The sequence below is a fragment of the Pseudomaricurvus alcaniphilus genome (assembly GCF_011440395.1).
In the GTDB taxonomy this organism is placed as follows: domain Bacteria; phylum Pseudomonadota; class Gammaproteobacteria; order Pseudomonadales; family Cellvibrionaceae; genus Pseudomaricurvus; species Pseudomaricurvus alcaniphilus.
Map to the genome: position 1 here is coordinate 1 of NZ_JAAOIX010000016.1, position 46,666 is coordinate 46,666.

Annotated in this window: 43 protein-coding genes and 3 pseudogenes; 16 read left to right on the top strand and 30 right to left on the bottom strand. The window is 46.8% G+C overall.

The genetic code is table 11. The annotated features are described in order from the left end of the window. Nucleotides 1–29: 29 nt before the first annotated feature. From G8764_RS21420 to G8764_RS21440, 5 genes are all read right to left on the bottom strand, one after another. Nucleotides 30–350 (bottom strand): 2Fe-2S iron-sulfur cluster-binding protein, encoded by a 321-nt coding sequence (locus G8764_RS21420; protein WP_166168138.1) that lies wholly within the window; start codon nt 348–350, stop codon nt 30–32. A gap of 23 nt (nt 351–373) precedes the next feature. Continuing rightward, entirely contained in the window at nt 374–1,510 is a 1,137-nt protein-coding gene (locus tag G8764_RS23015) for an NAD(P)/FAD-dependent oxidoreductase (RefSeq protein WP_341806443.1), read from the bottom strand. 135 nt (nt 1,511–1,645) lie between these two features. Continuing rightward, entirely contained in the window at nt 1,646–3,100 is a 1,455-nt protein-coding gene (locus tag G8764_RS21430) for an NAD-dependent succinate-semialdehyde dehydrogenase (RefSeq protein ID WP_166168140.1), read from the bottom strand. Nucleotides 3,101–3,120: 20 nt separating this feature from the next. Next, nucleotides 3,121–3,585 (bottom strand): homoprotocatechuate degradation operon regulator HpaR, encoded by a 465-nt coding sequence (gene hpaR, locus G8764_RS21435; RefSeq protein ID WP_166168142.1) that lies wholly within the window; start codon nt 3,583–3,585, stop codon nt 3,121–3,123. Next, the gene (locus tag G8764_RS21440) at nt 3,582–4,445 is read right to left on the bottom strand and encodes a fumarylacetoacetate hydrolase family protein (RefSeq protein ID WP_166168144.1); all 864 of its coding nucleotides are present in this window, start codon (nt 4,443–4,445) and stop codon (nt 3,582–3,584) included. Before G8764_RS21440 ends, hpaR begins: the two co-directional genes overlap by 4 nt. 161 nt (nt 4,446–4,606) lie before the next feature. Here G8764_RS21440 and hpaE point away from each other — a divergent pair, with 161 nt between their 5' ends. From hpaE to hpaA, 7 genes are read left to right on the top strand one after another with little or no spacing between them, the layout of a single operon-like run. Then, the gene (hpaE, locus tag G8764_RS21445; protein ID WP_166168146.1) at nt 4,607–6,136 is read left to right on the top strand and encodes a 5-carboxymethyl-2-hydroxymuconate semialdehyde dehydrogenase; all 1,530 of its coding nucleotides are present in this window, start codon (nt 4,607–4,609) and stop codon (nt 6,134–6,136) included. Nucleotides 6,137–6,144: 8 nt separating this feature from the next. Then, the gene (locus tag G8764_RS21450; protein ID WP_166168148.1) at nt 6,145–6,459 is read left to right on the top strand and encodes an aromatic ring-opening dioxygenase subunit LigA; all 315 of its coding nucleotides are present in this window, start codon (nt 6,145–6,147) and stop codon (nt 6,457–6,459) included. Beyond that, a complete protein-coding gene (locus tag G8764_RS21455; protein WP_166168151.1) occupies nt 6,456–7,280 on the top strand; it encodes a DODA-type extradiol aromatic ring-opening family dioxygenase in 825 nt (274 codons plus the stop codon). The genes G8764_RS21450 and G8764_RS21455 overlap by 4 nt, the downstream gene beginning before the upstream one ends. A 3-nt stretch (nt 7,281–7,283) precedes the next feature. Next, nucleotides 7,284–7,664: a 5-carboxymethyl-2-hydroxymuconate delta-isomerase gene (locus tag G8764_RS21460; protein WP_166168154.1), complete on the top strand. Its 381-nt coding sequence runs from the start codon at nt 7,284–7,286 to the stop codon at nt 7,662–7,664. Further along, nucleotides 7,661–8,470 (top strand): 2-oxo-hept-4-ene-1,7-dioate hydratase, encoded by an 810-nt coding sequence (gene hpaH, locus G8764_RS21465; RefSeq protein ID WP_166168159.1) that lies wholly within the window; start codon nt 7,661–7,663, stop codon nt 8,468–8,470. Before G8764_RS21460 ends, hpaH begins: the two co-directional genes overlap by 4 nt. Before the next feature lie 20 nt (nt 8,471–8,490). Further along, nucleotides 8,491–9,303: a 4-hydroxy-2-oxoheptanedioate aldolase gene (hpaI, locus tag G8764_RS21470; protein ID WP_166168162.1), complete on the top strand. Its 813-nt coding sequence runs from the start codon at nt 8,491–8,493 to the stop codon at nt 9,301–9,303. Nucleotides 9,304–9,338: 35 nt separating this feature from the next. Further along, a complete protein-coding gene (gene hpaA / locus G8764_RS21475) occupies nt 9,339–10,358 on the top strand; it encodes a 4-hydroxyphenylacetate catabolism regulatory protein HpaA (protein WP_207952030.1) in 1,020 nt (339 codons plus the stop codon). Nucleotides 10,359–10,392: 34 nt separating this feature from the next. On the opposite strand, the gene G8764_RS21480 is transcribed toward hpaA, so the two are convergent. Genes G8764_RS21480 through G8764_RS21490 form a run of 3 tightly spaced genes read right to left on the bottom strand, consistent with a single transcriptional unit; the run spans nt 10,393 to nt 12,731 of the window. Next, on the bottom strand, nt 10,393–11,091 hold the full coding sequence (locus G8764_RS21480; protein ID WP_166168165.1) for an EthD domain-containing protein: 699 nt from the start codon (nt 11,089–11,091) through the stop codon (nt 10,393–10,395). Between the two features lie 19 nt (nt 11,092–11,110). Next, nucleotides 11,111–11,944, bottom strand: coding sequence for a GMC oxidoreductase (locus tag G8764_RS22655; protein ID WP_166168168.1), 834 nt, complete (start codon nt 11,942–11,944; stop codon nt 11,111–11,113). Nucleotides 11,945–11,969: 25 nt separating this feature from the next. Beyond that, nucleotides 11,970–12,731, bottom strand: coding sequence for a GMC family oxidoreductase (locus tag G8764_RS21490; RefSeq protein ID WP_279538491.1), 762 nt, complete (start codon nt 12,729–12,731; stop codon nt 11,970–11,972). 428 nt (nt 12,732–13,159) lie between these two features. On the opposite strand from G8764_RS21490, the pseudogene G8764_RS21495 reads away from it, so the two are divergent. Beyond that, a pseudogene (locus G8764_RS21495) lies at nt 13,160–13,378 on the top strand (IS3 family transposase); the annotation flags it as partial. A 357-nt stretch (nt 13,379–13,735) separates the two neighbouring features. On the opposite strand, the gene G8764_RS21500 reads toward G8764_RS21495, so the two are convergent. The 8 genes from G8764_RS21500 to G8764_RS21535 form a co-directional block, all read right to left on the bottom strand. Further along, nucleotides 13,736–15,022 (bottom strand): oxidoreductase, encoded by a 1,287-nt coding sequence (locus G8764_RS21500; protein WP_207952032.1) that lies wholly within the window; start codon nt 15,020–15,022, stop codon nt 13,736–13,738. Nucleotides 15,023–15,088: 66 nt separating this feature from the next. Next, nucleotides 15,089–15,862: an SDR family NAD(P)-dependent oxidoreductase gene (locus G8764_RS21505; protein WP_166168177.1), complete on the bottom strand. Its 774-nt coding sequence runs from the start codon at nt 15,860–15,862 to the stop codon at nt 15,089–15,091. Between the two features lie 17 nt (nt 15,863–15,879). Next, nucleotides 15,880–17,067: an MFS transporter gene (locus G8764_RS21510; protein ID WP_166168180.1), complete on the bottom strand. Its 1,188-nt coding sequence runs from the start codon at nt 17,065–17,067 to the stop codon at nt 15,880–15,882. Continuing rightward, on the bottom strand, nt 17,067–17,417 hold the full coding sequence (locus G8764_RS21515; RefSeq protein ID WP_166168183.1) for a c-type cytochrome: 351 nt from the start codon (nt 17,415–17,417) through the stop codon (nt 17,067–17,069). Before G8764_RS21515 ends, G8764_RS21510 begins: the two co-directional genes overlap by 1 nt. Beyond that, a complete protein-coding gene (locus tag G8764_RS21520; protein WP_207952033.1) occupies nt 17,414–19,090 on the bottom strand; it encodes an FAD-binding oxidoreductase in 1,677 nt (558 codons plus the stop codon). The genes G8764_RS21515 and G8764_RS21520 overlap by 4 nt, the downstream gene beginning before the upstream one ends. Before the next feature lie 4 nt (nt 19,091–19,094). Next, a complete protein-coding gene (locus G8764_RS21525; protein ID WP_166168186.1) occupies nt 19,095–19,538 on the bottom strand; it encodes a hypothetical protein in 444 nt (147 codons plus the stop codon). A gap of 323 nt (nt 19,539–19,861) precedes the next feature. After that, a protein-coding gene (locus G8764_RS21530) for an IS3 family transposase (protein WP_425049222.1) occupies nt 19,862–21,078 on the bottom strand; the annotation gives its coding sequence in 2 pieces (ribosomal slippage) (nt 19,862–20,829 and nt 20,829–21,078; 1,218 coding nt in all). Next, nucleotides 21,035–22,015 carry an aromatic ring-hydroxylating oxygenase subunit alpha gene (locus G8764_RS21535; protein ID WP_166168189.1) on the bottom strand — a complete coding sequence of 327 codons (981 nt, stop codon included), beginning with the start codon at nt 22,013–22,015 and terminating at the stop codon, nt 21,035–21,037. Before G8764_RS21535 ends, G8764_RS21530 begins: the two co-directional genes overlap by 44 nt. 143 nt (nt 22,016–22,158) lie before the next feature. On the opposite strand from G8764_RS21535, the gene G8764_RS21540 reads away from it, so the two are divergent. Both G8764_RS21540 and G8764_RS21545 read left to right on the top strand, forming a co-directional pair. Then, nucleotides 22,159–22,719, top strand: coding sequence for a winged helix-turn-helix transcriptional regulator (locus G8764_RS21540; RefSeq protein ID WP_166168192.1), 561 nt, complete (start codon nt 22,159–22,161; stop codon nt 22,717–22,719). Between the two features lie 204 nt (nt 22,720–22,923). After that, complete coding sequence (locus tag G8764_RS21545; protein ID WP_166168195.1) at nt 22,924–24,003, top strand: aromatic ring-hydroxylating oxygenase subunit alpha; 1,080 nt, start codon at nt 22,924–22,926, stop codon at nt 24,001–24,003. Nucleotides 24,004–24,114: 111 nt separating this feature from the next. On the opposite strand, the gene G8764_RS21550 is transcribed toward G8764_RS21545, so the two are convergent. Continuing rightward, entirely contained in the window at nt 24,115–25,314 is a 1,200-nt protein-coding gene (locus G8764_RS21550; protein WP_166168198.1) for an MFS transporter, read from the bottom strand. Nucleotides 25,315–25,434: 120 nt separating this feature from the next. Here G8764_RS21550 and G8764_RS21555 point away from each other — a divergent pair, with 120 nt between their 5' ends. Further along, on the top strand, nt 25,435–27,666 hold the full coding sequence (locus G8764_RS21555) for a TonB-dependent receptor (protein ID WP_166168201.1): 2,232 nt from the start codon (nt 25,435–25,437) through the stop codon (nt 27,664–27,666). A gap of 176 nt (nt 27,667–27,842) precedes the next feature. Beyond that, nucleotides 27,843–28,571, top strand: coding sequence for a glutathione S-transferase family protein (locus G8764_RS21560; protein ID WP_166168204.1), 729 nt, complete (start codon nt 27,843–27,845; stop codon nt 28,569–28,571). 104 nt (nt 28,572–28,675) lie between these two features. Here G8764_RS21560 and G8764_RS21565 read toward each other — a convergent pair whose 3' ends face one another. Continuing rightward, nucleotides 28,676–29,515 (bottom strand): helix-turn-helix transcriptional regulator, encoded by an 840-nt coding sequence (locus tag G8764_RS21565; protein WP_166168207.1) that lies wholly within the window; start codon nt 29,513–29,515, stop codon nt 28,676–28,678. An 88-nt stretch (nt 29,516–29,603) separates the two neighbouring features. Between G8764_RS21565 and G8764_RS21570 the strand changes: the two genes are divergently transcribed. Then, complete coding sequence (locus G8764_RS21570; protein WP_166168210.1) at nt 29,604–30,788, top strand: cytochrome P450; 1,185 nt, start codon at nt 29,604–29,606, stop codon at nt 30,786–30,788. Nucleotides 30,789–30,837: 49 nt separating this feature from the next. After that, nucleotides 30,838–31,376 (top strand): annotated as a pseudogene (locus tag G8764_RS21575) (integrase core domain-containing protein); the annotation flags it as partial. An 86-nt stretch (nt 31,377–31,462) separates the two neighbouring features. On the opposite strand, the gene G8764_RS21580 reads toward G8764_RS21575, so the two are convergent. Together G8764_RS21580 and G8764_RS21585 are read right to left on the bottom strand one after the other, a co-directional pair. Continuing rightward, nucleotides 31,463–33,148 carry an arylsulfatase gene (locus G8764_RS21580; protein ID WP_207952034.1) on the bottom strand — a complete coding sequence of 562 codons (1,686 nt, stop codon included), beginning with the start codon at nt 33,146–33,148 and terminating at the stop codon, nt 31,463–31,465. 144 nt (nt 33,149–33,292) lie between these two features. Next, nucleotides 33,293–34,228, bottom strand: coding sequence for a PDR/VanB family oxidoreductase (locus tag G8764_RS21585; RefSeq protein ID WP_166168213.1), 936 nt, complete (start codon nt 34,226–34,228; stop codon nt 33,293–33,295). A gap of 647 nt (nt 34,229–34,875) precedes the next feature. Between G8764_RS21585 and G8764_RS21590 the strand changes: the two genes are divergently transcribed. Then, complete coding sequence (locus G8764_RS21590) at nt 34,876–35,238, top strand: hypothetical protein (protein WP_166168216.1); 363 nt, start codon at nt 34,876–34,878, stop codon at nt 35,236–35,238. A gap of 97 nt (nt 35,239–35,335) precedes the next feature. Next, nucleotides 35,336–36,106 (top strand): site-specific integrase, encoded by a 771-nt coding sequence (locus G8764_RS21595; RefSeq protein ID WP_166168219.1) that lies wholly within the window; start codon nt 35,336–35,338, stop codon nt 36,104–36,106. Nucleotides 36,107–36,176: 70 nt separating this feature from the next. Here the strand turns inward: G8764_RS21595 and G8764_RS21600 are convergent, their stop codons facing one another. The 10 genes and pseudogenes from G8764_RS21600 to G8764_RS21645 form a co-directional block, all read right to left on the bottom strand. Beyond that, nucleotides 36,177–36,812, bottom strand: a complete 636-nt coding sequence (locus tag G8764_RS21600; protein ID WP_341806442.1) for a tannase/feruloyl esterase family alpha/beta hydrolase — start codon at nt 36,810–36,812, stop codon at nt 36,177–36,179. Nucleotides 36,813–36,895: 83 nt separating this feature from the next. Next, nucleotides 36,896–39,097: pseudogene (locus G8764_RS21605) on the bottom strand (Tn3 family transposase); the annotation flags it as partial. Nucleotides 39,098–39,577: 480 nt separating this feature from the next. Beyond that, entirely contained in the window at nt 39,578–40,246 is a 669-nt protein-coding gene (locus G8764_RS21610) for a FadR/GntR family transcriptional regulator (RefSeq protein WP_166168221.1), read from the bottom strand. Then, nucleotides 40,239–40,475 (bottom strand): hypothetical protein, encoded by a 237-nt coding sequence (locus G8764_RS21615; protein ID WP_166168224.1) that lies wholly within the window; start codon nt 40,473–40,475, stop codon nt 40,239–40,241. The genes G8764_RS21610 and G8764_RS21615 overlap by 8 nt, the downstream gene beginning before the upstream one ends. 4 nt (nt 40,476–40,479) lie before the next feature. Next, entirely contained in the window at nt 40,480–41,490 is a 1,011-nt protein-coding gene (locus tag G8764_RS21620; RefSeq protein WP_166168227.1) for a dihydrodipicolinate synthase family protein, read from the bottom strand. Between the two features lie 19 nt (nt 41,491–41,509). After that, on the bottom strand, nt 41,510–42,544 hold the full coding sequence (locus G8764_RS21625) for an ornithine cyclodeaminase family protein (RefSeq protein ID WP_166168230.1): 1,035 nt from the start codon (nt 42,542–42,544) through the stop codon (nt 41,510–41,512). Between the two features lie 19 nt (nt 42,545–42,563). Beyond that, nucleotides 42,564–44,030, bottom strand: a complete 1,467-nt coding sequence (locus G8764_RS21630) for an NAD-dependent succinate-semialdehyde dehydrogenase (RefSeq protein WP_166168233.1) — start codon at nt 44,028–44,030, stop codon at nt 42,564–42,566. A 507-nt stretch (nt 44,031–44,537) separates the two neighbouring features. Next, on the bottom strand, nt 44,538–45,818 hold the full coding sequence (locus G8764_RS21635; RefSeq protein WP_166168236.1) for an NADH:flavin oxidoreductase: 1,281 nt from the start codon (nt 45,816–45,818) through the stop codon (nt 44,538–44,540). A gap of 29 nt (nt 45,819–45,847) precedes the next feature. Beyond that, nucleotides 45,848–46,249, bottom strand: a complete 402-nt coding sequence (locus G8764_RS21640) for a DoxX family protein (protein ID WP_166168239.1) — start codon at nt 46,247–46,249, stop codon at nt 45,848–45,850. A 97-nt stretch (nt 46,250–46,346) separates the two neighbouring features. After that, nucleotides 46,347–46,666, bottom strand: a 320-nt coding sequence (locus G8764_RS21645) for a Rieske (2Fe-2S) protein (RefSeq protein WP_207952035.1), incomplete at its 5' end; no start/stop codon positions are given.

A 46,666-nucleotide genomic window follows, 5' to 3' on the forward strand; every position in this document is an offset into this window, starting at 1 on the left:
TCTTAAACATCTTTTGACGTATAAAACGATCAGTACTGTGCCTCGGGCACACGGACAACTAACCCATCTAGCTGCTCTGTAACGCTGACCTGACACCCAAGGCGACTGGTCGGCCCTGGCTTAACCACGCAATCCAACATGTCACGCTCAAGGTCAGACGGCAGCCCTACCTTTTCCATCCACCCTTCCGCTATATAGCAATGGCAGGTAGCACAGCTACAGGCACCACCACATTCCGCAACAATACCTTCCACACCATTATCTATAGCAGCCTGCATTAGAGAAGTACCACTTTCTACATTAACTTCCTGAGCGGAGCCGTCATGATTCAAAAATGTAACTGTTGGCATGCTTCACCTCTGTATATATCGTTTTAATGTTTAAAAATTTCTTGGATGGCGCAACGACTATCCACCAATTTTTCCAAATCTGGAGTAAAGCCGTTCGTAATTGCACGCTTACTCAACATAAATTCTTTTGGGCTGTTAACCGCATCCACCGCGATCAACTGACCATCCTTCAAATAGAAAGCCGAAAAGCTTCTTGAACCACTAATGTCGCCGCGCACAACCACTTGGTCAAAGCCTTGCGAAAGCCCAGCGATTTGTAGTTTCAAATCATATTGATCCGACCAAAACCAGGGGAGAGCATTATAAGCTTCAAGCTTGCCACAGATCGTTGCAGCAGCCACCTTTGCCTGATCCGCCGCATTTTGGACGGACTCCAAACGCAAGCGACGTTTGTAGATAGGGTTGTAGTGATTAGTACAATCTCCCGCTGCAACAATATCCGGGTCGTTAGTACGTGCGTATTCATCCACAACAATACCGTTATCCGTTTCCAGTCCAGCATCTTCTGCCAGCTGCGTTACCGGTAATACACCCACACCAATAATCACCAGATCTGCTGGTAGCGTTGTGCCGTTCGTGCACACAACGCCTTCAGCATGCTTATCACCAACAACAGATTCAATTACCGTATTGACGAGAATATTAACGCCTTCTTCGCCATGAATGCGTGTATAAAACGCAGAGACTTCAGGCGCAGTAACCCGTTGTAATACCCGTTCTTGCGCCTCAAGAACGGTCACATCCATATCCAGCTTTCTCAAGGCGGCAGCAGTTTCCAATCCAATATACCCGCCACCCACGATGACAGCTTTTTTACCCGGCCCAACAAAGCGGCGAATGTTATCAACATCGTGCATGTCCCGCAGATAATGCACTCCTGCGAGCTCGCTGCCAGGAATAGGAAGTTTGCGAACCTGTGCGCCGGTGGTCAGGGCAAGTTTTGAATAATGCATTTCCGCACCATCACTCAAGATCAGCTTTTTCAAAGAGCGATCAATTTTACTGACACGCACACCAAGCTGGGTTTGAATGCTTTGCTGCTCATAAAAATTTTGCTGGCGAATAAGAATATCGTGAATGCCCTTGTCGCCAGCGAGATAGGTTTTTGAAAGCGGTGCCCGCTGGTAGGGTAATACCGGCTCAGCACTGACAATAGTGATATCGCCTTTTGGCGAAGACTTGGGGCCAACTGTGCTGCAGCGTGGCTACCACCAATAATAATGCAATGTGGATTACTCAAATTGCTCACCATCATGAAAGAATGAATAAAAAAATATTATTAGTTATTGCTGCTCTTAGGTTTTAATTCCCAAGCACATATATTTCAATTCAAGATAATCTTGTATGCCATATTTAGAGCCTTCGCGCCCCGAGCCTGATTCTTTAACGCCACCAAACGGGGCCATCTCGTTGGAGATTATGCCTTCGTTAACACCGACAATGCCGTATTCGAGTGCTTCACCGACCCGAAAAATACGCCCCAAATCAGCGGTGTAAAAATAAGCCGCTAAACCAAATTCAGTATCATTAGCCATGTCGATGGCTTCGGCTTCCGTCTCAAATTTAAACACAGGCGCCACTGGTCCAAAAATTTCTTCGCGAAAAACGCGCATATCTGCGGTAGTATCAGCCAAAATCGTCGGCTCATAAAAACACGCACCAAGATCAGAGCGCCGACCACCGGTAATAATTTTTGCGCCTTTTTCTACCGCGTCATCTACAAGCATAGCCACATCATTTACCGCAGAAGCAGTGACCAACGGCCCATGAGTAACCCCTTCGTCACAACCATTCCCAAGCTTAAACTCACTTACTGCCTGCTGTAGCTTTTCTATAAATGCGTCGTATACTCCGGCCTGTACTAACAAGCGATTAGAACAAACACAGGTTTGACCGGAATTGCGGTATTTGGACGCCAGCGCACCCTGTACAGCCTCATCGAGATTCGCATCATCAAAAACAATAAACGGTGCATTACCACCCAATTCCATAGAGGTTTTTTTACAGGTAGGAATACATTGCGCCATGAGCGTTTTACCCACAGGGGTGGAACCCGTAAACGTCAGCTTGCGTACATCCGGATTACTGGTCATCTCTGCACCAATTTCCCGCGAGCTGCCCACTACCATATTGAACACACCATCAGGAATACCGGCTTCCTTGGCCAACACACAAAGAGCAAGAGCAGACAAAGGGGTTTCACTGGCAGGTTTACCAACAAATGTACAACCAGCCGCCAGTGCCGGCGCAGCTTTGCGCGTGATCATGGCGCAGGGGAAGTTCCATGGTGTAATAGACGCAACAACACCTACAGGCTGCTTAATAACTAACAAGCGTTTGTCATTACTTGGGGGTTGCAGAATATCGCCATCGATCCGCTTAGCTTCTTCCGCAAACCATTCGATGTAGCTAGCGCCGTAACTGATTTCGCCGCGCGCCTCAGCGAGCGTTTTACCTTGCTCTGCCGTTAGTATTTTCGCCAGGTCGTCTTGATTTTCGACAATAAGGTCGAACCAGCGGCGCAAAATGCTCGCCCTTTCTTTTGCGGGTTTTGCACTCCAAGCCGGCATCGCCGTCTTGGCTGCTGCAATGGCAGCACGGGTTTCTGCCGTACCCAACGCTGGCACTTTGGCAATCAGCATTCCGGTCGCTGGGTTTTTAACCTCAATTTCTTTGGTTGATTCCGAAATCCACTGGCCATTGATATAGGAAGCTGTCGACAGAAGCTCCTGACGATTAAGTTTTAGCATAGTAATTCCATCAATAAGTTCTACGGGGAGTTATCTGAGTCGCCTTCCAACTTTTCTGTCAATTCATTCAGTAGCTCATAAAGCAGCTCTAGTTTTCCGTAACCAAATACATCAGTGATATGGTCATATCGTGCTTCAGATTGCGGCGCTACAATCTTAACCAGCTCGGCGCCACTCGCAGTAAGTACGATTAGCGAACAGCGCAAGTCCTTATCCGATGCACGTCGGCGAACGAGCTCGCGCTTTTCCAAGTTCTGCACAATACGAGATAAGCTCGGCATCAAGAGGTAACAAAGCTCCGACAGAGCCGTCATCTCCATTTCGCCATCATCATAAAGTGCGCGCAAAACCCGCCACTGCTGCGGCGACAAATCATGTTCACGTAAATGTGGAACAAAATTTTTCATCACTGCCTCACGTGCGCGTAACAGTGACATAGGAAGAGAACGTCGAAACGCTCTCATTGGGCGGGTTTTATTACTCATATGACCTCGTCTTGAATACCGTTAACCAGAGTACCAACGCCTTCAACTTCAACCTCAACGATGTCCCCTGGAACCAAATATCTAGGCGGATCAAACCGTGCTCCAGCACCATTTGGTGTGCCGGTGGCAATCACATCCCCCAGCTTCAGCTCACAGAAGGTCGAGAGGTATTCAATGATGAAAGCAAAAGGGAACATCATACTCGCAGTCGTGTCATCTTGCCGTACTTCACCGTTCACACGGGTCGTAACCCGCATATCTTCATACTGCTCGGCCGAGAATTCATCGGCCGTTACCAGCCACGGCCCAATAGAGCCAGAATGCACAAAGTTCTTACCCTGAGTCACGTTAAATTTCGCATGGCGTACCCAATCACGCAGCGTACCCTCGTTCATAATAGTGAGACCGGCAATATGCTTATAGGCATCCTCACGCTTAATACGACGCCCCCCCTTACCGATAACAATAACGATTTCACCTTCATAATCCAGCTGGTGGGATTCCGGCGGCCGAATCAACGGGCGATTATGGCCAGTAAAAGAATCCGGAAAACGGATAAATACACTCGGCTTCGTTGGCTCATCGCTGCCGTCCTTATACTCTGCATTGCGATTTGCATAGTTAACGCCGATACACAGAATTTTTTCTGGCGCGGTAATTGGCGGTAATAAAGTGACCTCTTCCAGAGGAATTGAACGCTGGTCAACACTTGCCGGCAAACCCACTAGCAAGCCCTGCTCAATTGCAGCTTTTAAAGTAGGTGCAACATTTGAGCAATCGACCACCTTATCGCCACCAGCACCCGCAACAACGACACCCCACCCTTCAATACCCTGGTATTCATAACTAACTAAACGCATATAAAGAACCTTCCACTATCCATTTGAAAAACAGAATATACTTAACACATTAACTTGTAAACTGATTTTTAGCACTAAAACACCATATTAAAGACATAAATTGACCTTACTTAGTTAACGCGTTATATTATTTTAAACCAATCGTTACACGAGAAAAAATCATGAGTGACTTCGACCACAACAAAAACCTTGCCGAAAGCTACCTTCAACGCTTCAAAACCAATGTCACAGGCCACTTCATTAACGGCAAATGGACAAGTACCGACAATGTAAAAACATTCGAGAACTTAACGCCAATTGACAACAGTAGCTTGGGCCAAGTTGTCGAAGGCACAATTGCCGATATCGATAACGCCTGCGAGGCCGCTGACGCTGCTTTTGCGGAATGGCGAGCTACACCGGGAGCCGAGCGCAAGAAGATTCTGAACAAACTGGCAGACAAAATCGTTGATCGTGCTGAAGAAATCGCATTGGTAGAAAGCGCAGACTGCGGCCAGCCAATACGCTTTATGAAGCAGGCGGCCGTGCGCGGCGCCGCAAACTTCCGCTTCTTTGCAGACAAGGCAGCAGAGGCCGCAAACGGCCAAGCTCTCTATCAGCAGGAACACACCAACTTAACCATGCGCACACCTATTGGCCCCGTTGGCGTCATCACGCCATGGAACACGCCATTTATGCTGTCTACTTGGAAAATTGCTCCAGCCTTAGCCGCAGGCTGTACTATTGTTCACAAACCTGCAGAATTCAGTCCACTGTCTGCCGTTATTCTTGCCGAAGCCAGTAAAGAAGCAGGCCTACCCGACGGAGTTTGGAACATGGTGAATGGTTTTGGTGAGGTAGCCGGTAAGCGCCTGACAGAGCACCCCGCCATTAAGGCCGTTGCCTTTGTGGGCGAATCTAGCACCGGATCAATGATTATGAATCAAGGCGCAGCGACCCTAAAACGTACACATTTTGAATTGGGCGGCAAAAATCCCATCATTGTTTTTGACGATGCCGATTTTGACCGTGCGTTAGACGCAACCGTATTTATGTTATACAGCCTGAACGGCCAGCGTTGTACATCCAGCAGCCGATTGCTGATTCAGTCCAGCATACAAGATAAATTCCTCTCTGCACTGGAAGCACGAGTCAGAAGTTTGAAAGTTGGCCATCCTCTCGACCCAAATACTGAAGTTGGCCCACTGGTTCATGGTAGTCATTACCGCAAAGTGATGAGCTATATGGATATTGCTAAGCAAGACGGTGCAACAATCGCTGTAGGTGGCGAACATTATCGTGATGGAATTGTGAGCGATAAAGGTAATTACGTGCAGCCAACCTTGTTTACCAATGCCAATAACTCAATGACGGTTGCCCGCGAAGAAATTTTTGGCCCGGTACTGACAACTATCAGCTTTGATACCGAAGCCGATGCGATTCGCATTGCCAACGACAGCGACTACGGTTTAGCTGCTTATGCCTGGACTAACGACCAAGGACGCGCTATGCGTCTGGCTCATGCGATTGAAACCGGCATGCTCTGGGTAAACTCAGAAAACAACCGCAATCTGCCATCGCCTTTTGGCGGCATTAAAATGAGTGGTATTGGGCGCGACGGTGGCGATTACAGTTTTGATTTTTACATGGAAACCAAAAACGTCTGTTTCGCACATGGCACACATTCTGTGCCAAAAATTGGCAAGCTATAGGTAATTTTATGAGCCTCTATCAAACCCAAAAATTACTTTACAACCTTAACAAAAGCACAGAGCTACAAGCGCAATTTTTTGCCGATAAACAATCGGTTCTAAAAAACTATCGCTTGGATGAAGAAGAAGCCGAAGCAATTGTAAAACCCGACATTGGCCTGCTTTATATCATGGGCGTAAACGGCCAGATTTTAATGCACTATGCAGCTATGTGCGGCTACGCATGGCCTGAATATATTAAAGCCATGCGCGATGCGCTGGAAATTTACGGCAATGTACGCGCCGGGCTCTACGTAACAACAGATGGTAAGGGGGCAGTATGAGTTTAGTATTTGCAGGAGTTTGCAGCCACGCACCAGGCATTACTAGCCGAGCAAACATGGCAGCCCCTGATGATAAAAACAGTTTGTATGAAGCGTTTGATGAAATGCGCCAAGCACTTGAGGCAACCAAACCAGACGCACTGATTGTTATTGCCGCGGAACACTTCGCAAACTTTTTTATGGATAACATGCCAGCCTATTGCATTGGTATGGGTGAAGAATACGAAGGACCAATTGAAGATCCCGAATGGCTCGGCATTCCTCGCACCAAGGTTCCCGGCAACCCTGATTTGTCTAAACGTATTATCCAGAAGGTCTTGAATGATATCGACGTGGCCTATGCAGAAGAATGGAAATTTGATCACGGCATTAGCGTACCCTTGAACTTTCTCACGCCTAATTACGATCTTGATATTATTCCCGTCAACATTAATTGTCAGGGGCCACCGCTAACACCGCTGCACCGTGCGTGGGCATTTGGTCAGGCATTACGCAAAGCGTGTGATGCTGTACCGGAGCGGATTGCAATTGTCGGCACCGGCGGTATTTCACATTGGCCGGCTACACCGGACTCCGGCAAGATCGACACCAGTTGGGACAAAGCGTTTCTCGACAAGTGGACCTCTAACGACAAGCAGAGCATGCTCAGTTATACCGATGAGGAAACCTGGAAAGAAGGTGGCCAAGGTGGATTTGAAATTCGCACGTTTATCGCAATATCTGGAGCCACCGAAGGCTGTAAGGCGCGCGTTGACTATTACCGACCTATTCCAATCTTCGCCGTCGGTTGCACCATTGGCATTGTCGAACTGGAGTTATAAACCGTGGCGCATTTTGTTCTAGAGTATTCCAGCAATCTCAGCAATGAGGTGCTGGATTTACACAATCTGTTCAGCAAACTGCACGCCAGTGCGAAGGATACCGGACTATTCCCTTACAAGGGCATTCGCAGTCGCGCCTTCGCCTGCAACGACTATCGCATGGCCGACGGCAATCCCAATCACGTTTTTATGCACTTATCAGTATTGATCGGCGCCGGTAGAACCATGGAAGAAAAAGAAGCCGCGGCAAAGATTTTTTTCGATGTCTTTGAAGCACACTTCCACAGCTGTTTTGATAACGGCGGCGTCGCCATGTCGTTCGAAATGCGTGAACTTGAGCCGGTTCTCAAGTACAACAAAAACAATATTCAGGATTATTTATGAGCACGCTGAGTAACGCCAATATTCAGGCCGCTGCGGATGCGCTGTTTCAGGCGGAAGCAACCCGGCAACAAGTATCCCCCATCACCCAGGCCCACCCGGACATGGATATGGACGATGCCTACGCCGTACAATCTGCCTGGGTGAACAAAAAAATTGCCGCCGGCGATAAAGTCATCGGATATAAAATCGGGCTTACCTCCCGCGTTATGCAACGCACCATGAAAATCGACACCCCGGATTTTGGTGTGTTGCTGGAGTCCATGTATTTCGACAACAATTGCAGCATCCGCGCGGCAGATTTTCCCGATCCGCGCATTGAAGTCGAACTGGCCTTTGTGTTGAAGAAACGCCTGTTCGGCGACAACCTGACCATTGACGATGTGCTGGAGGCGACCGATTACATTGTGCCGTCGTTGGAACTGATTGCCGCACGCAGTTTCCGTGTTGATCCGCATACCGGCTATACACGCACGGTGATGGATACCATTTCCGACAACGCCGCCAATGCAGGGATTATTGTTGGCGACAATCGTTTTGAACCGCACGAGATTGATCTGCGCTGGAGCGGCGCCCTGCTTTACCGTAACGGCGTGGTAGAAGAAACTGGTCTCGCAGCCGGGGTACTCGACCATCCCGCCAATGGTATCTGTTGGGTGGGTAAACGTTTCGCGCCTCACGGCATTGCACTGGAACCTGGCCAGATTATTTTGTCCGGCTCCTTTACGGCTCCAGTGATCGCTAATGCAGGCGATGTTTTCCGTGCAGACTATGGCCCGCTCGGCGAAATTAACTGCACCTTTATTTAGATACGAACTTAGGCACCTTAATGAAAATCCCACAGAACACATTTAAACAAGCGCTGCGTAATGGTCAACAGCAATACGGCTTTTGGCTCGGTCTTGCAAATCCATTGTCGGCAGAGCTCTGCGCCTATACCGGTTATGACTGGCTGTTAATTGATGGCGAACATGCGCCGAATAACCTGCAAACCATCTTGGCTCAACTACAAGCTATTTCTGGTACGAGCAGCCATCCAGTTGTCCGTGTGGTTGAAGGCGATACCGCACTAATCAAACAGATGCTGGACATCGGTGCGCAAACTCTGCTGGTCCCCATGGTAGAAACTGCAGAACAGGCAGCCCAACTGGTGAAAGCCATGCACTATCCCCCAAACGGTGTGCGTGGTGTTGGTAGCGCGTTGGCACGAGCGTCTGGCTGGAATCAAATAACTGGCTACTTTGCAGCAGTCGATGAGCAACTGTGCCTGTTAATACAAATTGAATCCGTTACCGGCTTGAACAACCTCGATGAAATTTTGAAGGTCGATGGCATCGACGGCGTGTTTATCGGCCCTGCGGACCTTGCTGGCTCAATGGGTTATCTGGGCCAACCTGCACACCCGGAAGTGAAAGCTGCCGTAACTACCGCGACGCAAAAAATTATTGCCGCCGGCAAAGCGGTAGGCACCCTGGCAACCAACAAAGCGATTGCAACCGCCTATGAGCAGGCCGGCATGCAGTTTATTGCACTGGGTGTGGATACTCTAGTTCTTGCCACAACGGCCAGTTCTATCCTTAAGAATCACCTCAGCAAAGACGACAAGCAAGAGCCAAACAACAGCGGTAACGGGGCCTATTAAGCGATCTCTGGCCCATCACGTAAAAGCGGCGCATTGTGCCGCTCAATGGCTGCTCGGTTTCTGTTTTTGCAGGTAATGACTACAATTCAGATAGCACCGCTGCAACAGACAAAAGCCGAGTAACCCGCACGATAATGACTGGCGAAAAAATCACAGACTGGATTCCCAATATCGTTCTTGGAGAGGACTACGATCAGCGCTACGCTGACAGTCTGATTCATTACGAAACCCTCGGGAATTTATCCGGCTTTTTCGGCCATGACATGCCGATTCATCGGCACGCGCAGTTTTTGCAGATCCACTTTATCCGCAGTGGCCGGATCAATTTTCATATCGACGACCAGCTCTATCAATTTAGTGGCCCCGGCTGCTTTATGACGCCACCGGCGACCCCGCATTCCTTTCACATCGACAGTAGCGCCGACGGTCATGTACTCACAATCCATGAAGTGTTGTGCTGGCAATTGATCAAAGATGGCATGGCTATAGAGTCCAGTTTTAATTTTAGTCAGGGCATCTGCATTGACCCGGCCAGGTTGGAAACCTCGCAACAGGGGCAATGGCTGTTGCTCACTCAGCTTTTTCAGCAAATTCGCACTGAATGGCAAGCCGATCGAACCGCCAGATCAATCGCTATCGAAGACTATGTCCGGCTTATCCTTATTCAACTGATCCGGTTCGCCAAACAAGACAACCAGGGAACGACGGTCAACAACGACGAGTTGAACTTTTTTCGCCATTTTGCAAAGCTCATTGAAGACGAATTTCAACATCACCATCCATTACAATATTACGCACAAATACTGGGTGTATCTGAGAGCCGACTCAACGGTATCTGTCAGAAAATTGCCAATCGATCACCGAAAAAAATTATTCATGATCGTTTAATACAAGAAGCCAAGCGGCTTATTACATTTAATGCACTTTCCAACAGTGAAATCTGTTTTCGCCTCGGCTTCAGCGACCCCGCCTACTTCTCACGCTTTTTTAAGCGACAAACAGGAACTACAGTGCAAATCTATCGAAAAACCAATCTAAATAATATGCCAAGCTAATCAATATTTGCCACATACAGCGCTGCAAACCATTCTATTGAATTAAAAAAGGAATAACCATTAAAGCAAAAGATTTTGACGGATCAGTAAAACGTAGTTCATCTGGGGCAAGATTTTCCTTGTAATAATCACTACTAAACTCTATTTGCAAGTGTTTTTTATCTGAAAATTCTATACTTCCAGCCCCGTCAAATGGTGCAACGATAAACTCCGTAACTCTTTCATCGTCTGCTGGCATGGGTTCCAACCTTTGTAATCGTTCTTTTGTACCCGGCCCAGCCAACCCAATTGGTGAATGCACATAAACCCAGTGATGAGCAAATTCCTCCTGTGTCATAACACTGTTACGAACCGGCAGAGTGATAATTTTTAACGGGTCAGGCGAAAAATCGACCTCCCGCACCCATAATAGTGACGGTTTACCCGATAAGGTCATAGGCTCTGAAGCCAGCATGTCAGAGCAATAGAAATTCCAAAATTCCCGAAAAGCATATGATGAAAAATAGGTTATAGCATCCGCTTCACTAGCAAACCAAAATTCCTCAATAGCATCAAATTCAGCCGCTGGTGCGTTTTGAATTGGAATAGCACCAGGAATTCCACGATTATGCACATGGCTTACGACAACTGAATTTTCTTTAATACTAGCCCAAGGTAGAGCAACCCATTTGGCTGAAAATTGATCCAATGAAAATTCTGCAGATAACGAAAGCAACAATATAACTTTGTACATTTCCCCTCCTTACCAAGACTTAAAATTGAATTCGCTCTCTACCCTGTATTAAATCCGCGGCTTTCTCACCGATCATAATACAAGGAATATTTGTGTTGCCACCAGTCAGCAATGGCATTACCGAGGCATCGGCCACACGCAGCCCCTCTACCCCACGAACACGAAGCTCCGGGTCGACCACCGCATCAGGGCCCTGTCCTATCGCACAGGTACCCACTGGATGTTGTCCGATCCGGGTAGCTTGTCGCAAAAAAGCTCGCATGGCCTTTTCGGTATCAATCTGATTGCCCGGTACCAATTCCTCTTCCATAAGACTTTTCTGAGGTTCCTGAGCATAGATTTCTCGGGCCTGTAGCATGCCGCGCACCATGCTATTCAGATCTTCAGGTTCATCATAAATGTTATAAAAAACTTTGGGGGTATCCATGGGGTCAGCTGAACGCAATTTAACCCAGCCGCGGCTTTTCGGGTGAAAAGGACCCAGTAGGCATACAAAACGGTGAACAGCAGATTTGGTAATCAAGGGGAACCAAGGCAGCGAGTCCAGCCCGACCGACGTGGCCACCATCTGAATATCAGGTTGTGCCAAATCAGGTTGAGTTCGTGTGTAAATCGTTGCATGGCGCCCGTTGTTAACAAAGGGGCCTTTTTTAAATAACAACCATTGCAAACTCGCAAGGGCAGCCCGGTCGTAACGCAAATAACGCAGCAGCGTTTCTGTGGTTTTCGCCTTCCATATAAGGGGGGCGATTGGGTGCTCTTGCAGATTACGCCCCACACCAGGCAAATCAGCGACGGAGTCGATACCCAGCTCACGCAGTTCGTCTGCAGGCCCCACTCCAGAGAGCAGCAACAGTTGCGGTGATCCAATGGCACCACTACATTAAGACAATCTCTTTATTGGCTTTTATGGTTTCAATATAGCCGTTAATTTCAACTTCGACACCTACCGCACGTTTATCCTCAAACAGAATGCGTAACACTCGAGCATCGGTTTTAATCGTCAAATTAGCCCGGGAGCGTGCAGGCTTAAGGTAAGCGCGAGCGGTATCGCACCGTTCACCTTCGCCGATAGTTAATTCAATACGGCTAATACCCTCATCTTCTTCAGCATAAGGGTCGGTGGCGCGTTTGTGTCCAGCGGCGACAGCAGCCTGCTCCAAAGCCTCGTACTGCAAAATTGGGGTATCCACTTGCATAACACTAACAGGACCTTTGCTGCTGTGATATTTGCTGTCGCCACGCCAGCTGTTTTCCAAGCGTTTAAAATAGGGTAAGACATCACGGTAGCCCCAGCCGGTAGCCCCCAACGCTTCCCATTTGTCATAATCTTGCCAATGTCCCCGCGTATAAATCATGCCATTGATGGTCGGACTACCGCCAAGGCCATTACCGAACAAAGCTTCCATATTACGATTATTTAGTCCTGGCTCGTCATCTCCAGTTATGCTAAAAGCCACTGTTTTATCTTGGTGTGTAACGGGAAATGCCAACGGAAGACGCTGAGTAAAACGCCCCCGGCTGCGCTTTCCTCGTTCTAACAAAAGCACTTTGTTGGCGCTATTTTCTGTTAAACGGCTGGCGATCACCGCCCCGGCCGATCCAGCGCCGACTACAATATAATCATAATAAGACATCATTAATTCCAATCACTAAAGCTTTTTTAATTAGCTTTTTTACGCCATCATCTACCTGATATAGCGAGGGTTTCTAACTACGTTCTGGTTAGCAGAGACTTATAAAAACAACGTCCTTGTTGCGTTGAGTTTCAGCTGGTTATCGTAAACTCCGAAACACCTGAAACTTAACCATAAAGTCAGGACTAACTACTCAAAGTTGTAGCCAAATCTAATACCGAAGGTTCGTGGGTCTCGCACATAAACAGAAACCGGAGCATAGATCGTGCTAGGGGTGTTCCCACCCACTCGCACTGCCTCATCGCGGATGTTATGGATATAGGCTCCCAAGCTCCAATTATCATCTGAGCTGAAATAAGTCAGACTGTAATCTGTCAGCACATAAGATTCCATTTTAGTGTTGTCCGCGTGAGCATTTTCAGTCCAAAAGTGTTGGTGCTTGTTGGGATAATGCAGTCGTGGAAAGATTCTTTGGTAGTTTGAAGCACGATTGGATTTTAAAAGTCGCACAACCGACGCGTGAACAGATGAAAAAAGATGTCGCGGATTATATTCGCTACTACAACAATGACCGGCTGCACACGGCTAATAACAGCATGACACCGGTCAACTACGAATTGTCTGAAAGAAAAGTGTCCGGCTTGGGTTGACCAGAACAACCGGCTTTGTGTTTAATGATGGGGTTGTTAGTATGGATCATGAGAGTTACCTTTTTGTTTTGATTTAAGATTCGACACCTTTATCAAAACGGGTAACTCTCTCTTTTTCAAGATGATGTGTCGGATCTGGTCTGAACTTCTACATTTTAGCTAAGTTCTCTTTTTAAGGAAGGGTTCTCCTGCTTACTATTCATGGTCTTACTAATTATATTCTTACAATCAGCTATTGATCGATATAATTTAATTATTACTAACAATTCAGCTATAAAAAAAGGAGAGATAGGTGACAACATCTATCTCTCCCAAAGTGACAACAACCTCTAGAATTATTTAATGTACTTTTTCGGACTATATTACCTTACGAACACCACGAATTGCTCTATCAGCTAAATTCATAAGATGCTTATTTCCGGTAGCCCACACAATAAAATTCTGAATACCATTAGATTTTTTTGCTTTTGGATCTTCCTGACCCATCTCTGGATTCTTATGACAAGCAACAGGAGCATTAATCATTAAGCGACGGAGACAAGAATTAGAATGGTCACACCAAACTATCTCATTTTCACGCCCCTGAATTATTTTATTTGCATAATCTGGGTCTGCAAGCATTTGCCTTGCCAACATATTAGCATCTACATATCCGGCATTAATTGCTTCAGCAGCTTGCCTTGGATCAGGGGTACTAGATAAAAATAATTTAATATTATTGCCCAATGCTTTACGAAATACCTGAGGCTCTCCATGGGCTAACATATTTCCGGATTCGCTAGGAACGTTATCTCTCATTGATTCGTAATTACCATCACTCAATGAAATGAAATCTAAGCCTGAGCAAGCTATATATGATGCGACATCAGCGAAGCCAGAAGCGTCTTGTCCTAATGGACTGTGATCATTAACACTAATACGAATACCAATTGGAAAACCGGTGCCCACTTCGCTTCTTACGGCTGCAACTACATCCCTTAAAATACGTGCTCGGTTCTCAGTAGAACCTCCATATTCATCATTGCGTTTATTTGTAAGCGGCGAAAGAAAAGACGAATAGAAGTAACACATATGTGCTCCAATTTCTACTCCATCAAAACCTGCTGCTTTAGCTCGTTTAGCAGCAGAGACTACACTCTCTTCAATCTCTTTTATTTCAGCAGATGTAGCTTCCTTAGGATATGGAGTCACACGACCTCCCGGAATATATAGATTATCCGGCAAACCATTTGAACCAATATCTACCGACTTAGAACTAGCCGCTATTATTTCTCTTCCCTTTCGGGGAACCCCCATGCGTCCGAAACTTGGGAAAAGTTGAGCAAATATAGCTGTATCATGTTCATGAACAGCGTCGGTCAAACGTTTCAAGTCATTAACAAATTCGTCTTTATCGAAACGAAGGTTAGGTGTAAATGGAGACTCACCCCAGGCCCGCTCGCTACAGACCGATCCTCCCACAATTGCTAAACCAATACCTCCTTGTGCTCTTCGCTTAAGAAATGCTATGGTTTGCTCACTTGGACGTCCATCATCTGTAGGTCGAAGAACTGCCATCGGTCCAAGAATGAAACGGTTTTTAATAGAAAGGCCGTTAATTATTAGTGGTTTTGTCAAAATATTTACACTATCACTTGTAGTCATTCTCATAGAAACATCTCTTCACTATATTATGTATTTTTTAATAGGATTATCTAGAAGCAATATCAGTTACATGACAGCACTAGCTCCACCATCTACAGGGATATTTATACCGGTTACCCAACTAGCTTCATCAGAAGCAAGATATACCCCGGCCCAAGCAACAGTTTTTGGGTTACCAGGTTTACCCGTTAAAGTACGCTCTACTATGGAGTTGACAGGTGCGTCCTTACCCAACTCCTGATACATTGCTTTAATTGGAGGTGTATCCATGACTCCAGGACTTACAGAGTTAACCCTAACTCCAACTGCCATACCCTCGGCAGCCAATTGACGTGTAAGAGCAAGAACTGCACCTTTAGCTGCTGAATGGGCTGCCTGAGGAAGGGTTCTTGCTCCTTGAATACCAGCTACTGAAGCAATGTTAACAATGGCCCCTTGTGATTTAGTTAAATATGGCCAAGCTGCCTTACATGCATACCAAACAAGATCTAGCTCATTCTTAATGGTAAAAAGGTAATCTTCATCACTTTGTGTTTTAAAAGAGCCAAAACGCGGCAAACTAGCATTGTTGTATAAAACATCTATACGACCATATTTTTCTGCTGCCGATTTTATCCACTCTGAAACCTGTTTAGGATCTGTTAAGTCTAGTGGAGTTGTAACATCAATTTTAAATCCATCAGCTTTTATTAAGTTAAGTGTTTCTAAAGATGTATCAGGGTTTATATCGCAACCTACCACCACTGCTCCTTCACTTGCTAAAAGCCTTGCTGTTTCTCGACCCATTCCACTACCGATACCAGTCAATAACACTACTTTATCTTTAAGGCGCTCAGTCATTTAAATCCTCTGATTAACTATTTAATTATTTTTGTTCGATTTTTTGTGCCAATGTAAAAACTCATAGCCGACATTACACCAAGCACTACCGCTGCCCATCCAAGACTGCTATAACCTATATGCTGTGCCAGAACGCCTCCAATTAATGGTCCTGTAGCGGATCCCACCATAACCATGACTGGTGTAGCTGCAACAACTCGCCCTGATGGATCTTGTTTTGAGAGAACCCCAAAGGCAAAAACATGGGTAAAAGTCACTATTGAAATTAAAATTGAGGTGGTAACTATATAAAGCCCATATCCATTAAATTGCGTTACTAAAAAAGCTGATATAGCTTGAATAATAGGGCCTGCAATAATTACACTTGTTGCAGGCAAATGTCGCTCTAGCAATCCTGATAGTGCTACTGGGATGAGATTAACAAAACCACTCACCACTAAAACTGTTGTAACTTGCTCAGAACTAAATCCTTGAGAATTCCCTACTCGTTCGATAAATCCAAAAACCATTGAATGGGATACCATCAATAAACTAACTCCTGCGACGGTAAACCAGACATACTTTGATATTCTGTATGCTTTTAAAGATTCATTAACAGCTGAGGATATAGTCGTTGGAAATGCCAAAACTGATGCAGCAGCAGCTGTTAGCATAATTCCAGACATTGTATAAAAGAAAACGTTTGGACCATGAGTTGTAACAAGTGGTGGTATTGAGGCCATCAAAAATATGGAAACGAGACTCAGAGTTGTAAACGCAATTGCAGCTGTTCTATGTGGGTTTTTTGTACAGCCCATAGTTCCATGAACTATTGAAAGACCACAGCCCACTGACAAACCTGCAACAATGTGTACAGCTGCTAATGCTATGTATATATCTGATGTCGCAGGCATCGTTGCAAATGATATACAAGCAACAGTGTATGAAAGAGTAGTAATTACTTTACGGTTTAAGCGAGTTACTCTAGGAGCAATAAACAGACTACTAACGACAACAGAACCTAAAAACAAAGTCAAAAGCAAACCTGCACTCTGAGGCTCTAATGCTAGCTGGCCGACTAACACAATACCTACCCAAATTGGTAATGCTGTTATGTCCATTAGACCTGCACAGTGCCCTATTACTAAAGCGGCAATCCCTTTACGTGTTTCATGCAACGCACTGCCATTAACATCATTAGACTGATCAAAAGTAGATGTGTGCATTATTTTTTAGCCTTTAAGTAATCAACCAACAAATCTAACTCTGCATTCGAGATTTCTGTAGCCCTGAAAGCTGGCATAATCATCACTCCATTGCGTACATAGTATCTAATGAACTCTGCAGACATATCTGTACGCTCTTCAAGAGCTGCAGGAAGATTTCCATCGTATTTAATCGCTAATGACGCTGTCCCAGGCATGCGTTCTCTTTTCCCATGACAAATACCACACCACTTATCAAATACTTTCTTACCTTCCTGTTCCTCACTCGAAGAGTTCGCAGAGATAGAGACAAAACTAACCAAAGTTGAAAGAAAAAAAATTAGTAGAGATTTAGAATTTACCGCACTCATTTTTTATCTCCCCTTAAATGCTTTGGCCATATTCCATAGCGACCTGGTGACAAAATACCTTTTGGATCGACTGCATCTTTGATCGTTTCAGATAAGCGTAACAAGCTATTATTGTTGTGAGAGTAAAGTCCAACTGCTTGATCTTGAAATTCAGGGTGACATCTATATTCACCCCACCCATGTTCAGCCGCGATATCGAGTAGCGTTCTATATGCTTTAATAGAAGCTTTATTCATTGCTACATCATCTGTAATTGGAAAGCCGAGTATGAACAAAAAAGTTCGTTCAAAGAATGGGGCTGGTAATGCAAAAGGTCTTAGGTTCCAAATTGGTATATCCTGTAGAGCAGACATATTACGATGAGCTTTTTCAAAAACGCTATTTGCTTCCAATATTCCTTCAGCGCTTTGGGGAATAACAGGTGAAAACCACATATGCCCACGCATCGGATGCGGATTACCACCTGCGCGGGTACCCATACCAAAGAAGTCCATATTTGGAACACCAGCATCTTGGGGATAAAAAGTCCACTCATCTGCTGCTTTTTTAGGATCAGTTTGGATTGGGCCAGATTTAAAACCTACGCCTTTAATTTTATTTAAAGCCAAGTCTTGTATTGCTTCCCACTGGGCTTGTATAACTTTTTTAGGCCCATAAAACTTAAGATGTAAATTCCAGTATGGGATTTTATTATTTAGACCATAACGCTGTAAGTCGGCTGAATAGCCAACACTTGCTTTCGCTATTAAGTCAACATGTTCTTTTCTTAATTGTGGAGGGCCTTCATAGAATGCATCAACTAAATGTTTCACGTAATTGCTGATGCCCAATAATGGACTACCTAACTCCGGAGCACCTGGTGCTAAACCGCTGTTCTCGGCATATTTGAGCAACTCTACAATCTCATGTAGATCATCGTATAGCGGTGCTGTAACAACACCTTGCATGAAAGCTTCGGGCTGAGGCATCAGCCAAATTCCCATCTTGGTGACTACACCAAAGTTCGATTGAGAAAAAATACCATCTAAAACAGGCCCCATACCCATCTTAAATTGAGCCCAAGTTTTAGAACCCGGCATAGCTCCCATTCCTGTACGCACTGCCTCGCCATTAGGCAAAACAACTTCAAGCCCGCAGTGAGAGTCAAAATGGTTGCGGAATCGCGATGCTGTGTGTCCAACACCATGATCTAAGGCGTTACCCATGACACTTCCCCAGCCAGGATCAGCTACATCTAGCCATAACTTCAGACCTCGTTCTTGAATATAATTATAAAGATCGAAATAACTGACACCTGGCTCGACTATAGCGTAAGCATTACTCTCATTTACTTCGATAATTTTATTCATCCGCTTTAAGTCAAGTACCACGCTTCCAGACTGGTTAGGAGCAGCTCCGCCATAGCCAAGATTCTTACCAGTAGATATTGTATACAGCGGAATTTCGTACTTATTCGCTACACGAACGATTGATTGCACTTCATCAACAGATGCTGGAGCAACTGCAGCCGATGGACTTCTATCTTCGAATGTAGCTCTCAAGGGCGAGTATGCATCGCGATATGGAAACAAGTCTTCATCTTTGGTAAAGACCCATTCTTTGCCAACAATAAGAGCAAAACTGTCAAGCGCAGCTATGAAATCAGTTTGGGAAACATTTACAGGCATTTTCATATTCTTACTCTATGACCCAAGAAACATTTGAGAAATATTCACCATAAGCAATTTCATACTGCTCCAGAATAAATGCACGTCGTGATTGACTTCGCGCCTGTTCAGCTAAGCACTGAAACACCTCATAGCTTGTCAATCCTACAACTATAGAACCGCTCTCTTCCCAAATAGGCCTGAGCGATTTTTGCCATAGCTTCGTTATACCATCTGTTACTTCCAGACGCTTACTACCGTTTTTTATATAGACATAACCAAAGTCTAAGCTCTCTGCAAGCCTCTTATCTGTAACTGCATACTGGACATTCCATATTCGCTTATCCTGATTCAGTTTACTCTCGATCGCCGCCAAAGCAGGAGTTACAGCAATTGCACTTAGTGTAGAAACCCCTCCTAGAGTTAAAAGAAATTGCCTACGTCTCATTTCTTTCTTCATAATATCCCTAAACATAATTACTCCTTAAATAGAGATTTGCCCTTGAGAACACTTGATTAGTTAGAATTGAAAAATTCAAGTAATCTGATAAGATTTTTTTAACATACCAATAAGAACCAATTATTATGATTATTATTTATAAATAAGTATACAGAACGTATCGTATCGGTCAACCCTCAATAAAAACATTGCCTAAACTATTTTTTTACTATTATATGGCAACAATTCCACCGCAATACTTTTTGAGGTCGGTGTCGAGCTAAAATCACCCACACTGTCTAACTGTACTGGTCAACAAAAACCGGACATTAAATATTTAGAACTTATCGGCTAACGCGCTACGCTAGTTTTCCACCAAACTGAGCCGCCGAACCTGCTCGGTTCGAGCAGAACCGACTGCTCATTTTGCCGGTCATTTTTCCCGGCTTCTCGTATGCCACTGGCGATAGGTCACCGTTAGCCGTATGCAGCCGTTCAACATTGTAGTAACGCATATAGCGAGCCACATCGGCCCTCATATGGTCACGTGTAGGTTGAGTAATCTTCAAAATCCAATCGTGCTTAAGGCTGCCGAAAAATCGTTCAACAACAGCGTTATCCCAGCAAGCTCCTACATCTCCCATACTCGCTCGCATACGATAGCTGGATAACAACTTTCGATAATGCTTACTCGTATACTGTGAACCACGATCACTGTGGAACACCAATCCCGCAGGTGGCTGCCGTAAGTTATATGCCTTGATCAATGCCTTGCTCACCAAATCCGATCTCATGCGCTTATCAATATGCCAGCCGACAATACGGCGCGAATACAGATCCATCACAATAGCCAGGTACATCCAGCCTTCACCGGTTTTAAGATACGTCACGTCACCGGCCCACACTTGGTTCATGCCAAGCGGTGTAAAGTTTTGATTCAATAAGTTATCGGCCACAGCATCGCTGGCTCTCCGCTTAGTCGTTACTTTGTATGCGAGACGTTGAGTTACATAAAGTCCAAGCTTTTTCATCAAATTTCGTACCCGATAGCGGCCAATGGAAAAGCCTTTTTCGCTTAATTTCTTCATCATCTCACGACTACCGAGGCTGCTTCGGCTTTGCTCAAACAGACGCTTCATAGTCCGATACAAACGAAGTGTATCCTCGGTAATTCGTTTAGTAGGACGCTTTCGCCAATCGTAGAACGCCGTGGTGCCAACACCCATAACCTGACACAGCATCACCACCGGAAAGCGCGAGGATTTTTGATCGATGAAGTCGTACTTTACTTCATTTCTTTCGCGAAGAAGGCACTGGCCTTTTTTAAAATCTCTTTCTCCATACGCAGGTCTTTAACTTCCTTGCGCAAGCGCTTCAACTCAGCCCGCTCATCTTCAACCAGAACTTTTCCCTCTAGCTCGGCTTCAACCTTTTCCTTCCACTTATAGAGCATGTTGGTAGCAATCCCCAAGGATTTAGCCGCCTCTGGCACTGAATAGCCTTGATCTCGAACCAGCGCTACAGCTTCTTCCTTAAACTCTTTGGGGTACTGTCTGTACGTGCGTTTTTGCTTCATGATGACACCTCAATCGTTGACTGGTATTGTCTCTTATTAATGTGTCCGGCGCCATTAGACCACTACACACCTGAATACCTGTCTGATGATAAATCTCATTCAACTCTTTATTGTCTTGATCTTGGCCTCGACCTATCCAATAAAAATATAGAGAAGTCTTGGAGTCAACCGGAGTCATTATGTGAAAAGCGAGATTATCCTGCCCTTTGCCCTCTGGATTACCCGTCGGGTAATTCTTAAAGTTCAACCACATGGTACTCGGTGGAGTCCAACGAACATTTATATTGAAATCCACCAACTGATTCTCTTCGAAAGCCGATGCCAACAACGGCAGTGGCTTTTCTTTTTCACAGAACCAGCTGACACGAATCTCTTTCTCGTCCTGTTCCAGCGATTGCTTAGCACGCGTCGCCGAACCACCACCTACAGTTTCCGGATGTAGATAATCGCCATGACTAAGATCAAGAATATTGTCACTCAACAATTGAAAATTAGCTTTAACCTCCAAGACACCACTGGCTTGCGCCGTTTCTGGGTATTTTTCCACATCGCCCAAATCGTCAGAGATCAAGCTAGGATCTGCTTTACTGGGATCACCCAACCAAACCCATACGCCACGATACCTATGACAGACAGGAAAGGTTTTTAAACACATTTTTTCAGTAATTGGCCCGTGTGGATTCTCCAAACATTCCCCCTTACTGTTAAATTTTAATCCATGATACCCACAGGCAACTTCTTTGTTACACTCGCTAAAGCGGCCTTTGGACAAGAGAGCAAATCGGTAGGGACAGCGATCCAGAAGGGCTGCCATGTTTCCTTCTTCATCGCACATAAGTAGCAAAGGCTGTTCGGCTATGGTACGTGCAAGATGCTCACCTCTTGGCAATTCCTTCTCCCAGGCAGCCAGATACCAGCAATTCAGGGGTAAATTCATTATTCAGCTCCTCTAGTTTGTATTTTCTAATTGAGAGAGGTTTAGTGTAATGTGCATAAAATAGTATGAAAATCAGGCACAATTTTGTTCTCAGCAGTGATACATAAATAATTCGAACACTCATACCTACATACAAGCACATTATGAAAAAGAAAAATCCTAGAAAATCAAATAGTAACGACACAAACATATCAATTGAAAACCCTACACGTGAGGAGGATCTACGATTAATAACTGAACGTCTTGAAAAAATACTCTCCAATAGAGGGACCAGATCAATCGCTTCAGGATCAATCAGTCACATCAAACATATAGCAGCGCTGCAGGTACACTACGGAGGCGGAGAAAGAGGTAATATAATATCTGCAATTCTTTCCCTATTCGGCAACTATTGGTCAAGTGCCATCCTCACTATCCTTCAGCAAGGAGAGCTTCGACCATCAACTGTGCGGCGCATATTTTCAACACTCACGCCGCAACAACCAATATCACAACGTATGCTTACTTATAACCTACGGCTACTTGAAGAATATGGGCTGGTTGAAAGGACTGTTTTACCCTCGCGTTTAGCACATGTTGAATATCGTCTTACCAAACCAGGTAGGGAAATCAGTACTTTGATTGATGAGGTTATTCAATGTATCACTGAAAATTCGGAATACATCATCAATGCGATGGAAAATGTTGCTGAAAAATCAATCTAAAAAAATAAGAGTGATGAATTTTTAGATTTAAGCCCACTTAATCTTCCGGCCTTAAAAGGCAGAGTTTCGAAGCGTTGCTACGCACCCCCCCGCGCAACTGAAAAGTACATTTATCAAGTAGAATATGACATTTTCAATTTCTCTACCCGGACACATAATATAGGTCAACACATACCAACAAGATGATAAAGCATGGGAGTCTGTATGAGCCAAGAGCGATATTTTTTAGAAAACACCTGGTACGCCGCTGCCTGGGAATGGGAGGTTGAAAAAGCCGACAACAAGCTTGCCCGGACTATCTGCGACATTCCCCTGGTATTTTACAAATCCGAAACAGAAGGCTACGTAGCGCTGGATAACCGCTGCTGCCATCGTGCGGCGCCACTGTCTCTTGGCCGTGTAGAAGGTAACTGCCTGCGCTGCATGTATCACGGCATGCTGTTTAACCCGGAAGGCAAAGTTGTAAATATTCCAGGCCAGGATCATATTGCCAGCACAATGGCGGTTCGCAGCTACCGGGTCTCTGCTAAAGGCGGCTTGATCTGGATATGGATGGGCGATCCCGCACTGGCCGATGAAAATGATATCCACGATTTCGCTCCCCTCAGCCAGCCAGACGAATGGCGAGGCTTTGATCGTGGCGACTATCTGCACTATGACGCCAACTGGTTGCTGATTGTCGACAACCTCAGCGACTTCTCTCACGTAGCATTTGTTCACGCCAATACGCTGGGTGGTTCAGAAGCCTATGCCTACGACACCAATATTGAAAATCTGGAAAAAGTGGACAACGGTTTTCGCGCCGTGCGCTGGCACCACGACAGTCTGCCACCACCCTTCCACAAAAAGGTCATTCCTGAAGCTGAACACGATACCCCGATTGATCGCTGCAACTCTATGGCCATGTATATCCCAGGCGTTTTCCTGATGGAAACCCTGTTTGCGCCGGCAGGCTGGAGCGAAAAAGACAATGATCGCAGCCAGTGTCGTGAGTACCGTAACTGCCAGTTTATGACCCCGGAAACCCGCAATACCACGCACTTCTTCTGGGATTACCTGCACAACCGTGACCGCGACAATCCAGCAATCACCCAATCGCTGAAAGAATCTTTTATCGAAGAGCAGCAGAAGCTTTTGGTGAAAAGCCCAGACTTTGTACCGCGTTCCTTCTCCGCCGACGAAGCTTTTACGCATTTCAGAATGCGCTGGAAAGCCAAACTAAGCGAAGAAAATAACAATAATCCGTTACCGGAGCCGAAAGAAAACAAGCGACGAATTCTGTAGTCGTTTAACCATTCAAATAAAAGAAAGGCCTCCAATATCGGGCCTTTCTTTTATTTGGCACGCACTGGCATCTAGGAGTGCGCTCCAATTAAGCACAGTTGCAAAAACGCCTTAGCCGCTGACTGCACACACTTCCCGCGGACGCCCTCGCTCCGTCACTAAAGCAATAACGCCGGCAGTTACCATGGCCAAACACGCAAACAGCAGCCATGATTCATAACTCCCGCTATAGTCAAACAAAAACCCGCCTAACAGAGGCCCAAAGCCACCACCGATAACGTGGATTGAAAAAATAACACCATATGCGGTACCGAATTGGCTTACATGAAATCGACGACCAACAAGAAAGGCTAGCAGGTCGGCTTCCGTACCCAGGCCAAACCCCACCAAAATAGCGCCGATGTAGAGAAGCCGATTATCACCCAGCCATAAAACACCCATACCGAACGCTGACAAGGCGAGCAATATCGCGATTACAATACCTGGATCAATAATATCTAGCAAAAACCCGGTAATAATGCGACCACCGAAAATTGCCACACCCAATAAGCCGGCAAACGAGCCCGCTTCGGCCAGCGTCATACCGCGATCGGTCAGCATGGCGACAAAATGGTAGGTGGTACCGAGTACAGCAATAGACGCGAGAAATATCAGCGCACTGATTGTATATAACGCAGGATTAGCCAACACCTTTAATAATTGGCTACTGGATTTGTTGTGCATTTTCTTGATTTGGGCTTCACTGCTTCGTAATAACAAACCCGCCAGCAAGGCCATGCAGACAGTTACTGTGGCCAATGCCAAATACCCGGCTCGCCAGCCATATTGCTCGATAAATGCTGAAAGCAAGGGTGGCATAACCACCGCACCTACACCCACACCTGACATCGCAAGCCCGAGTGCAAGCCCGCGGTGCTGTACAAAATGTGTAACCACCACATGGTTATATGACAGAGGCGTAGAACCACAGCCGACAATACTCAGTACCAGCACAAGAACAGCAAAACTTATCAAGCCAACCGTGAACAATCCAAGCATTGCAAAGCTCAATCCAAGTCCAATAGCAGACACAACACCTACCCGTACGGGCCCAAACCTATCCACCATTTGCCCTGTCACCGGGGCGGCAATTACCAGGCCAACCGTCAAAATCACCAGACTCAGAGAACCCTGGCTACGGGACCAGCCGAACTCGTCAACCAGCGGCCCGAGAAATAATCCTGCGGAGTAAAAATATAACGAGACAATACCTCCGCCTATTCCGATAAAGGCACCCAATAACCAGCGCCGCCCTTTGGTAAACTCACCCATTTCAACCGCTCCTATCTAAATTATTTATGAAAGTATTATTAGCTTGCATTACTATACGAAACGTTTATTTTCGTAAACACAATAACCATAATTAATCAACAAAACTGAGGAGCGTCGACCATGTTAAAAACATACATAGGCCTTCAAAAAACTCTGACCCTTTCCACCTTAGGCTTAGCAATAAGTTGTGGATCAACAGCATTCGCACAATCCACAGATAGCTCGCCCAGTAGCTCCCCAAGCACCAGTTCAAACCGCGTCATCGAGGAAATAACCGTTACCGCCAATCGCCGTCAGGAAAGTCTGCAAGAATCCTCACTGGTCATTAGTGTACTAAGCCAGAAAGAAATGCAGGCAGTGAAGGAAATCTGGGATCTGACTTCTGCAGAACCCAGTGTTCAAATCGGCAAAGCAGGAAATATCGCTCAGGCTTATATCCGCGGCGTAGGATCATTTGTGGCAACAGCACGCCAGGAAAATGCCGTGGCGTTTAACGTTGATGGTGTTTATTTGCAAACTGGCGCAATGGTTTCGCCCGCCATGTTCGACATTGAACGGGTAGAAATACTGAAAGGCCCACAAGGCACGCTCTACGGGCGTAACGCAACCGGTGGTGCGATTAACTTTATCTCACGTGCACCAAAGCTTGACGAATTTTCCGGCTATGTATCCACCGATCTCGGCAACTATGATTTGCGCCGGTTTACGGGAGCGGTCAACGTACCGCTGAGCGACACCACGGCCTTGCGGGTTGCCCTGCAAAAATCTGACCGTGATGGCTATTTCACTGACGGTACAGATGATGAAGACAGTCTGTCTGGTCGAGTTCGCTTTCTCTGGGAAGCATCTGAAGATATCACCTTAAATCTGACCGCAGAATATGCCGATTTCGATGGCGCAGGTGCTGGCAGCGCACTGTTGCAAACCATCGATAATGATCCTTGGATTGGTGCCCTGGACCCAAGACGGGTGACCTACACTACGGCACCGGCGCCATTGAAAGATCCGTTTTATGATTACGATTCACATGCATTCACCACACAACTGGACTGGGAGCTAGACTTCGCGACACTGACCATACTACCTGCCTATCGACACGAACATTACACATCAAGAACCTATGTACCCGGCTATCGTTTTACTGAAGAAGCTAAAACAACCCAAAGCAGCCTAGAGGTAAGGCTAGGTGACCAAACGGAAAACCTAAAGTGGGTAGTTGGTGCATTCGGCTTGCAAGCGGAACAAGAGTTAAATTATGGCCCTGAAAACGCGGGCATTTTGCAAGGCGTTAACATTATCATTCCAGAACAAACAACAGACTCCTATGCGATTTTTGGTGAAGCCACATACAGCTTAACGGATAAACTGCGCGTAATCGCTGGTCTGCGCTACTCCAAGGAAGAAACAGAAGGTGGTGGCATCAATAACTCCTTTAATTACCGCGGCTACACGCCCGCTTTTGATCCGAGCGCCGAGACAGGAGACTTTTCGTTCAGCGATAAGACGAGCGCCAACTCGGTGACTTATCGCACCGGTATAGAATACGATATTTCAGAAGATTCCATGCTGTTTGTAACTTATAGCAAAGGCTTTAAAGGCGGTGGTTGGTACCCGGACCGTCCTACCGAAGATCCAACCTTTGAACCAGAAACACTTGAAGCATTTGAAGTTGGAATGCGTAATCAATTTCTGGACAATAGCTTACAGCTCAACGTTGAAGCATTCTTTTGGCAATACAAAGATCAACAACAAGCTTACGCAGGTCTTACCAGTATTGGCGTTCCAGCATTGTTAACGGTTAACGCTACCGATTCCGATATCTACGGTGGCAGCATGGATGCAACTTGGCGCTTTACCGACAATGATACACTGCACGCAACCATTGAGTACTTGCATGCCGAGTACGGAAATTTCGCCCGCAACACCCCTGGGCCAGCTTATCCCGGCAGTCAATGCAGCAGTGCATTAGCCAGCACTGGTGGCTTTATGGTTGACTGCTCCGGCGCACGTATGCAACGTACGCCCAAATACTCTGGTTCAGTCAGCTATGAACACGTATTCCCGCTGAGCAGTGGCGGCACAATTACCGCAGGCGCTGACCTTACCTTTGCAACGGGCCGCTATTTAACCATCGATTTAAGTCCGTCCACCTATGACGGCAGCTATGTGGTAACAAACGCAGACTTGACTTACAGCAACGCTGAAGACACCTGGTCATTGACAACCTTCGTTCGCAATATCGGTGACACAGCCTTCGCTAGCGGTGGTATTGTCAATCCAGCCAACGGGTTATTCAACGCGACCATTAATGCCCCTAGAACTTACGGTCTACGTGCGCAGTACAATTTTTAGTAGGTCGCTCAGAAAAGATCGACTTTCGTGGCAATGCAGTAGCACCAGGATCCTGTAGTTAAACACATCAAGTGAGATGCCGAGGCAACTTTGTCCGGCTCTCACTACAGGATCTCTTTGCTCTAAATACGTACCGACAGCGAATATATATGCAAGATTTTTCCGAGGAATTCCCCATGCTTGAACTCTTTCATACCCCGCAATCAACCTGCAGTCAAAAAGTGCGTTTGGTGCTTGCCGAAAAGTCACTCGATTGGACAGAGCGAAAAATCGATTGGCTAAACGGCGAGCATCTTCAAGACTGGTACTTGAAAATTAATCCCAACGGTGTGGTTCCAACCCTCGTTCATAACGGTTCTTCTGTTGTAGACAGCAGCGTTATCAACGAATACCTGGAAGACGTTTTCCCTACACCTTCACTTCGCCCGCAAGATCCATTGGAATGCGCGCGCATGAGAAGCTGGCGACAGTACATTGATGAAGTGCCAACCACTGCAATTCGCTTTCCCTCCTTCAATAAAATCCTGGTAAATCTGTGGAAAAATATGTCTGATGAAGAATTTGAACAGTTCGCCAAAAAACATCCACTCAGAGCTGACTTCTATCGTCGAATGGGCACAACCGGCTTCAACCAGGACGATATCAATTCTTCCAAAATTCGCTTAACTGATGCACTGAATAGAATGGAAGCATCCTTGTCGCAGGGAAATCCTTGGCTGAATGGCGAATTGTTTAGCCTTATTGATATCAGCATCCTCCCCACCATCGTTCGAATGGAAGACCTGGGCATGTCTGATATGTGGTCTGAATTGCCGAACGTAACTGACTGGTATACCCGTATTCAGAAACGCCCTTCGTTTGAAGCTGCTTATCAAGGAGAAACGCGGCAGCTACCATCCTGGTAAGGAAAACGCTCAATATCAACGCATCATGAAAAATATGGCAATTGAAATTCTTTCAATCGCCATATTTTCGCGCATTTCAACTTGAGTCGTTTATTCATAATCAGTTAGGTTATAGCACCGAAGCTATCATTAATGACCACCTTTCCCAAGCAAAGTGAAAACAACTCATTCAACCCGGAAATATTCAGCTTTTTATAAGCCCTTTTACGCAACGTCGCCACAGTAGCAACTTGAATCCCAAGCTCAAGGGCCGTGCCATTACTGGTCTTCCCCAGCAACGCTCGGGCACACACTTGCAGTTCGCGGTCACTGAGCGATGCATTAAGGCTAACAATAATATTTTCCAGCATGTCTGCCGTCGGTCGCGTCGTCGCCTGCCAAACCTCTGGAGGCAACAGCATAAAGTTTTTCTCCAGCAGCGCCGAAATTACACGCGCCAGTTGCTCTATAGCAGCCAGTTCAGCCGGTTTGAATTCCCCGGCGTCTACATCCCGATAAAGATTCGTCACCATCCAGCGTTCGTTTAAACACTCTATGAGTGACACTCGCTCCAGCAATCTGAATTTTTTATATATATTTTCCCGATATTCTGGATCACTGATTTGCTCCGCATGTAAACGCACCAAGAGTGGCCCATCCGATCGTTCCGGGCTCAGTTTCACCTGTACGGTATTCGGATCGTGGCGGTAAGATAGCGAACGCTGGTAAATCTTACCCACGTCTTTCGCGAGGTTGGTAGCGCCGGCACTTTCGGCAAGCACCAGATACGGCCTTAATTGCTGATCAAAGATAAAAACCGAAAGGTGATTCACCCCGGCGACCTGATTTAAAAAATTCATTAACTGTACAGAAAAACCCGTTTTTCCGGCTTGAGCAATCAATGCGCCCATCTGTTCAATAATTAATTGGCTTTGCGCAATGGTTAACTTACCGCTTTTTGACATGCCTGTACCCAATTGAGTGGACAGATGTTATGTATGGCTCGCCAGTATACTCAGCGGAAGTAGAAAAGTCACCCAAAGGGTATCAACAATGGCTAAATCAGTTCCCGTAATCGACGACATAACACTGGCAGATCTCTATGAAAACCCCTACCCCATCTACGCACGCCTGCGTCGCGAAGCCCCTATTGCCTGGATCCCCGCTGCGAATATTCATTTAGTCACCCGCTTTGACACAATCAAACATATTGACACCACGCCAGCTGAATTTCCGGCCAATGATCCACGCTCACTGCAAATTCGGGCGATGGGCCATACGATGATGCGCAAAGACGGCGACGCGCATCGCGCAGAACGTTCAGTATTCAATAAAGCTTTAACGCCGGATGTGATTAAGAACCACTGGGCACCACGCTTTGCGCACATCGTTAACGGTTTAATTAACGATTTGAAAGACAAGGGCGAAGCCGATCTGTTTAGCGATTTCGCAGCCCCCATGGCATCCCAGTGCCTGATGGAACTGCTCGGCCTCACCAATGTACGCTGGGATGATCTGTGCGATTGGTCGCAGACACTGATGGACGCTGTTGGTAATTACGGCAATGATCTGGAGTTGTGGGCTAGACAAGAAAAAGTATCTTACCTAATTGATCAAGCGTTAGACGAGATGATTCACAGTAAACGCGCCAATCCAGACTTATCACTGATTTCAATGCTGGCTAATACGCCCCATATATCGCTAGAGCAGATACGTGCTAATGTCAAAGTGATTATTGGCGGTGGCATCAATGAGCCAAGGGATGCTACCTGTACTTCTCTACATGGACTACTGTCGGACCCAGAGCAACTGAAGCTGGTTAAAGATAACCCTACCCCTGATTTGTGGGCTAATGTTTTTGAAGAGACTATTCGTTACTGCGCTCCCATTGGGATGTATCCGCGCCGGGTAGCTGATAATTTGGAACTAGATGGCTATCTCCTGAAAAAAAATGACCAGCTTGGTCTCTGTGTGGCCTCAGCCTGCCACGACGAGAAATATTGGTCAGATGGCGATCGCTTCGATATTACGCGTAAAAGAAACATCCACTTGGCTTTTGGTACAGGCCCTCATATCTGCCTAGGTTTTCGTATCGCACGTATGCAGGTGGGACAACTATCCGTACCTAGTTTGCTTAAAAAATTACCCGGACTTCGATTAGATCCAATCAAAGATTGTAGTTTTGGGGGATGGGTATTCAGAGGCCCTTTGTCATTGCCGGTGAAGTGGGATGCTTGAAGAAATCTTGAGGAGATACTAACTCTGTAACCTCAGAGCCGAAGGCTTGGTGATCAACAAGAAGCGGAAGAAGCTCCAGCGGCCAAGACAGCCAATGGAGGTGCCTAGTAGCCCGGATCAGCGTTGGTCAATGGACTTTGTATCAGATCAGTTAAGTAGTGGTCGCCGTTTCAGTGTATTGAATGTAGTCGACGATTACTCTCGCGAGATGGTGGGGCAGCTGGTATCAACATCTATCAGTGGTCAGCAAGTATCCCGCTTCTTGGGGCAGATCTGTGAGCGACGGGGCAAGCTATCAAAAATCATCTGCGATAACGGCACTGAGTTTACCAGCAAGCCATGTTTTTCTGGAGTCACGAGTCAGGTGTTGGTCTCGGTTTTATCCAGCCAGGAAAGCCAACACAAAATGCGTTTGTGGAAAGCCTTAACGGCAAGTTTAGGAATGAATGCCTGAATCGTCACTGGTTCAGAACACTGGAAGAAGCTCGATGGGAAATCGATCAATGGCGAGAGCACTACAAAACCATCAGACCACACAGTCCACTGGGCTATATACCGCCAGTTGAGTTTGCTCAAAAGGCGGCGTAACTTACTGGAATCTCATCCTGTACATGGTACTAATGAAGGGGAAAGGTCAATAGAATTCGCTTCTCATCAAGTGAGTGGCACTAAGGTCACTCAGGCTGAATCATGATCTTCTCGTTCACATCATCAAGAATAACACCGTTATCAGCAACATAGGAACGCCATAGCGAGAGCATTTTCTCAACACGTTCTGGCTGGCTTGAAGCAAGATCTTTATGCTCACCCGGATCCTGTTCGATGTTATATAATTGCCATTGGTTATCGCCATATGGTGCGGGCATGGAAAGAAGTTTCCAACTTCCCTGACGCAGTGCTTTGCCACCAAACAACTCCCACCCCATCACATAATTGTCAGAGTGCACCGATCTTAAGTCCCCTGAAATCAACGATGCAAACGAAGTGCCCTTGGAAGGGAGAAGGTCACGGCCAAGATAATTTTTTTCCTGATGCTTAATTCCCGCAAAATCAAGAACGGTAGGGAGAATATCCATTACTGAAAGAAATTGATCATAGCGGATACCTTTAGTTACCGCTTTTGGATAATTTACTATTGCTGGGGCCAAAATGCCTCCTTGAGAAACTTGACCCTTGAAGCCCCTTGATATGCCCGTACTGACTCTTGCCCATTCTTTTCCAGGAAATAAATAGGAGTTTGCATTACCCATATTTTCGTAACTATTGTCGCAACATTTATCAGACCACCGGGTAAATATTGGCATTCCTCCCGCCTGTGCGCCATTGTCCGACATAAAAATCACTAACGTATTATCGTATTCCCCGGTCGCTTTTAAATATTCAATAATTTTTGCAGTATTTCGATCTAGATCATCAATCATAGCTGCATAGATTTCCATTTTACGCTCGGCAATACGCTGTTCTTCGGGCGATAGTTTTTCCCAATCAGGCAACATTCTAATATACCTATCGATATTAGTGTCCGAAGAGATAAGGCCCAATTCTTTCTGCTTTACCAGACGCTGCTTCAGAACCTCTCGATAGCCGCTTTTGTATCTTCCCACATACCTATCAATTGATTCTCGAGGTGCCTGTAATGGCCAATGGGGAGCAGTAAAGGCGAGGTAGGCAAAAAATGGCTTTGAGATATCACGCGACTTAAGGTATTGAATCATCTTCTCTGAGTAAAAGCGCGTTGAATAGAAATCTTCGGGAATTTTTGATACCTCTCCATCCTCACGAAAGGTGGCTTTCGGTTCATATTCACTCATTCCCATACTGGAAAGATGGCCTGCCCCCCCCTCCAAAAGCGCGAAAGAGTTCTCAAATCCTCTTGCTTTTGGCCCCTGATCTTCCTCCATTCCCAAATGCCACTTTCCAGTCATGTGAGTGCTGTATCCAGAATCTCGAAATATTGTAGCCATCGAAAGCACACGATTATTCAAATACCCCTCATAACCTGGCTTTCCTAACAGCTCTGGATTTCCCCATTTCATAACTGCATGCATACTGCCTAGCCCTGCCAAATGATTATCAGTACCAGAAAGCAACATGGAGCGTGTAGGCGAGCAGGTAGGCGCAACATGAAAATTACTTAACTGTATACCACTTTGAGCTAGACTATCTAATGTAGGGGTACTAATCTCTCCACCAAAAGCGCCTAAATCTGAATACCCGAGATCATCAGCTACGATCAATAAAATATTCGGGCGTCGATCTACCTTCGTGGATACCGTTGAGGTGCTGTAATCTTGGGCAGAAACACACTCAAAGGTAAAAATCATCATGATAGAAAAAAATCCAAATATGCTTGATTTCATATACACTTCCTAAAATGGATAAGTAGGCAATATTTAATATTTAGACTTTATAAAAGTAGAAATTCTGGCCTTTGCCTTATTCTAGAAGTAGTTCATGAGCCCATGATTATTACAGGCTATGAAACGCAAATTTTCACGCCGGATTCATATATCTAAAATTAATGTATCGCTCAAACTACCTGAGCAACATATCATCATAACTTTATTTGATTCTTTTTCTTCATCCGAAAAAATCATATCGCGATGATCTGGTATTCCTTCGATAACCTTTGTCTCACACGCACCGCAAACTCCCTGTTCGCAAGAAAATGGCACGTCAGCCCCGCTAGCTAGCAATACACGCAAGATACTTGTTCCCGCAGGTATGTGATAACGTTTCCCACTCTTTGCAGAAATCACGGTACATTCAGATGATGCCGAATTATCTAATTCAGCAGAGAAGTATTCCAGATGAACATTTTCTGACGGTACTTTCGCAGTCTTGGTAGCATTTTCGTAAGCAGCCAACATTGGTTGAGGTCCGCAACAATAGAAATGCGTCCCTTCCGGAGCGCTATCAATAGCAGACCTCATATCAAAATAAGCCCCAGCTTCGTCATCGAAATGAAAATTTGCATTTTTAGTATCAGCAATCTGATCAATAAATATTGCTTCAGATTTTGATCGGCAGGCATAATAGATATGAAAATTCCTACCTAATTCTTGCAACCGACTCACCATACTGTAAATTGGTGTTATGCCTATTCCACCAGCAATTAGGACACTGCAATTTTGGTCTTCTAATAGAGGGAAATTATTTCTTGGCTGATCCACCTCAAGTACCGTACCCACATGCAAAGACTTATGCATGAATAAAGAACCGCCTCTACCATTGTCTTCACGCTTCACACCAATTAAATAGCTTGTTGGACTTTCCCCTTGATTAATTAACGAGTATTGCCGTACAAGACCATTAGGCAAATGTAGTCCTATGTGGGCGCCTGGATTTATCGAGGACAATTCAGAACCATCTAATGCTACAAACCTGAAAAGTGATATCTCTGATGATGCGTACTGAATGGAATCAAGTCTTAGTTTCATAAAATTCATTCTCAATAGTATTTGAGCCAAATTACGTTCACTATGGTCAGGGCTTTAGTTAGGTGCCAATTTGAATAGACGAGAAATGGTGCCCTATTGCGAACAAAATAAATCGCAATTATCTATATCACTTTCTTGCAAACCACCAACCTTTCTACCACCAGGCCTTCAAAAGACACTTCAATCTGGACCCAACACATATAGCTAGACCCCAAATAAAAAAACGATACGAACCGTATCATATGTGAGTATCCTTTTTTTGTCAATACCAGCTTCTGTTCTTCCTTAATTACCGTATATTGCTTCTAGGCTAGAAGAGTTGTTGAAAAACTTCATACAAACGTAAAGGGGTTCCGGGTCGTAAGCAGTCTTCCTTATGAGGAAGGCCAAGTAGCGACGCGGTCATTTTCTCCAGGTCATTGGCTATCCAACCATATTTCACCCCTTTAGACCAAATGAGGCTATCCGACCATATTTCACCCTTTTAGACGAAATGGCCACTTAACTTATTGATATTTATTATATTTCTGGAAGTTTTTGTCGATACTTTTACGAAAATATAGACTCAACGGCAAAGGTTCCTGATCGGTCTATGGCGCCAATGAGGTATAGTCCTTACTCTTTGGTCGCTTATTCCTGGGTACCGTATGGCTGATTCTGAATTGAGAGTGACAGGTAAACTCATCGAGTACTTTGAAACCGGTTGTGAAGGTATTTACTGGGCTCTTCAAGAAGACGGTAAGCATGGCTATGACGGCCTTGTGCTACTTGATGAAGGCGATCACCTTCAGATAATCGGCCCGGATGGTGAGACTGTGTTTGAGGGTACTGTCCGCCCGAGAAAAGACATTAATGCTCAGAAAAGGCCCTACAGTGAGATCCTGCAGCCGGTATCCATGGGACGTTGGGTGCATTGGATACAAGCTGATTTCGATGCAGATACGTGGGGTAATTATTTCATTTCTCGGCAATACACCGGCGTAGTCTCTAAGCTGCCCGAGAACCTCTGAAAGTACCTAAAGCACGCCAAAAGCCTATCGGAAAACCAATAATCCGTTAAAATCCCATTATTACGGATTATGTATGTGCCCCACTTTGAGGTTTCCCATGGCTAAATCGGGCCAGGCTCGCGTACCCACCGCCGATCAGCAGCGACAGCTCTTCGAGGTCATTCAACAACATCGGCATCCTGAAAAGAATGCCGCCATCATGCAAATCAGCTTCAAGCTGGGGCTGCGGGCCCAGGAAATTGCGCTGCTTCAGGTAAAAGAAGTCGCTAAGCTCACTAAATCTGGAGCCGATTTTAATCTTCTGGAAATTATGAGTCTGCCCGCAGCGTATACGAAAGGTGCTGATGCCATGGGTCGCTCAAAAAGTCAGTACCGGCGCAAATCGATCAGTTTTGATATTGATAGCTTCAATAAAATTGTTCGGCAAATTGAAACCTTAGCCAAATCAGGTGCCGATGTTAATCCCGAAGATTTTTACCCACCAGTAAAAAAGCACAAAGGCAAATCACGTGATCTCCCCATGGTTGATCAAGACCTCCGCAATGCGCTCATTCGGCATATAGCTCTGCGCCTAAGTAACGGCGAGAAGCTAAAGCCCTCCTCCCCTCTCTTTGTGACTCAAAAAGGTGGTCCCTATTCTCCAAACACACTTCAAGAGCACATGGCGCTAATGTTGCGATATTGGACGGGGATAGAGAAAGCCAGTTCACACAGCGGACGGCGTTCGTTAATTACGAACGTCATCCATAAGCAGAAGAAATCAGTCAAGATCGCACAGAAAATCGCTGGTCATGTAAACCCCTCCACCACCTTAATCTATGAAGAGCCACCGGAAGAGATTTTAGAAGACGCGTTGAAGGGATTATAGTTGGCCTGAGGGATTAGAAAATCCCCCAAGCGGGTGCTCTAGCCCTTAAATAGGTATGTTTTTAACCTAGCTAATGAGTAGTTGGATCCACGCAGCTATAGCTAGACGCTTTGCTTTCATCGCCACCCAGATATCTGGCTGTCTTGGGGTAGGCGCAAACCGGCATCTGTCTCTGTGGTCCTTCAGAGGGAAGAAAACTTGTGGCTATTATCTCGGAGGGCGCAATTCCTTTGTCTACCCATCGATCCAATGCTTCAAGGATGTCGTGAGTGGGGTCAACCGCGTTTTCTGGGAGGTGTGAAAGAGCTCCGATATTCGTTGGCCCATAGCCTCCGCGACAATGCCCCATTCCTGGTACCATGAAGAGACGATAGAATGATTGAGCTTCCTCTAATTGACTATCTCCTGGCTGTTGATTAACAACATCCTTGTAGTACTGCGTATAGAACGCAGCCGGCATAGATGGATCATTCCAGCCGTGGTACTGAATTAATTTTCCGCCAGCCTTTCTGAATTCAGATAGATCTGTTGAGAGTGTATTAATTTTTGACCCTGGCGATCCAGGTTCCTCAGACATTTCTAATATTTCATTGACATTAGCTTTGAATAAGAAATCGGCTATATCGGCATTGGCTGATTCATCAAATAGATCTTCTAGAACCATGTAGCGATAGAAGTTCGGAGCTACACGGTAGAGCGTGCCCACACTAGCATGAGGAATCCAAAGCTTTTCACTGCCGATAGTTGGGCCGTGGTAAATCGGAGTACCATCAATAGTATGCGCTGATGACGTCCATTGATTGCCATATGATTGGCGTTCAGGCTGATAGCCGAGACCCCTTTGCTGGTGCCGAAGTATTTTGAGGAATACCGGGTACGGAATGTCTCGCGCTTAGCTTCGAACTTTTGGCCATCGGCGCTGGCATGCAGGTTGTCATCCTGGATATTGTAGTGATTAAAAATGCTCAGTCGCGTAGTGGCGTTGTTGATGCGGTCATTTGCGGCATTTAATGTTTCCAGCCGAAGGTAGTTCGCCTGGATCGTGCTCAGCTGATCGTAGGTGCGGTCGGAGATCTGGGCGATACCATAGATGCCCTGGTTTGTGGCATTGGCGATCAGGATCGCCAACAGGTCCACTTCATACTGGCGGCTTTTGGAGGTCATGCCCAGCACATGCTCGAAGTCGTCAATAAATCCGGTATCCTGATCCACCACGCGCAAGACATCGGCGACTCCGATAGCCCTCATTTGCTGGAAGAACGGATTGTTCACCAGATGTTTTTTGCCGGCAGCAGGTAAACGCCAAAGGTGTTTACCGCCCTTCGGGCGCAGAATGATATCCCTGTTGTCCAGGCGTTCCAGGTAGTCACTGACCTCGTGTAGCCGAGTGGCCAACTGATCCGTCATGCGCGGGATCAGTTGCTTTGGATCCTCAGTAATTTTGGGCTGCTTCGTACCCTCGACCAAGGCCTGCTTCTGATTTTTCCAAGTCTGTGGTTTTACCAGATCGTCGTCCAGTGCACGATACCGTATGACTTCTGGCAGCACTAACTGGCCGTTTAGGCGGCTGGGAATCTGCAAATACAAGAACCATTCATATCTAGCCTTGTCTATGCCGCCGTCAGATTTCAACAAGAGTGGTCGCGTGGCTTTGGGTGGAAGACGCCTGTCAATACTGACATCCCCGAGCATATTGCCGGCTGCCAGCTCCTGTCGAGCTTGACTCAAGACCGCTGCCAACCGTTGTGTTTTATCGGTGCCATCAATGCGAAGACAACAAAAGAGTGATCGTAACAGGCCGGTTCTCAACGTAGATTCTGTATCCAGGTGTTGCCAGAACGCCTCATCCGCCGACTGCTTCTGATTGCCGAGATACCGGCAGACGGAGCTCAGCTCACTGGCATTGAGAACCTGGAATGCTTGTTTCTGTACAGAGTGGAATGACGTATTGGGATCGATACGATCATCAACGAACAGACGCAAGATTTCCGCAGCTTTACTCACATTGGTAGCCGCCTTTTGCCAATCCCGATAAACTCGGTCCTGCGCCAGCTGATGCGCTCGTTGCTTGACCTGTCGAACGTGATGAATGAACCCTTCGGCCATCCGTTCCAGCCCCTCTTGGTATCGAAACTGTAGGTAGCAAAGCAGATATAGGCACTGATTCTCAGGCGACTGACGTTTTATTTTGGCGCCGTAATAGTGAATCCGTTCGGCATAGTGCTGCTGATTTTTTTGAGACAGAGAAAGCGAGTCGAGGACAGCGGTCACCTCTGCCATCAGCGGTTGAATGTGGTGATACACTGCAAGTTCTTTCTGCAACTCGGTACCGGTGAAATTGCGCGCGCTGCCGCGCAATTGTGTTAACGTAAGCTGGTCACCACCGGATACCAGTGTATTTAGTATAGCCGTCAATTTTGGGCTACACGCGGCACCGATCTTCTCATGCAGTCGCTGCTGATGCTGGTTAACCACCTGGCTGACGATCTTCTGCAGGGTGCTATAGGCAGGAATGGCGATTTTCTGGTGAGCCAGGAACTCAATGGCAGCATCAAAGAGAGCACGCGCCGCGACCCAGCTTTCAGCGCAGACCAGTAAGTGTTCAACAAGCCGGGGGTGATGCTCAGGATCTTTCCAATTTTCATAATCGATCATGGAAAAAATCCGTTCATAAATGCGGGACTTTTGATCAGATTTCAGACTGAAGCGCCGAAATTTCAGGCCATCGAAGTGATTTTGCGCAATAAATTCTAGGTCATCCCGCATGGATTTAAATGTCGGATTGAGCAAGATGGGCTTGCATTTGAAGTAGCCCAACAATGCGATGGCGATACAGCGGTACTTCCGCTGCCTTATTCTGGCCAGCTCAGCACGCTCTTTATCATTCAGTGTGAAGTAAAACCGCTGATACGATTCGTTGAAGGACGGGACGCCGTATAAATCCTCGATTTCAGCGGCAGTGAGAATCGATAGTCGCTTGTTTCTGCTCATTCTTTGACCCAAAGGCCGAAGAAGATACTGAAACTTGAGCTAAATTAAAATTAATAGTGGCTTGGAGGCCAGTAAATACTTGGGCTTCAGCGGTTTTTGCAGTATTTGGGGGCAAAATCCCTAGGACCCCGTCGTGCCAGGACTGAATTGGCGGCATCGCACCGTTCTGCCGTACCAAATTGAAACCCGCCACCATGAATTTGAAGGTAAACACCGTTGATGTGCCCCTCCGGTCGAATCACACGCACAGTGCACTGAGCATAATTCGGGAGGACTACCGTTTCCGCAGGCAATAAAACGGAAGGATCAAGTGGCGGAGGCAAAGGGCTTGCCATTGATTGAAGATACTCCCGCTGTTCCGCAATAAGTGATTCTAGAGCTGGATCAGTAAATCGCATATCGATTCCTTAGCTGACTTGTAGATAATGATTTTTTGAAGCTTTTATTTACGTAGGGCAGCCAGTAGATTACCGACTGGTATCACAAGCGATTGCCAAACATTTTGGTTCTTACTGAGAGGATGTGCGCACGCATCAGCGCCTCGGCCCGATCCGGGTCGTGAAGGCTGATTGCATCGACGATGGCTTTATGCTCATCTTCTGTTTGCAGTCGCTGAGGTGCTTTCTTTTCTGTACCAAATACCGATTCAACGCGAAGCTTAAAGTGATAATCCACTTCATTTTTCAGGGATTTATACAAAGACACTAACAGCACATTGTGGCTGGCTGAGGCGATGATCAGATGCAGACTGTCATCCAGCGCTTTCCAATGATCAAAAGACGTCGCGCCCGCCATGGCTTCGATACAATCATCCATCGCCTGAATATCAGTACTTTTAGCATGCATGGCCGCAAGTGCCGCGAGCTGTGGCTCAACTGCCAGACGAGCCTGAATAACCTGTTCGACACTGACAGAATAAGCCACGTTGCCTTCAGACAGATGGTCAACCCGCTGGCCGACAAAGGTGCCTTTACCCACATGCCGCCAGATCAAACCTTCACTTTCAACCTTGCGTAGCAAGGTTCGCAGGCGCCCGCGAGACACACCAATGGCGTCGCTTAACTTGGGTTCAGGCGGCAGTCGCTCTACTCCCTGTCGTCGCGCCTTGGCAATATAGCTTTTTAATTTTTCAATATCGGGGTCAGTCATTTTCCACAAAATTCAAACGAAAATTATTCACTTTTGCCAAGACGCGAAAATATGCTGAAATGGCGACGTATAGACGAATGAATAGCTTACGCGCCCCCTTGCGACGGCGCAATAACTGGGTAATCCCAAGTTGATCCTCTAACAGCCAAAACCGGCCTACCGTTACAGCACTGCCCTCCACCGGCAGGCCTATTTTCAACAGACCTGCCGACGGGGGCATCAACGCCACGTTATTACTCAGGATTACGACCAATGTAGAAGTTGGCATTGGGTTCGCTCGGCAGCCCCAAACCAGCAGCTTCAATACCACGCCGCCACTGTGCCATCAGATTGTCGCCAATACGCCCGGTCGGCTGTCGCAGCGGGCCACCGTTTAATCCCATCGTCCAATCCTGAAACTTCCACATCATACGGTTCAGCACACCCGAAAACAGGACACCCTGATTAACTGCAGAATGGGCCTGTCGTGCGGGCGCTAGCTTCCAGAACATATCCATGGCCTTATTCTGATCACCACTTACTGCCGCATCGAACATACGCGGGAAGTAATCACCGTAACAGGCAGAATAGTTAGTACCACTGTATTGAAAATCCATTTCCGCCATCAGCGGAATAATTTCAGTTTCCAGTGGGCAAGACACAATCACATCTTTGAACTGGCGATAGACATCCAGTAAACCACCAATACCTGGCAGGTCGCCTTCCGCCTTGATGGCAACCACTGTTGGACAATCATTCACCAGACGTCGCAGTAACGGCATAGACATTTGCGCTGGGTGCAATCGGCCGAAATTCCATAAAGGTACCGGGAACAGCATTACACCCATATCTACCTTGTCACAGAAGGCGCGGGTGTAGTTGTAAACATCCTGTTCGGTCTGCGGGTAAAAATTTGCGGGATAACACAACAACACATAGTCGCAGTAGGGCGTTGCCCGTTGTGCAACGTCAATGTTCTGCTCCAACGTGTTGAAAGCAGCATGATGCACAAGCCGCAGTTTTCCATCCGCTGCCTCATGAGCCCACTGCGCAAACTGGATATATTCTTCCGGGCTGAACGCAATGTCCGCACACAGCAAGGCGCCGTTAAAACCAAATTCGATCAGCTTGCGTACATCATGCTGAATAGCCGCTTTGTTTAAACCGGTAAGGTCAGTCGTAAAGGTTGGAATAAGCACGCAATCTACGCCACGCATATATTCTTTGGTCCATTCACGGGCTTCATTTCGGAGATACTTTGCCATATTAACTCCAGACTTATCGTTAGAATTGTTTTGAGGTAAACGTGATAGGCAGGTGCTGTGCAAGCCCCTGTTGTACAGCAAGGTCGTAGGCCAATGTCGCCACGGCAATATCCTGTAACGACCCACCTACCGAGCGATATAAGCGATAACGACACCCCTCCAATGCGTCATTTGCCTCACCCAGCATCAGCTGATTGAGCGAAAATACTTTGCTATGAAAATCAATCCCTTCACGGGCAGCCGTAATAAAACAGCCGGTTTCTTCTGTCACTTCTTCGGGCACGTCGGCAATAATAATTCCCGCCTGTTGAATCACCTGCGTGTCAACTTCGTAATGATCCGGCAGGGTTGCGCCGATTGATGCAACCACTGTTTCCTGGCTCAACCACTGCCCCTGCAATACCGGCTTGCCATCCATCGTCCGGGTTGCCCCCACGACCATCGCCTGACCAGAAACAGCTTCCTGAGCCGAACTCACGGCACGGGTTGGCACACCGGTTTCTGCTTCAAAAGCTTCTGCGAATGCATTCCGTCGCGCTTCGGTAGGACTGAAAACGGTGAGCTGCTGCAGCGGACGAACCGCATGAATAGCGCGTGCGTGTGTGGCTGCCTCAGTGCCACTGCCAAGCACACCCAAGGTGGCTGCCGATGCCGGTGCCAGACGATCCATTGCCATCGCCGTGGTAGCCGCCGTGCGCATAGCGGTGATCGCCGCCGCATCCAACAATGCAGTGATACGGCCATTCTGCTGGTTAAACAGCGAGATCAGATATTCGATACAAAAATCCCGCGATAAACCAAACTGTTTGACGCCCATAAAGCGACCGGTAGGATCCAGCCCTGTCAGCGTGCGCATCCAGGTACGATCCTGCCCACGTGCCAACACACGCGGCGGACTCACACCCGGTGGATGGGGAATAGAATAGGTTATGCGCAGCGCATCAATCATTGCCGGCCAATCCAGCACCTGACGAACCACGTCGTCGGAAATAAATACCGGAGACGAGCTGGATACCCCGCCTTGATTTTCTGTACTGATATGTTCTTGATTCATTTTTCTACTCCAGTGTGGATTACAGACCCGCGCCTTCCCAGGCCAGGTATTTGATTTCCAGATATTCATCGATGCCGTAAATAGAACCCTCGCGACCCAAACCGGATTGTTTTACACCGCCAAAGGGCGCAACTTCATTGGAGATCAGACCGGTGTTGATACCTACCATGCCGCTTTCCAGCGCTGCGGCGGTACGCCATATACGCTGTGCGTCCGCGGAAAACAGGTAAGCCGCCAGACCAAATTCAGTATCGTTGGCGCAGGCGATCACTTCTGCGTCGGTATGGAAGCGGATCAATGGCGCAACCGGCCCAAAGGTTTCTTCGTGACAAATTTTCATATCCTGGTTTACGTTGGCCAGCACAGTGGGCTCAAAGAAACGACCACCTTTTGCATGAGCTTTTCCGCCAGCCACAATCGTCGCACCTTTCGCTACGGCGTCTTCGATATGCTCCTTGACCTTGGCGACGGCCGCATCATCAATCAGTGGGCCCTGCTGCACACCGTCTTCAAAGCCGTCGCCGACGATCAACGCATTCACCGTAGCGGCGAGTTTCTCTGTGAAAATGTCGTAAACGCTGTCGTGCACATAAACCCGGTTAGCACTGATACAGGCTTGCCCGGTGTTTCTGTACTTAGTGGCAATCAAGCCAGTAACGGCAGCATCAATATCCGCATCATCGAATACGATAAACGGCGCATTACCGCCCAGCTCCATGGATACTTTTTTGATGCTTGCAGCAGACTGACTGATCAGGATTCGGCCCACTTCGGTCGAGCCGGTAAACGTGACTTTACGGACAACCGGGTTACCGGTTAGCTCAGCGCCAATCACTCGGGCTTCGCCGGTCACCACATTGAATACACCTTTGGGCATTCCAGCTCTGTCCGCCAGTTCAGCCAGCGCCAGTGCGGTGAGTGGTGTTTGCTCCGCTGGCTTAACGACCATAGTGCAACCCGCTGCAATAGCAGGTGCCGCTTTCCGGGTAATCATGGCGGCAGGAAAGTTCCAAGGCGTAATCGCCGCACACACACCTATCGGCTCTTTCAATGTGACAATGCGCCGCGTGCTCTCTGGCGCCATCATCACATCGCCTTTTACGCGCTTGGCTTCTTCTGCAAACCATTCAACAAAAGACGCGGCATAAGCGACCTCACCTTTCGCCTCCGCAAACGGCTTGCCTTCTTCCAGCACAATCAAGGCGGCCAGCTCATCGGCGTGCTCAACAATCAAGTCAAACCAGTTGCGAACAATTGCCGCACGCTCCTTTGCCGGACGCAGGCGCCACTGCTGAAACGCAGCCTCAGCGGCTTGAATGACTTCCGCTACCTGCTCCTGACCAAGCCGGGGAATCTCTCCCAGCAACGCGCCAGTAGAGGGATTGTGCAAAGGCTTTACGCCTCGCGAACCGCGGGTAAGCCAGCGGCCATCAGCGAATGCCGCCGTTCGGAACAAACTAATATCTTCAGGATTTGGTGTCTTCATATCGTCTCACTGCTTTTACATAACCGCGTTTTGCGAATGAGGACCAGAGATACTGATAGCTACGATCAACTGACCCATACGCCTAAACATTTTAATATTGATTAGCTCAATAACAAATCAATACTAACCAATAAAAAAGCTGCCGACAACGAATAATGATACGGTTCGTATAAATATCACTAAGTATCAAAAGATAAAAATCCGAATATCTTCCTGATTTCAGCAAGATTCTGACGAAATACACGGACAACCAGAACACTGATATCAAGGTATGGCGCTGGAGGATGGCTATTTTATTTGTGAATTGATATACAAATCACCAGGACAAAATACAGCATTGAGCACCTCAAATTTGAGGCGTTAGCGGAAGGCGAAGCGGTGAGCGGATAATAAAAAAGGCCCCCGAAGGGACCCAAAGCACAAGTATTGGACTGCTCATCCAACCGATGTGAGAGACAAAACAAACCGTCAAAAAGCGGCGAAGCTGAGACAGCCGCTTAGCCGAAGCTAACCTCGCTTCAACGTCATCAGGGCGCGAACCAGGCCCATAAATGTTTTCGATCCGGTGATACCAAGCACAATGCGTTCCAGAGCACCGGGAAGCCAACGCGACGCAGGCGCGGACTTACCTGCCCTAGCCTCCCGCCCCATTTCAGGATTTGCCGAACAACGCACCGGCATATTAAATGCCAACCTGCGAATACAATAATTCTGCCGATCACAGCGAATCATGTCTTCCAACTTCCCTTGCTGAAGTTTGTTCACATAATTAGGATCCGCGAGTAACGGCCTCGCCAACATGACCGCATCGCCGCAATTACTTACGAGTGCCGAGCGGGCGTTTTCCGGGTCATGCAATCCCTGCAAAAGCACTGGAACCTTGAGCGTTTCTCTAAAAATCTTCGCTGCGCCACTGTCGATCAGACCGCCATCCTTAGCGGGCGTACTGACATCCATGGTTTCGTAACAACCATCCGACAAAGCCACATAATCCAGCCCCGCCGCCTCAACTAATTTGGCCAGTTCTGCATAACCGGTTGCATCCTGACCACCCTCGACATGCTCTTCAGCAGTTATCCGTAGACCAATTACAAAATCCGCACCGGCATGCTGACGAACGGCAGAAACAATATTGACGAGAAAGCGCGCACGATTTTCAGCCGTTCCACCATATTCGTCAGTACGCCAGTTTGTTCGCGGAGACGAGAAGGATGCAGCGAAATAACTCATATGCGCGGGAATTTCTACACCGTCCCAGCCGGCTCTTTGCATTCGCAAACAAGTTTCAATGGTCTCAGCTTCCAATGCCTTAATTTCAGCAGCGGCCGCCTCTCTTGGCATAGGGGTTGTGCGTCCACCGGGGACAATAATGCCTTGCGGAAAACGATTTTCGGGAATTACAACATTTAAGGGACTGGCAGAAATAATATCTTCGCCATTGCGGGCAACACCCATGCGCCCAAAGCCGGTCATGACTTCAGCGATAATCGGCACGCCGTGCGACTTCACCACCTCTGCCACTTCCCGTAACTCAGGCAAATACGCCTCGATATCCATCCTTAACAGCGGTTGAAAGGGGGCTTCATCATTTCCCCGACGCGTACCGATAGCCCCACCCACAATGATCATGCCTACCCCACCGCGAGCCCGAGCCTCCAGAAAGGCGATGGTTTGCGCACTTGGGCGGCCATCTTTTTGTGGCTGCAGAACAGCCATCGGCCCCAGAATCAAACGATTCTTGAGTTCCAGATTACCAACCCGCAAGGACTGAAACAGCACATCACTCATATCACTTACCCTTCTTATAAGAGATAACCTTACGCACGTTTCAAGAAAAGATTATCGACACTCCATTTTCCACCACCAACGGCTGCCATGTACAAAAACAGAAAGCAGTACAGCACCGCAGGCTCGCCGCCGTTGATTTTCGTCCATAGCAGACTGTATTGGGCATGGGCCATAAAATAAGCCGCAGCAGAAAGACCTGACAACACAAACGCACACTGTCGTGTGAACAAGCCAATTAGCAAAAGTGGCCCAAGCGTTAATTCGAGTACGCAAGCTAAACCAGGATTTATCGAAAACAAATCGAACGGAAGATAAGGCTCGCCCGGAAAACTGAACAACTTAGTGGTTCCATGTTGAATAAACATAAAGGCCGCAACTATGCGGGTGACACTAAGAATTTCTGCAGACCACGCAGCTAGTATTTTCATCATGCAGCTCCCTTAATGATTAGAATGCCGGGTAACTCGTAGAAATTTACAAATGTCTTATCTTTGTGAAGCCTGTCGATTATGGCTACGCGAACGCCAACTAAGCGTTCGCCGCACTACAAGCATCATATTGAATACAAATCTCGTTATTTTCATTCACGAAAAGTGGTATACGCGTTAGCGACATTCCTTTACACGGCCCAGAAATGCAAAGCCCTGTAGCAGGTTCAAATCGAGCACCATGGGCCGAACACACAATCTCGGTACCACTGGAATCCAGGTACGCGTCTTTCTTCCAAGGCAGTGAGGCGCCATTCACATGTGGGCAAGAATTCAAATAAGCATGAAATCCAGTCGCGTCTTTCACGACGAAAACCGTATCGATTCCACGATTGCTTAGATCGAAACCCTTGGCGCCCT

Bases quoted from the DNA above. Each gene is read 5' to 3' on its own strand.
- G8764_RS21420 (WP_166168138.1), bottom strand. From the start codon at position 350: ATGCCAACAGTTACATTTTTGAATCATGACGGCTCCGCTCAGGAAGTT.
- G8764_RS21430 (WP_166168140.1), bottom strand. From the start codon at position 3,100: ATGCTAAAACTTAATCGTCAGGAGCTTCTGTCGACAGCTTCCTATATC.
- hpaR (WP_166168142.1), bottom strand. From the start codon at position 3,585: ATGAGTAATAAAACCCGCCCAATGAGAGCGTTTCGACGTTCTCTTCCT.
- G8764_RS21440 (WP_166168144.1), bottom strand. From the start codon at position 4,445: ATGCGTTTAGTTAGTTATGAATACCAGGGTATTGAAGGGTGGGGTGTC.
- hpaE (WP_166168146.1), top strand. From the start codon at position 4,607: ATGAGTGACTTCGACCACAACAAAAACCTTGCCGAAAGCTACCTTCAA.
- G8764_RS21450 (WP_166168148.1), top strand. From the start codon at position 6,145: ATGAGCCTCTATCAAACCCAAAAATTACTTTACAACCTTAACAAAAGC.
- G8764_RS21455 (WP_166168151.1), top strand. From the start codon at position 6,456: ATGAGTTTAGTATTTGCAGGAGTTTGCAGCCACGCACCAGGCATTACT.
- hpaH (WP_166168159.1), top strand. From the start codon at position 7,661: ATGAGCACGCTGAGTAACGCCAATATTCAGGCCGCTGCGGATGCGCTG.
- hpaI (WP_166168162.1), top strand. From the start codon at position 8,491: ATGAAAATCCCACAGAACACATTTAAACAAGCGCTGCGTAATGGTCAA.
- G8764_RS21480 (WP_166168165.1), bottom strand. From the start codon at position 11,091: ATGTACAAAGTTATATTGTTGCTTTCGTTATCTGCAGAATTTTCATTG.
- G8764_RS21490 (WP_279538491.1), bottom strand. From the start codon at position 12,731: ATGATGTCTTATTATGATTATATTGTAGTCGGCGCTGGATCGGCCGGG.
- G8764_RS21500 (WP_207952032.1), bottom strand. From the start codon at position 15,022: ATGACTACAAGTGATAGTGTAAATATTTTGACAAAACCACTAATAATT.
- G8764_RS21505 (WP_166168177.1), bottom strand. From the start codon at position 15,862: ATGACTGAGCGCCTTAAAGATAAAGTAGTGTTATTGACTGGTATCGGT.
- G8764_RS21510 (WP_166168180.1), bottom strand. From the start codon at position 17,067: ATGCACACATCTACTTTTGATCAGTCTAATGATGTTAATGGCAGTGCG.
- G8764_RS21515 (WP_166168183.1), bottom strand. From the start codon at position 17,417: ATGAGTGCGGTAAATTCTAAATCTCTACTAATTTTTTTTCTTTCAACT.
- G8764_RS21520 (WP_207952033.1), bottom strand. From the start codon at position 19,090: ATGAAAATGCCTGTAAATGTTTCCCAAACTGATTTCATAGCTGCGCTT.
- G8764_RS21525 (WP_166168186.1), bottom strand. From the start codon at position 19,538: ATGTTTAGGGATATTATGAAGAAAGAAATGAGACGTAGGCAATTTCTT.
- G8764_RS21535 (WP_166168189.1), bottom strand. From the start codon at position 22,015: ATGAATTTACCCCTGAATTGCTGGTATCTGGCTGCCTGGGAGAAGGAA.
- G8764_RS21540 (WP_166168192.1), top strand. From the start codon at position 22,159: ATGAAAAAGAAAAATCCTAGAAAATCAAATAGTAACGACACAAACATA.
- G8764_RS21545 (WP_166168195.1), top strand. From the start codon at position 22,924: ATGAGCCAAGAGCGATATTTTTTAGAAAACACCTGGTACGCCGCTGCC.
- G8764_RS21550 (WP_166168198.1), bottom strand. From the start codon at position 25,314: ATGGGTGAGTTTACCAAAGGGCGGCGCTGGTTATTGGGTGCCTTTATC.
- G8764_RS21555 (WP_166168201.1), top strand. From the start codon at position 25,435: ATGTTAAAAACATACATAGGCCTTCAAAAAACTCTGACCCTTTCCACC.
- G8764_RS21560 (WP_166168204.1), top strand. From the start codon at position 27,843: ATGCTTGAACTCTTTCATACCCCGCAATCAACCTGCAGTCAAAAAGTG.
- G8764_RS21565 (WP_166168207.1), bottom strand. From the start codon at position 29,515: ATGTCAAAAAGCGGTAAGTTAACCATTGCGCAAAGCCAATTAATTATT.
- G8764_RS21570 (WP_166168210.1), top strand. From the start codon at position 29,604: ATGGCTAAATCAGTTCCCGTAATCGACGACATAACACTGGCAGATCTC.
- G8764_RS21580 (WP_207952034.1), bottom strand. From the start codon at position 33,148: ATGAAATCAAGCATATTTGGATTTTTTTCTATCATGATGATTTTTACC.
- G8764_RS21585 (WP_166168213.1), bottom strand. From the start codon at position 34,228: ATGAAACTAAGACTTGATTCCATTCAGTACGCATCATCAGAGATATCA.
- G8764_RS21590 (WP_166168216.1), top strand. From the start codon at position 34,876: ATGGCTGATTCTGAATTGAGAGTGACAGGTAAACTCATCGAGTACTTT.
- G8764_RS21595 (WP_166168219.1), top strand. From the start codon at position 35,336: ATGGCTAAATCGGGCCAGGCTCGCGTACCCACCGCCGATCAGCAGCGA.
- G8764_RS21610 (WP_166168221.1), bottom strand. From the start codon at position 40,246: ATGACTGACCCCGATATTGAAAAATTAAAAAGCTATATTGCCAAGGCG.
- G8764_RS21620 (WP_166168227.1), bottom strand. From the start codon at position 41,490: ATGGCAAAGTATCTCCGAAATGAAGCCCGTGAATGGACCAAAGAATAT.
- G8764_RS21625 (WP_166168230.1), bottom strand. From the start codon at position 42,544: ATGAATCAAGAACATATCAGTACAGAAAATCAAGGCGGGGTATCCAGC.
- G8764_RS21630 (WP_166168233.1), bottom strand. From the start codon at position 44,030: ATGAAGACACCAAATCCTGAAGATATTAGTTTGTTCCGAACGGCGGCA.
- G8764_RS21635 (WP_166168236.1), bottom strand. From the start codon at position 45,818: ATGAGTGATGTGCTGTTTCAGTCCTTGCGGGTTGGTAATCTGGAACTC.
- G8764_RS21640 (WP_166168239.1), bottom strand. From the start codon at position 46,249: ATGATGAAAATACTAGCTGCGTGGTCTGCAGAAATTCTTAGTGTCACC.